Genomic DNA, 57,671 nt, shown 5'->3' on the forward strand with positions numbered 1-57,671 from the left:
GATCCGTTATTCAGCTTCATAGAATCTTCATTCCTCTTCTACCGAACCCAATTCGGCCATGATGTATGTGTTGACGTGAGTCCGAGCCGTGGCTGCTCAGACTCCAATCATTTGCGTTAGTGTTTTCTAGGCAAGACAGCCCAAAAGCCTTTAGAACATCAGTTTGGCCGCGATCTGAAGGGCCCTGCCGTCGGCGGCTGTCGTGATGACGCCGAACGAACCGCTTGTATTGCATCCGGCTGCTCCCTTTGTGGGACATCCCGCGGCGTCGACTCCAGTTCCGTTGACGATTGGATTGGCCGCTGCAGAAAATCCGGTCCCGGGAATTCCGAGGTTGGGATGGTTCAAGACGTTAAAGGCCTCTGCCCGGAGTTGCAACTTTAATCGTTCTTTGATCGCGGTTGTCTTGAAGATAGAAAAGTCAAAATTCTGGAGCCCAGGCGCTCGCAACCGAGACAGAGACCTGGCAACATTCCCAAAGGTGAAATCGTCGGGATTCTGAAAAGCCTCTGTATTGAACCATCGCGCTGTCGTTGGATGATCGACAGTTAACCTGGCGCCTGGAACGAAGTTCGGACGTGTAGCCGTATAAGCATTAGCTCCTGAAATGCTAAGCGGTACGCCAGTTTGCATCACCCCAATCAGGTTGAGCTGATATCCCTCGATAAGTCGATCAAAAAACCAATTGTGCGCAGAGAACCGATACCCCGGACCGAATGGAAGATTGTATAAAGCGCTTATGGTCGCTCGATGAGTGATGTCAGCTGGATCGACGGCGTATTCGCCAGCTTTATTGAAGATATTCTGATAACCCGTGGCTCCGGCAATGCTATTGATGTAAGACAAGGACGATCGAATGCTATCGCTCATCAATTTTCCATAGGTATAGCCAAACAATAACGTCAAACCTTTTGTTGTCTGACGTTGCGCTGAAATCTCCAGATAATGCGCAATGAAATTGCCGTTATGAGGCATTAGTGCCAGCACGGATGAATAGTAGGGGTATGGAAGCAATGATTGCTGTTTCGTTATTGTGGCCGCTCCAAGCGAGCCGGGCACAATTCCAGCATAAGGATTGGGAACGCTTGTTTTTGCCAATGCATTTGTGCCAAGAGAAAAATATGACGGATTCAGGACATTGATGTTGTATCCGGAAAATGGCCCCGCAGGCAGGTGAATGCCATGGTTGCCCACATAAGCAACCTGGAGTACGACATCGTGTGGCAATTGACGCTCTACGCTTAATGTGTACTGCTGCGCCTGTGGCGATTTCCATCTTGCTGGATCCTGATAAGCGATCGACTGACCGAGGAAGCCGAGGGGTCCGAGTGCTGCACCTTGTGGTTTGAGAGGATCTGTTGGAAAGCCATTCTTGAACTGGAAGGCAGGGAACCGAGTGTCGTTTCCGGCTGGATTGTAAGAGGAATTTGTGACTGCGAAGCCTGCAGTTTGACCTGTGTAGGTCGAGCTGAACATCAACGGGTAGTAGATTCCAAAACCACCTCGGAGCACCGTCTTGCCATCGTTCGTGGCCTTCAGGGCGAATCCTATGCGTGGCGCAAAATCGGTATAGCTTTCTGGAGTGAAGTTACGTCCTACTCCATTTGTGTTCGCGTACTGGACGATCCCCCTAAAAACACCAGAGGAAAGATTCGGATTGAAGTTGCTGTAGCCATTGTTTTGCTCGTAGGGGCGTTGTTGATAGTCGTAACGTAGCCCAAGATTAAGAGTGAGACGAGATGTGGCCTGCCAATCATCCTGCAAGAAGAACGAGGTACTGATTGCACGATCGACCTCACCGTTATAGACCCCGATCGATGCTGAACTGACAGCTCCTGTCAAGAAGGTCGCATAGGTATTTCCCGTATTCACAGATCCTGAGGGAGGGCTTGCCCCTGAAGGATCTGATGTCAACCCTGAACTGAAGCTGAATGCTCCGGAGGGATTGTCGCGTTGCAGGCTTGACCCGATGTTGTATCGCAGGTCTGTGCCAATACTGAGCGCATGATGACCAATTACCTTGGTGATGGTATCGGTGAATTGGGGAAGCGTATACGCGCGGAATCCGATAGTTTGATTTGACGCCGGAAGCCCGTTGGATACGGCAGGGATCGCGTAGCCTGGTACGTTCGAAGGGAGTCCTAGTTTCTGCGGCCAATTCTGTCCAGCACTCGCAGCCTGGAATGGAAACTCCTGACGTTCAATTGAGGCGCGAGCATCGTTGATGAGAGTGGATGAAAATGTATGCGTCTCGCCGACAGTTAGAAGTTTGGCTGTATATGTGTCATAGCGATTTGCAATGATCGGATTTGGATAGTACTGTCCTCCGCTCACACCTCCATTGGTATAGTTTTGGTAATAAGCGAAGCGTCCAAAAACACTGTCTTTGTCGCTGAGTCGATAGTCGCCTCGAGCGAGCGCGTTATACATATTGCTGAGGCCACGATTGAGAAACAAGTAATTATTCGTATTGGTATATGGATTCGATGGGGTGACGTTGGGCAAGGGGTAAAATGCATTCTGATATGCGACGGCGACGGGATCGAGATTCGTGATCTTATTGTTTGCATATGGTGTACGCGATGTTACCCCGCCTACAACCGTGGTAGAGAACGGATTATAAAGTTGAATCTTGTTCCCGTTGGCATCGGCCAGACCCGAGAAGTCTCCTGTGCGCTGCGCGGCTGTAGGAACACTCAGGTATTGAGGACTGGACTGAATGAATCGATACTCTTCAAAATTCCCGAAATAAAATGCTTTCTCGCGAAGCAGAGGGCCACCGATCGTCCCACCGAACTGGTTATATCGAAGGGCAGGCTTCGCAACAGGAGGCCGTGCGAAATAGTTTCGCGCGTTAAAGATGTCGTTTCTGAGAAATTCGTAGACAGAGCCGTGGAGAGTATTCGTTCCAGATCGGCTTACGAGATTGACGACACCGCCTAACGCGAATCCATATTGCGCGGATACGACACCGCTCTGAACTTTGAACTCTTGAATTGCGTCAACCGTTGGATTGACGGCAATTTCATTCGTAACTGTCGCCAGATCGCTCTGGCCATCGAGGATATAGGAGTTCGTTCCTGTAGGAGAACCGTTGATTGAGATTGCAGAAAGATTTGTTCCCCGGTTGGCAAATCCCCCTTGCGCAACGGTCGTATTGATGCGCACGCCTGGCGTGAGGGTGGTAAGTGCGATTGCGTTACGCCCGTTTAACGGTAGTTCGGCGATGCTTTTTTCACCCACAACGGCACCAAGGGTAGCGCTTGTTGTGTCAAGGACGGCAGGTATGGCCGAAACTTCTACTGTGCTATCAACCGTACCTAATTTGAGGGAGAAATCTGTCTCAACTCTCGCTCCCACTGTTACTGCGAGGCCAGACACAACTGATTTCGAAAATCCGGTCATGGTCACAGTAACGCGATAATTACTACCAAGCACGAGAGGAGGCGAATTATAGAAACCAGAATCATTCGTTGTTAGTTGAACTTCCGTGCCTCGATCAACATTCCGAATGGCCACCGTGGCGCCGGAAACTGTCGCCCCGGAGCTGTCGCGCACGGTGCCCTCGATGTTGCCGGTCCCTTGCTGGCCAAAACCCGCCGACGGCAAAGCAAGTAAGCTCATAGTCATTAGCATGATCGAAAAAAACAGCTTGCGGGGTCCATTCGGTATCTGGATCCTTACGTTGAACACTCCTAAACCTCCCTAAAATAGACTTGCTATGTTCAGTGCTGCCCTGGCACATAACGTCAGAATGCATCGGTTTGCGTCATTCAGCGCACTGCCGAGCGAAGTAATGGAACGCTTGCACAAGCATGAAAAGAGTATGCAGAGCCCCGCGATTCGCTGGATTCTGGCCAATCATGTCGAGAAACGTTCTTGGTCAACGGAGCAAATGCTAGAGATCGCAAAAAGACTTGTCTAGGGCACGTGACCTAGACAAATTCGGAAATTTAATGGCTTCTCTCGTCCGTGCGTCCAAGATGCCCTTTCGCGCAAGGGGAGGAGAAGCTGATTTATTACCGAACGCGTTTCCATCCGTCAGGTATGCGATACCATGTATCGCGATCAATGAATTGCCATGCCGCAAGTCGCATCTCAACAAGATCAGCACGGCTGCTTTTGAATCTTATGCTTTGCCTGAGCTGTTTCTCTTGTGTTGTAGTTCGTGCGCAAACGGCAGTTAGCGCTCCTTGGACTCTCACTCAGTGGCAGCGGGAGAATTGGCAGATAGAGCAAGGCCTTCCAAGCAACTATGTGACCGCGATTATCCAGGATCATCATGGTCGCTTGTTGATTGGGACAAAAAGCGGCATCGTTACGTTCGATGGATTCGCCTTTGAACAATACCCGTTTTTGAAAGACGCTTGGATCTATTGCCTTTTGCTGGAAACTGATGGAACTCTGTGGGCTGGAACCTACAAGGATGGTCTGTATCGAATTCGTAATGGTCAAGTGTCAAAAATTGAGACGGGTACAGTGTTTTCACTGATTCACGATAAACATGGTCGAGTATGGGCTGTTTCTGAATATAGCCTGGGCTTCATTGAGAATGACCAATTCCGAACCGTCGTACACGGGACAAACACTCAAGGCTTTGGCTGGCAGTCTGTCACTCAGGAAGAAAATGGGACACTCTGGCTTGCCACACAGTCGGGCCTTTTCCGGTACCGTGCTAATCATGCTGAACGCATATCTGTTATTGGGCTCGATGGGTCTCCTGTAACGGTTTATTCAGCACCACAGTCTCACGAGTTATTCGTAGGTACAACAAAAAAGCTGTACCTGCTGGCTTGTGCGGGGGATTCTTGCGTTTCGAGTTCTATTAAGGGAATACCCGGTCCGATAGTCGGCATTCATCAAACAATCGATAAGACCCTATGGATATCTACGTGGGGCCATGGTCTTTATCGCCGCTACACGTTAAACGGGAATGGGCATGTCGAACATATCGATCATCGCAGTGAACTGACGGATGACTTTGTACATGCTACCTACGAGGACGAAGAGCACAATCTATGGATTGGGACGCGGAGCGGTGGGCTTACGAGATTTCGTACTACTCTTCTGAAACCTTTTGGGGTTCCTGAAGGAGTAACAGGCAACTGCGCATCGGCTGTTACTGGGGATGGAGCGGGTGGTGTGTGGCTGGGAACATGGCGAACCGGTCTATTTCATTGGAGCGACGGCAAAATCCAACAGCAGACATTGCCAGAGCAGGGGCTCAATACTCTGATTACGTCACTCAAATTGGATTTCGCCCATAACCTTTGGATCGGAACATTTAAGGGACTATTCGTTTTAAGGCACGACCAGCAAACGATACGCCTAGCCTTCGTCTTTCCTCCAGGTTTTAGTGAGGATGCGAGTATCCGACAGATATTCTTCGCTGCGGACAAAAGCTTGTGGCTTCTTGATTATTCTGGTCATCTCCAGGTGTTTCGCTCCGGGGATCCTTCGACCTCCCATTGGCTACCCGTGCTGGCGCATGAGCACGTAACCTACATTACGCAAAGTGCCGACGGAAAGCTGTGGATTGGATCCATGTCAGGTTTGTGGCAAATGGCCACACCTCATTCAGCACCTTTTCAAGTCTTCTCGTCCAAATCGCCGATCATCTCTATTTCGAAAGATCGCCATGAGCGTCTTTGGGTCACCTTTCGAGATGGCAGCATTCGTGTGCAAACTAAGAACGGTTTCGTTCCATTCCAACGCCCCGCATTCCCGGGTAAGTGGATCTACGGCATCACAGAAGACACCGACGGAAACTTTTGGTTCAGTACCAGTCTAGGGCTGGCACGAGCAGCGGGTTCTCAGATTGACCTGGCTTTGCAAAATCCGGGGATACGTGTCGACGCGATTCCGCTTGGGATTGGCGATGGCGCTAGAACGATTGAATGCCGTTGCGTCGATTACCCGCAGAGCTGGGCTGCCCCAGATGGAACTTTATGGAGCCCAACCGCAAAAGGATTTATTCAGATGGATCCGCGGCGTATAGGAGACTTGCCGACTCCAATTGCGTCGGTCAAATGGATGAAACGAGACCGTGTCCTGTTATCGCGAAGCGACCAGGCGATATTACCCGCGGGATCTCACGATCTGGAGATTTCCTTTGCTTCGGTTCGACTTGGCGCTCCAGGTCAAGTCCGGTTTCACTATCGCCTTGAAGGAGTTGACTCCGCCTGGGTCGAAGCGGGACAAGATAGAATTGCTCGCTATACTCAGTTGTCTCCCGGCCACTATCGCTTCATGGTTGCTGCTCGAGATGAATTTGGCAACTGGGGTCCAAATGCTGTAGTTATCGTACAAAAAGATCCGGCATATTTTCAGACCGCCTGGTTCAAGGGCATGATAGCGGCTTTGATATTTCTTATCCTGAGCGCTATCTATTTTGCACATTTACGCAGCGTTCGCGCTCGCTATCTTGCTGTCCTTGGCGAACGCAGCCGGATAGCTCGTGAATGGCACGACACACTGTTATCTGGACTGACAGCGATTGCATGGCAATTCGATGCTGCCCTTCGTACATGCACTCAACCGACCTTGCTGACTAACCTTAAGAACATACGGGGCATGTTGCGCTATTGCAGCGATGAGGCACGCCGCGCGGTCAGCGATCTCCGCGATATTTCGCTCTCTCCACCAGATCTCACGATGATGTTAAGGGAGGGATTGGAGCACTTGACTGTTGATGAGAGGACTCACTTCGAGTTGGACGTCGATCCTTCATTCCCTCAGCTTTCCAATGAGTTGAGTATGCATTTGTTGCGTATCTCTCAGGAAGCGGTAACGAATGCTATCCAGCACGGAAAGCCCTCAAAAATTCGGGTCACGCTCAGTGCCGACAACGGAACAGTACTTTTAAAAGTGTATGACAATGGAGTTGGCATGAGCCCTTCTCAGATGCAATCTCCTCCTCCTGGCCATTTTGGAATCTTAGGCATACGTGAGCGCGTGGACCAGATTGGCGGAAGGTTAGGAATCTCAGCAACGCCAGGTCATGGAACCACAATAACAGTCGAAATGCCGGTATCAATATGAAGTCTCTGACTATCCTGGTGGTAGAAGATCATTTCCTGATCCGCATTGCCTTGCGCGGTCTGCTTGCGACAATGCCCGAGTATCGGATTATTAGTGAAGCAACGACCGGTCAGCAAGCAATTGATCTTTATAACGAGAAGCAGCCAGATCTCGTCATTATGGATCTGCGTTTGAATGGGCTCTCCGGTTTTGAAGCCATTCGAACGATTCACAAGAATTATCCGAGAGCAAAAATTCTTGCGATCAGCACACTCCAGGGCAGCGAAGATATCTATCGTGCAATCGATGCTGGCGCCAGTGGATATGTAACAAAAGATCTAGACGGGCAACAGCTTGGCGAGGCATTGCGCACGGTCGCAGAAGGAGGACGGTATGTGCCCAAAGCGTTACAGTTACGTTTGGAGGAACGATTGCCAGGGAACTGTATTACACCGCGTGAAAAATTAATTATTGAGCTACTGGCACGCGGCCTCAATACTGCTGAAATTGCAATCGAAGCGCACATTGCCGAAAAGACAGTACGGATACACATAAGCAATATTTTTGAAAAGCTTGGAGCTCGCGACCGTACACAGCTTTTACTTATTGCCTTAGAGCGCGGCATCATTCATCTTGGCAGCGGCAGCAGTCAGCTGGGATGAGCATTGCATCGATGTGTTTGTGCGCGGCCACGACGATCAACTCGCGCACAAACATTGGACCAGCGATAGGGGCTGGAGTGGGTACGTCTCCTAACCATGGTTCACTGGAACGACGAGACCGGCATCCGCAGAGAATGAGAAATGTTCAAAATGGGCGATGCCAGCCTAGACCCTCAGAATGGGAGGGCGGGACTTTGAGCCGCCGGAAGTTTAACGCCTAAAATTTGTGCGACCGTTGGTGCGATCTGGCGCATATCGATCACGCCAAGGTTTCGCCGGTGAATCTTCGGGCCCACAAGGAAAAAGGACGAGCGCAATTCCTTGTGATCGGGCAGTTGTCCGTGTGCGCCGGTACGAGGGGCTTCTGCCGTGACGGCTTTCGTTCCCATCGCAAAGCGCCAGCCTGGCGCGGGGTCCAACATCAATAGAGCCGACGGAATACCGCCCCGGGCAACAACTTCATTATGCGTCAATACACGGGCTATTCCATAGGACGGATCTTTCGCTGCCGCCATAATGACGGATATCACCTTCTCGGTTATCTTCGTGTTGCCTGGATCACGAACGATGATGGCTGCGCTCGCGCCTGTCGTGTAGGCGGCCGCATCCCACGTTCCGCTCGCAGGATCGATCAGTCCCTCTCTTTTTAGAAGACCATTGATATACAGCGAGTGATCTGTGGGCAAAAAGCCGTGGTCGGAGACAACAAAGATATAGGCGTCGGGATAGTTGGCGCGTTCGGCCGCGATCGTCTCTGCAATCTCCGCATCAGCTGTTTCCATAGCGGCATTTGCCTCGGGGCTGAATGGCCCATGTCGATGTTCTGCGTGGTCAAGATCACCCACATGCGTCGTTATGAAGTCAGGCTTGTACCGTCTGATGATCGCCAATTCCCATGCATGACGTGTGGCATCAATGCTTAGTTTTCCGGCTGGTAGCTCCGACGCCAGTTGCTCTCGCAATCCAGGAGGATTGTCGTAATGCTTGTTTGGGTCAGCTTCGACAGAACCGCCATCTGGGTCGGAGCCTTCAAATGCAGCATTGGCTGGAAGCAACCAGTCAATAAATCTCGATCCCGTCGTGACCGGCCATCCCACGCTTGCGACGGTGTAGCCTGCTTCATGGGCTGCCTCCCACAGGGTTTTGACCCTGATATCACTGAACTCGGTGATTTGTTCTTTGCCTTCTCGAAGCGGCGTGAACTTCTGGTTCCCGAAGATGCCGTGCTCGATAGGCCAGACTCCGGTCATGATGGTCGTATGACTTGGGTAGGTGATTGTGGGAATCACCCCGATGACGCCCTCCGCATAGGTGCTTTCCGCATAGAATTTGCGCAAAGTCGGTATCTTAAGCCCATGCCGATCCGCCTCTGTGATGTAATCAGGACGCATTCCATCCACGGAAATAATCAACACGTGAACCTTGGGTGCCGCATACGCGAGTGCGGTTGAGCCAACAAAGATAATGGTTGCAAGACAGAACTTCACACTACGTGCTATCTCCACGAAAATGTCCTCACCGTAAATGGTTGATGTCAGGCCGGCTGTTTTTGGGTTTGCATTACGAGATACGTCTTTTCAGTGTGCAGGCACGAAATTTACGAATCCTCGAATAGTCTTGTCAATGAAGATTTAGTTTTTAAAACTAAGGTTTTCAACGATTCCTTACGCGACACCGATTCACCATAAGACATCATTGTTTCTGCAATATGACTTGCTTCGGGGAAATTAACATATGCCGCAAACTAAGAAACATGGCACGCGTCAACGGCCGCTACGCCCAGCACCTGTAAGAAATCCTCCAAGAGTTGCCCTCATCATCGAAACCTCGACCACCTTTGGCAGAAGACTGCTGAGCGGCGTCGCTCAATACATACGCGAAAATGGCCCCTGGTCTGTCTTCTTCACAGACCGAGCAGTCAACGATTCGACTCCGAGATGGATTGGGACATGGAAGGGTGATGGCATCATCTCGCGGATTGCATCGCCGGAGATTCGGCAGCTCCTTGCATACAGACACATCCCGGTCGTCGATCTCAATGAACAGTTGGGGGATCTTGGCGCGCCACAGATCTCAAACGACCATCTCGCGATTGGCCGTATGGCAGCCCAACATCTGATTGACCGTGGATTTGAGGTATTCGGCTTCCTGGGACATCGAGGTCACCCTTGGTCTGACCAGCGACAATCAGCCTTCGAGGAGCGTGTCGGTAAAACAAAAGGTAAGTGTTACGTCTACTCCGGACCGACGGCCGATGTGAGAGATCTGCGCGAAGGAGTATGGGAGACGGAGATTGACCTCATCGCAGATTGGGTCCATGGCCTTCCCAAACCCGTAGGCTTGATGGCCTGTAACGATTTCCGCGCTTTGCAGCTGCTTTCGGCATGTCAATTGGTCAACGTGGCTGTTCCTGAGCAGGCCGCAGTGATCGGTGTAGGTGCTGACGACGTAGCATGCGAACTGGCCGATCCCTCGCTCTCTAGCGTGATTCTCAATGCGTGGCGCATGGGCTACGAGGCTGCGGCCCTACTCGATAAGATGATGAAAGGCCATCCCGCGCCACGGAAAGAGATTCGCATTCCTCCTCTGGATGTTTCCGTGCGGCGCTCGACCGATACCATGGCTATCTCAGATCCGGTTGTCGCAAATGCGGTTCGCTTTATTCGCGACCATGCGTGCAATGGCATTAACGTAGAAACAGTTCTACGCCATCTCGGCGTCTCGCGTACCTGGCTGCAATTGCGATTTCGAGAGACGATGCAGAAGTCTGTTCATGACGTCTTGATCGAAGCCCGCATGGAACGAGTACAGGAGTTGTTGGCGGAGACGACACTACCGCTGGACCAGGTCGCCGATCGATGCGGCTTCCGATATCCGGAGTACATGAGTAACATCTTCAAGCAGCGCACGGGATGGAGTCCGGCCCGGTTTCGGCGGGAATTCGGCAAGAAATAATTGCACGGCGATGAATTATCGGCACTCTGTCGAAAATCATAGATATATCGTTCAAAAGCTCATTGACTCCGCTTGTATGGCCGACCTAAGGTTCTCCCATGCCATATGTCAAGGAAGTGGAAAGGTTTGTTCGGGAACCTGCGCACGATCTCCCTGTTCGCAGAGAATATGATGTGCTGGTGCTGGGTGGTGGGCCAAGTGGAATTATCGCCGCATTGTCGGCTGCCGAGAGCGGATTGAGAGTTGGCCTGGTTGAAAATCGTAGCTTTGTAGGCGGAAATATGACTATCGGCCTACCGATTCTGGGATTCCTGGGGCAGAAGGGAAACCAAATCATTCAAGGTATGCCGCAACGGTTCATCGATCGCCTAAAGGCAGCAGGAGGTAGTAGCGACCATCGCTACTGTCCCCTACATATGAGCCTTACAATCGTTGAACCGGAACTGGTCAAAACAGTGGCGCTGCAGATGTTGCTGGAAGCTGGTGTAGATGTAACTCTTCATTCCATGCATGCAGGCGTTCTCAAAGAGGACCGAACTATTTCAGGTGTCATCCTGCAAAGCAAAGGCGGGCGTGAAGTATTCACAGCGCACACCTACATCGACTGCACTGGCGATGCCGACGTGGCTTATGCCGCCGGAGTGCCAACCGAAAAGGGCAATGACGATGGCGGTCTGCAGCCGCCAACCCTGATGTTTTGCCTCGGCGGGGTCGATACGGAAAGGTTGCGGCATTCCATTGCAGAGCACCCCAAAACCTACATGCTGGACTTCATTCCGAACGAATACTTCCAGCAAAACAATCAGTTCATCGTAGTTGGGCTGAAGGAGTTGATTAAGGAAGCCCGTGATGCTGGATTCGACATCAAGACGGAACGAACCATCATCATTACCGGCCTGCGTCCTGGCGAAGCCTGGATCAACATGACGCGAATGGCAGGTGTAGATGGCACCGATCCCCGCTCGCTGACAGCCGGCGAGATTGAGGGCCGCCGGCAGATCCCGGACATCCAACGCTATCTGAAAGAATATGTTCCCGGGTTTGAAAATTCATACTTCACAAAGACTGCTCCATTTCTGGGGATTCGAGAGACGCGCCGTATTGTCGGTCATTACACGATGAACCGGGACGATGTTCTTAGCCGCCGCAGATTTGATGATGCCATTGCGGTTGCGAGCTACCCGATCGATATTCATCGTCCATCGGACGACGGCTGCACGCTGGAGTGGTCCGGTGATTGTTATGACATCCCATATCGCAGCCTGGTTCCGCTCGAGATAGACAATCTGATCGTCGCAGGGCGATGTATCTCAAGTACCCATGAGGCGATGGCGGCGATTCGAGTCATGTCAACATGTATGGCCATGGGAGAGGCCGCGGGACGTGCTGCGGCGATGGCTGTACAGCAGAATCTCCGTCCTATCGACGTAGATGTGAGAACGTTACAAAGCAACTTGCTTGAACACGGAGCCTATCTCCGCGAAACAGTTAGCAGAAATTAACTTGACCCTAGATCGTGAAGCAGTTGTTCTAACCATGTCTGAGGGCGGAAGAGACCAAAGAGACATCCGCTCCGAATCCCACAGCCAATTTGTGCATTATTTCGGAGCATATCAATGAAGCACGCCCGTATTAACTCTCTCGTCCTGTTCTTGCTTGTTATCGTCCTCAGCATGTTCCAGATCCCCGCTTTCTCGCAACAGGGAGGCGGCATCATCAGCGGTCACGTCCAGGATCAGACCTCCGCACCGATTTATGATGCCGACATCACCCTCATCAATACGGCGACACAACAGAAGATCGCACTGAAGACAAACCCGAATGGCAACTTTTCCTCGCCTTCAATTCCTCTGGGTGTGTACACCGTGATCGTCAAGCGGGATGGCTTTCGCGGAGAGCAGCGCGATGGCGTAATCGTAGAAGTCGACTCTCGCCTGAAGGTCGACTTTTCCTTGGTCATCGGCAGTATCAGCGAAACCGTTGATGTATCCACGGAAAATGCTCAGGTCAACGTCGAATCCACCGAATTGGGAACCGTATTCTCGCGGCGTCCAATCCAGGATCTTCCCGTGAATGGCCGTAGCGTCCTTGCGCTAGCGCAGCTTTCGCCCGGTGTTACATCCAATGCCGGCCCCACCAACAAAGGCTTCGCTGATCGCGGCTCTCTCGTCGCCTCCATCAGTATCAACAATGGCCCAAACGCTGCGAACGCAGTTCTGATCGACGGACAGAACGATGTACAGACCTACATCAACGAGATCAGCCTGAATCCCGCATCGGATGCGATTCAAGAGTTCAAGGTCGAGACGGGAGTTATCGCGCCTGAGTACGGTTTCACTGCCGGTGGCGTTATCAATATGGTCTCTACTAGCGGAACGAATCACATTCACGGCACAGCCTATGAGTTCTTGCGCAATGACGCGTTTGATGCGCGCAATTACTTCAACCCGAAACCGCAGGCCATTGCCAAACTACGGTACAACCAGTTTGGAGGGACACTCGGCGGCCCGATTGGGAAAAAGACGGTTTATTTCGGCAACTACGAGGAGTACAGGTACAACCTCGGCCAGCAGATTATTGCATCCGTACCCACTGCGGAGTGGAAGGCTGGCGACTTCTCCAACCTGCGCAGTGCAACCGGAACTTTAATTAAAGTCTACGATCCAACGACGACGCGAGTAAATCCCAGCGGAAGCGGCTATATCCGCGACCAATATCCGGGAAATAAAATCCCCGCGAGCCAGATCGATCCCGTCGCTAAAGCAATCAACGCCTATTACCCCGCACCAAACAGAACCCCAGACAATCCATACACGCAGACAAATAACTATACAGGGCCTACTGGAAATCAACGGTCGATGCGGCAATACCTCATCCGAGGCGACCATTCCTGGTCAGATCGTCATACGATGTTCGCGCGTTACGGTTCCTTTCTACACCGAACGGATACGGGCGGAGGGCTATACAGCGTCATTGAGCCGTTCCTTGGCCTGCGCTACGACAACTTCGCAAACTACGCGCTCATCGTGGAGGATACCTTTATCTTTTCGCCCTCCTTCATCAATGAAGCACGACTCTCCGTACTACGCACAAACTTCACCTTCCAAACGTCGAGCTACAATCAGGGTTGGCCGCAAAAGGTAGGAATGCCGGCGAATGTTCCATCAGACACCTTTCCACGCATGTCGAATGGCTTTGCTACCTCCTCAACATCGGCCGTGGGTAAGCGCGCTGCCACTAATCCTCAGTTTTCGGACATCATGACGTTGGTTCACGGAAAGCACTCGATGCGATTCGGAGTCGACTTCCGAATTGATCGCGGCTACAACAAACAGACAGCCCAGCCCTCCGGCCTTTACAGCTTCGCGAGTGGTCTTACGGGAAATCCACAAAGTCAGAGTGGAACAGGTTACGCATTCGCCTCCTATATGGCCGGAGCGGTAACATCGGCCACCGTTGATACCGTTCTCGGCGCCTCTCAAGCAAATCACTCTCTTTCCTTTTTCTTTCAGGACCTATGGAAGATTCACAATCGACTCACGTTGAACCTTGGGTTGCGGTATGACAGGCAAGGCTATCCGTTCGAGCAAAACAATGGCCAAAGCAACTTCAACCCGTTTATCAAAGACCCGCTGGGACTGGCGGGCGCGATGGTCTATGCCGGCGTTGGTGGCCAGCCTCGGAGTTTCCGAAATACCGACAATACAGATTTTGCGCCTCGTGTTGGGTTCGCATGGGATATCTTCGGTAACGGGACCACCTCTGTGCGCGGCGGCTATGCAATCTACTATCCCACAATTTTCTCGACGGACTTCTTCGGAGCAACGACCGGGTTCGCCAGCACAGTGACTACTTACTCTGCACCTGGCGCAAATATCAACCTGCCTGCGATGTATCTAAAGAACGGTCTGCCCTCTCAGCCCATCCAACCGCTTGGAGCCTCGCTCGGACCTGATGGCCTTCTCGGTGGCAGCGTAACCTACGATGCGCAAAACGACGGCACAACTCCTCAATCGCAACAGTGGGTCCTGTCGGTACAGCGCACCCTTCCGTTGAGGAGCTTGCTGGACGTCGCTTACGCAGGCAATCATGGAACGCACTTTGTAGCAAACAGCTACTCGATGAACTCCATCGATCCGTCGTATCTCTCGCTCGGCAATAAACTGCAGGATGCTGTTCCCAATCCGTACTACAACCTGCTGCCAAGCACCAGCACATTGAAGACCACGACCATCAGTCGTCAGCAGTCTCTGCTCGCCTTTCCTTACTATGTCGGCGTTTCACGCCGCTTGCCTCACGATGGCAATTTCATCGGCCATGCACTACAGATCTCGCTAAGAAAGCAGATGACAAAGGGCCTGACGGCAGTCCTTGGATACACCAAGACCAAACTGATCGACAACAGCATATCGACGCCTGTGACATTCAATGGTGTGCAGCAAGCTGACATTACCGGTTATCAGAACGTCTATGATCGCCAGGCCGAACGATCCATCGATCCGCTTGACCGCGCGCAAACGCTCAATTTTAGCGCCGTGTACGATCTTCCGTTCGGGAGGAACAAGACGTTCGGGGCAAACGTGGGCCCATGGGTCGACAGGATCATCGGCGGATGGCAGTTGAATACGGTAACCCAGTGGAAGCGCGGTGTTCCTCTGACCATCTCCGGTGCAAACAACCGGCTGGCAAGTCGACCAAACTTTGTCCCCGGAGCGAACGCCAAGGTCGACAATCCGACCATTTCGCGGTGGTTCAACACAGGGGCATTTATTAATCCGGCGGATTATACGTTCGGCAATGTCCCGCGCACCCTGCCGAACGTTCGCGGCCCCGGTGTCATCAACGTCGATCTTTCCGCGATCAAGAACACGAAGATCACCGAGCGGGTCTCGTTCGAGCTTCGCGTTGAGTCCTTCAATGTCTTCAATCACCCCAACTTCAACCTGCCCAACATGACCTTTGTCCCAGGAACGAATGGCCTGAATCAGAGTGGTACATTCGGTACTATTACTTCGGCTGCTGATGGTCGTCAGATCCAGTTTGCGGGCAAGATTCGCTTCTAAACAGAGCGGGGCTGGTCTCGCATCAGCCCTGCCTCTTACTCAACTCGAACATTTTAACCCTTCCAGAGGGCGGCTGTTATTCGTGCGAAAGCTTCGACATCTACGTTGGTATATTGCCGCCCTCCTCTTTGCTGCAACGGTCATCAATTACATTGATCGCCAGACGATTGCCGTACTCAAGCCTCGCATTATGGCAGACTTCCACTTGTCTCAACTGGAGTACGCCAGAATTATCCAGGGCTGGCTCGTTGCCTACACCGTGATGTATGTCTTGTCCGGATTCCTTGTGGATCGCTGGGGAACTCGCAAGGCGCTTGCGTTATTTGTCGGTTGGTGGTCTCTAGCTAATATCCTCCATGTCTTTGCGCGAACCGGAGCTCAGCTTCGGATCTTCCAAGTGCTCCTTGGCATTGGTGAACCGGGCAACTATACTGCAGCGGGAAGAATTGCCTCCGAATGGTATCCGCCTAAAGAACGCGCGACCATCAACGGTCTCGTCAATGCAGGCTCTGCGGTCGGTGCGATTCTGGCGATTCCTTTAGTGGCATGGCTAGCCGTAAGCCACGGATGGCGATATGCCTTTCTTGTGACCGGTTTGCTGGGCTTTGTCTGGCTTATACCCTGGCTGATTTTTTTCAGGCTTCCAGCGCGCCACGGCTCCATCACCGATGAAGAACTGGACTACATCCGGTCAGGCCAGCAATTATTCTCTCCCGAAGGCGAGAACTCTATTGGTTACCTGATACGCCGCAGGGATCTTTGGGCTTTGACATTCGCACGATTCCTGTCAGATCCCGTGTGGTGGTTCTATCTCTTCTGGCTTCCCGGATTTCTTCAGGAACAGCGCAGCTTCTCATTGCAGGAAGTGGCTCTCTTTGGTTGGCTCCCCTATCTGACCTCCGATATTGGGGGCATATTGGGTGGCTGGGTATCCGATCGTCTGATTCCCTTCACTGGAGGTCCCGTTAAAGCTCGCCTCATTCCAATGACGGCATGCGCGCTTCTGATGCCGATAAGTCTTTTGGTGCCGTCCATCCAATCTCGCATCTCCCTCATTGCGGTGCTATGCATCGTTACCTTTGCGCATATGGGATGGAAGACAAACCTGATGACAATTACCAACGATATCTATCCCGTCGATTGCATCGGTACAGTATCCGGACTGCTGATGTTGGGCAGTGGCGTTGGAGGGTTTCTGTTCCAGGGCGTCATAGCCCGAATCGCTCAGAGCGTCTCCTACGGGCCGATTTTTACAATGATGGGATTCATGCATCCACTTGCCTTGATCATCTGCCTACTCGTTCTTCGTAGATCCGATTCCACCCTTCATTCCGCCATCAAAAGCGCTCCATTGGTTCCAAAGACCAGAGTGACGTGAGGCACGTTTCCGCGTAACTCATCCGAACTCTCGAACAGCTATTGAGTAGGACAAACGGACGGAACCTGGCGTCCGATGTGGTGTCCTTTTGATTTCTGAGTTGGTGCGATTCGATGCGGAAGAGTGCAAGCCGGACAAGTCGCTTATTCTACTGTAGGGAAATGCTTTTAGAGTCGTTGTGCGATTTCGTGCGATCCGGTGCAGAAGAGGGGAAATCGCATTTCGAGTCAGGTGCATTCAACCGGGCTCTGCCACCTCTCCGTAACATCAGTTTACCTTTAATTGATGCAGGGAGAAAGTCACAGAGGGGTTGGCAGTCAGGCCGTCGGCGAATGGACCGCCGGACTGGAGCAGATGCTGCGTGGGATTGCCCTGAACGCGGGCTTCGATCGCATGGAGATAGCCTCGCTCTCGCCGCCTGACAGCGAAGCCGCGGCAGAAGACTCCGCGCGATTTTCTTCCTGGGTCGATGCCGGTCGCGCTGGTGAGATGGAGTATCTGAAGCGTCGCAACGAGCAGGGAACACTTCTGCGCTCGGCGGTGCAAATCGCCATGCCCTGGGCGCAATCGGTCGTCGTCTGCGCCATGAACTACAACACCTCCGCGCCTCGTTCCATTGAAGAGGCTCCCCCCGATACCGGATGGATTGCGCGCTACGCCTGGAGCGGAAGTCAGGATGAGGGTGGACATCTGAGGCCCACCGACTATCACGATGAGCTGCTCGGCCGCTTGCGTTTGCTGGAAGAAGCGATTAAGCACCGCGCCGGCTGCGAGACACGCTGCTACGTCGATACAGGGCCTCTGGTTGAGAGAACCGTCGCCGCACACGCGGGGGTTGGATGGATCGGCAAAAACACCTGCGTCATCAACCAGGAACTCGGCTCCTGGTTGTTGCTCGGCGTTGTCGTCACCTCACTGGCTGTCCCGCAGGGGGCGGTGCGCGTGGCTGCGGCAGACCGCTGTGGAAGCTGCACGCGCTGCATCGACGCCTGCCCCACCCATGCCCTGGTTGCACCGCGCCAGATGGACGCATCGAGGTGTATCTCCTACCTGACAATCGAGAAGAAGGGAGACATCCCCGTCGAGCTGCGAGAGCCGATGGGGCGTCAGGTCTTTGGCTGCGACATCTGCCAGGACGTCTGCCCATGGAACCGCCGCGCCCCTGTCGCCGTAAAAGAAGGAATGAAGCCGCGCGGAGAGCTGGTTAACCCGCCGCTTGCATGGCTGGCCAGTCTGGACGCAACAGGGTTTCGCGAGCAGTTCAAGGGCTCGCCTTTAGAACGCACGCGGCGGAAGAGGCTGCATCGCAATGTCGCCATCGCAATGGGCAACAGCGGCAATCCTGCTTTTCTGCCGCAATTGAAGTTGTGGAGTGAGGTTGAGGGCGACGAAGTGCTTGCCGGAACTGCCCGCTGGGCAATGGACCGCTTACTCGGCGGCGAAAGAACACCAAGCAAGGACGAATCGCCGCTTTAACGGAGCCGGCGGAGCATCTTGAGTCGGAGGCTCACTCTGCTAGCATCGAATCTGATTGTTGCAACTCGGGCCTGTCTCTCAAACGTCTTCTAATATATGTTCTCGATCCTCCCCCCGAAAACCAAGCCGGACCCCGTTGTGGAGCAGGTGCATCCTCTTGCGAATCCCTCCGGGAAAGATATGGACAGTCTGCCGGACGTTCCATTGGAACGTGTTCGCCCGACCGTGCCCAGGGGAGGCTTTCTTTCGCAGGTCAAGGCGCTGATCCAGTACATGGCCAGGACCGAGGTCCATACCTACGCCTTCAGTGTCGCGGCCAATGCGATCCTCTCGCTGTTTCCGTTTATCGTGCTGCTGCTGACGCTCTGCCGCGGGGTCTTCCACTCACGCAATATGGAGCAGGTCGTCGGCGATATGATGCGGGGATTTCTCCCTGTCGGACAGGACTTCGTCATGCGGAACATGCAGTTGCTCGCCCACCCCGGCAAAGGAGTCCAGTTTTTTTCGCTGGTCATGCTGCTGGTCAGCTCAACCGGTGTCTTTCTTCCGCTTGAGGTAGCGCTGAACAATGTGTGGGGAGTCGGCGAGAACCGCAGCTATCTGCACAATCAGGCTGTTTCGCTAGGGCTTGCTTTTGGCGTCGGCCTGCTTGCGCTGGTCTCGGTGTCTTTTACCTCGGGATCGCGGATCATTCTTACCTGGTTATTCTTCGGGCACACGCAGAACCTGGCCTACGCCGTTGTTTCGACGTGGTTTCTGAAGATATGCGGTGTGATTGCAAGCATTCTTATCTTCTTTCTGATTTACTGGATTCTCCCGAATCGCAGGATCCCACCCCGCGCGGTCCTTCCTACTGCGGTCATGGTCGGTCTGCTCTGGGAGGTGGCAAAGTATCTCTATGTCCGGGCGCTTCCGTGGCTCGATTTCAAATCGGTCTACGGCCCGTTCTATATATCGGTTGGATTGATGATGTGGGCTTTTCTTACCGGCCTGTTGCTGCTGGCCGGGGCCCATGTCTCCGCCACGCGATACGCCTTGCGAATGGCACGGCAGGCGAAGGCAGAGGAAGAGAAAGAAGCAGCGGGGAAGAATGATGCAGGTCGCTGAAAAATCGCAACGACGGGGCTGGCGCCCCCCTTCGGGACTGGAAGGGGCGGTCTTCTGGCTGGCTGCATGGTTTTGCCTGTTACTCTTGCTGCGCCTGATTCCCGGCTCCATCGGCGGGTTTTTCAGCATCATTCAGATTCTGGTCGGCATTGCGCTGGCGGCAGTGGCCATCCCGTTGCTTGTGCGCATCGTCCGCCGCCACATGCTGTGGAGCCTGCGCAACAAGCTGGTCGTCACCTATCTGCTGATTGGTCTGGCTCCCGTGGTGCTGTTCGTCACCCTGGTGATGATCTCCGCATATATTGCTGCCGGCCAGTTTGCGATCCATCTTGCCGACTCCCGCATACAGGAGGAGTTGGTGCAGATGAGCAACGACAACTCCCATCGTGTCGGCGTGGTAGCGCAGTTTATTCAGGGGCGGCCGATTCCGCCTCAGGTGCTGGCGGGCGCTGAGCAGACAGCAAGCGCCGCCCGGCCCCGGTTGCCGCATGTGGCCTCCGCCTACGTGAACGGAGCTCCTGTCGAACTGGGAATGCCAGTGCGTGGCAAGACCCCCCTGGGACTTCCACCATGGGCCGCTGAATTGAAGGGCGGACAGTTCCAGGGACTTGTGCTCGATGGTGGTGAGCTCTACCTTACGGTCGTCAATCAGCAGCGGTTGAATGATGGCAAGTTACTGAGCCTGGTCTCAAGCCTGATCGTCGACAGCAAGATGATGGACGTGGTCGCCAGCGGCCTGGGCAGGGCCCAATTGCGTCCTGAGGACAGGCTGGGCAGCAACGACTCTGGCCAGAGCGCCCAGGAAAGTCAGGGACAGGCGAAAAACACAATCAGGCTGCGCGCGCGGGACAGGACTCCCAGGCACTCCGCCCCGATCATCGGCGGAACGCAATCCGACCCGGTCAACCTTGCCGACATCCAGGTCAACTTTCTCTCCACCCTCGAGGTGACGGACTGGGACACGGGGGAGCATGACAATATCCCGATCAAGGTCGATTCCCGGCCATCGCGCCTCTACAACCAGCTCTTTGGTTCTTCGCTTGGCGGCATCGTTACCAGCGCGTATCGTGTCGGCCTGATCGTCCTCTGCGTTCTCTTTGGGGTGATCGAGCTGCTGGCGCTGATTATGGCCATACGTCTCAGCCGGACCATGACTGCGTCGGTTGCCGATCTCTACTCGGCCACGCAGAAGATCGACAAAGGCGACTTCGACCACCGCATTGGCGTGACGCGCGAAGACCAGCTCGCGGACCTGAGCCGCTCTTTTAATAAGATGACGGGTTCGCTTCAGCGGCTGATGCAGGAGCAAAAGGAAAAGGAGCGCCTTCAGAACGAGATCACGATCGCCCAGGAGGTGCAGGCCAACCTATTTCCCCGTCAGATCAGGAGCCTGCCGACGCTCGAGCTGCACGGCGTCTGCCGCCCTGCCCGCTCCGTCTCGGGCGACTACTATGACTTCCTCATCTTCCACGAAGAGGCGCACAACGGCATTGCCAGCCGGCGCGAGACGGGGGTAGGCATCGCTATCGGCGACATCAGTGGCAAGGGCATCTCCGCAGCATTGCTGATGGCGACATTGCATTCCGCCGTGCGCGCCTATCGCTTTGCCAGCGAGGAGCTGGTCTTCAGCGAATCTCCAGTGGCCGGACTGCTGGCAAGCCGCGATGAGCGTGGTGGAGATTGCGACGAACTCTTTCAGTCGCCGGGCAGGATTCTTTCGCTGCTCAATCGTCACCTCTACCGCAGCACTCAGCCGGAGAAGTACGCTACGCTCTTCCTCGCCCACTACGATGCGGCAACGGCAATGCTGACCTACTCCAACGCAGGCCAGCTCCCTCCGCTGGTGTTAGGAAGAGACAACGTCGTCCGCAGGCTCGACCGGGGCGGCACCGTCGTCGGCCTGATGGACGGCATGAGCTATGAGGAAGACAGGTTCCAGATGCGCTCAGGCGACATTCTCGTGGCCTACTCCGACGGGGTCACCGAGCCTGAAAACGACTTCGGCGAGTTCGGTGAGGAGCGCATGATGGAAGTTGTCTCCCGGTATCGCGACCAGCCGCTACACATCATCTCCAACCAGGTCATGCTGGCGCTCGATGCCTGGATCGGCGCAGAGGAACAGCCCGACGACATTACCCTGGTTCTCGCGCGTCAGGCCTGATTCATTTTGATAGCAGGCTTATCGAACCGTGTATGACTTGACCGCGATGGCGTTGGGGCTTCCTCCGGCGGGCAGAATCGTAAACAGCGCCGCTCCCTGGCGTCCCTGGGTACGGATCACCGCGACATCGCCGGAATGAGCGTCGGCAGCCAGCAGCACATGCTCGTCGGCGGAGAAGGCAAGCGCGTCCGGGGCCGAGCCGGTGTGGATGGTGGTGACAAGCTGACCATCGTCGATGCTGTACACACTCACCAGGTCGGAGCCGAAGTCCGAAACCCATAGGGTGGAGTTGTCGTGGCTGACGATCCCATGCGTCGGCTTGCTGCCGATGGTGTAGGTTCCGCCCACCTCATTGGTCCAGGTCGAGATCTCGGAGATGGAGTCGTCGCCGAAGTTGGAGACGAAGATCTCCCCCCCGTCCGGTTTCATGGCCAGATGGACAGGGGTCGCACCGACGTCCAGCATCGTCAGCAGATGGTCTTTAAGCGCATTGGCACTCTGCCGGGCAGCCCACGACGACGGCTCAGCTGCGAGGCTGATCGCCATTACCTGGTGCCCACCCGAACATGCGACAAACGCCTTTGAGGAGTCCGGCAGGATGGCAATGTCCGTCGCCCCTGGGCACCCCGGGAAGGCAGCACGAAAGCGCAGGGGTGAGGCCGTAGTGGACTCATGGTGGGGGGCGGGGGCAGGCAGTGGGGCCTCCGGCGATCCCTGGCCACCTGGAGCGATGTATGTGGTTGTATACGGCTCGACGTCATAGACGGAGACGCTACCCGACCCACGGTTCGAGACAACGAGCGAACGCATGTCCGGCGAGATACGGGCCAGGCCGGGCTGCTCCCCCGTACCGGCTGCCGCGATCTCGCGTCTGCGGTCGAGGTCGATCACACTGACCGAGTTGGAGCCGGAGTTGGCGACGTAGGCCCTCCCCCCCTGGGCGTCGACGCTGATGGCGTAAGGCAGGCGATGGACCCCGATGGTTGAGACGACCGAATTGTTCGAAGCGTCGATCACAGTCACCGTTCCGGACTTCGTGTTGACCGCGTAAACCTCGTTGCGTCTGGGGTTTGCAGCGATTCCCGAAGGTTCGTCGCCCACCCGCAGGGTACGGTCGAGGCGAAGCTGTACCAGGTCAAGGACGGTGACTGTGTTGGAGGTCCCATTGGTGATGTATGCGAATTCGCGGTAACCGGCGGGAACGTCGGGGAAGCCGCTGCGCCGGCACCCGGAGAGCAGGGCCACCAGGGCGAGCGAGAGCAGGGCTAACCTGCTTACTGGCTGACGATTGAGAGCTTTAGGCACTGGTGCGAGTCTATCGGCGGGTGTTCTCTGCCTGCAAGCGCGGGTTTGGCTCCGGAGAAACCGGGAACGCCCGTGCACTGTGGAAAAAGGAAAGTTCTGAGAGACCGAAACATTCCCGGTAGCCGTGTGTTTGCGTAGGTGATGCGAAGAGTTGCCAGATGGGGAACTCTCACATCGTCTGTAAATCCTTCTCGGACAACGAAGCTACGGCCTCTGTAGCTTCGTTGATTTTTTTAATTTGCGGTTAGCTGTTTCAGCGGTCGGTTCTATTCCAGTTGCGAGCGATCCAGCCGAGATAGCCGAGCTGCACCACGATGACCCCGGCATACACAAAGACCAGGTGGCGGTGAGCCATTGTCGAAAAGTCGAAGAAGGTCTGCCATGTCATGCAAATAGCTCCGGGTTACTGTGGCGTCTCAAGCGAGGCTTCGATGGCCAGCAGCGCTGCTTCCTGCTCGGCGAGTTGACGTCGGCGCTCCAGCGCAAAGCGGAAGGCAAGAATGAAGATTCCCCACATCGCCCATCCGGCAACGTTCCAGAGGGTTGCCGCGTAAAAGCTCGGATCGAGACTGCCGTCGCCGCCGAAGACAGGAGCGGGATGCTGGGTTCTCCACCACCGGATCGACATAAAGGTAATGGGGACGTCGATGGCGGCAAAGACCGAGAGAACTGCGGCAAGGGTGGGGGTCTGCCCCGTAGGCGAATAGCGCCTCAGCAGGATGTAGCTGACGTAAAGCAGCCACAGGATGAGGTATGTGGTCAGCCGGGCGTCCCATGCCCACCATATTCCCCACGCAGGCTTGCCCCAGAGCATTCCTGTGCCAAGACCGATTCCTACGTAGAGCACGGTAATCTCGGCAGCAGCCACTGCCAACGCATCGGCGGTAAGGGCTTTCAGGGGATCTCTCCGTCGCCAGTACAAAAAAGCAAGCGAAGCGATGACGTTGACGTAAGGGAAGACACAGCCGAGAACAGCATGTGGCAGGTGGTAGTAGAAGATGCGCTGGAGATTGCCCATCGTCGCTTCCATCGGGGCCACGAAGATAGCCTGCCGGAAGCCGATGACGAGTACTACGACGGTAGCTGCCAGCCAAAGCCATGCTGTCGCGCGAGTGATGGAAGAGCGGTCCACGATAGTTCTATTTTACCGCGAAAACGCAGGTGACTTCCCGGCCTGTCCTTCTGGCGGCCTTTGAGGTCCTGTAGTCAAACTACCGAGGAGCGGCTGGGATTCGCATCCCCCTTGTGTGCCCAGAGCGCGAATCGAAGTCTGTACGCAATCTCCTCGCAAATATCCCTGGAGGGTGCGCCTCTTCTCATGGAAGAATGACGGCGGTTGTCATTTGGCAAAGCAGACTATCCATCGATGTGATAGCGTTATAAGCCATCCTTATGATGTGACACCGTGGAGGGTGGGATGTTCGGTTTGACCGAAGAGCAGGAACGGCTTCAGAAAGAGGTCCGCGCCTTTGCCGGACGCGAGGTCGCACCGCATGTCTCGGAGTGGGACGAGAAGAGCGAGTTTCCCCATGCCGTCGTGAAGAAGCTGGGCGAGATGGGGCTGATGGGAGTGATCTTTCCTGAGGACCTCGGCGGCGCGGGGATGGGCTACGTCGAATACGTTCTGGCGATCGAAGAGCTTTCGCGGGTCGACGGCAGCGTGGGAATCATTGTCGCCGCGCACAACTCGCTCTGCACGAACCATATCATGCTGGCCGGCAACGACGAGCAGCGCCGCCGCTGGATTCCGCGGCTTGCGAGCGGCGAATGGCTCGGCGCGTGGGGGCTTACGGAGCCGGGGTCGGGTTCCGATGCCGGTGGTGCGCGAACGATGGCGGTCAAGCGGGGCGACAGGTGGGTGCTTAACGGCTCGAAGACGTTCATCACCAACGGCAGCTATGCCAACTGCGCGGTCGTGCTGGCCGTGACCGACAAGGAGAAGGGGACGCACGGCGGCATCTCGGCCTTTGTCGTCGAGCGCGGAACCCCGGGCTTCCGCTCCGGCAAGAAGGAGAATAAGCTCGGCCTGCGCGCCAGCGACACGGCAGAGCTGATCTTTGAAGACTGCGAGGTTCCGGAAGAGAACCGCGTCGGCAAACTGGGCGACGGTTTCAAGGACGCCATGCGTGTGCTCGACGGCGGACGTATCTCGATCGCTGCGCTCAGTCTCGGTATGGGACGCGGCGCGCTGGATGCGGCGATCAGGTATGCGAAGGAGCGCAGGCAGTTCGGCAAGACAATCAGCGAGTTCCAGGCGATCCAGTTCAAACTGGCCGACATGGCGACGGAGCTTGATGCCGCGTGGCTGCTGACCATGCGCGCCGCGCAGATGAAGGACGAGGGGCAGAAGGTCACGCTCGAGTCGGCGATGGCGAAGCTCTACGCCAGCGAGGCAGCCTGCCGCATCTGCGACGAGGGCGTACAGATCCACGGCGGCTACGGCTTCATCAAGGACTACCCGGCGGAGAAGTTCTACCGCGACGTGCGCCTATGTCCCATCGGCGAAGGCACCAGCGAGATTCAGCGCATGGTGATCGCTCGCGAGCTGCTGGGCAAAGCTCCGAGCCGAGGCTGAAGCTACTTCGCCGTCACCGTAAGCTGGTAAGTAGCCGTATGCGTGATCGTGCCGTCCGTGGCGCTAAGCGTGTAGGTATAGCTTCCCGGCGTTGTATAGACGCTGTTACGGTCAGGAAGCTTTCCTGAGCACCCACTGAGAGAGGCGATACCGGCGGCAGCCAGCAGCAAGGCGGTCAGGTTTCGCCAGCCCTGTGTCCTGGTGCGCCGTCGCACTGTCCACAACAAAAGTCCGCTCGCGACGGCGATCCATGAGAGGAGCCCTGTCCCGGCAGTTCCGCTATAGCCGACTACGGTGTATTGCGAGACCGTGTTGATTGCAATAGTTGCCGAAGTCGGAGCTGAGGGTATGAACGAAGTCAGAGAAGACACGCATGTCGAAGCGGGAGCATTGGTGCGGCAATTGACCGTTACCGGCGCGGCGAAGCCTGCTATAGGAGAGGTCATCGCCGTAGTCTGCGTCGAGAGACCGGCTATGACAGATCCAGATGCTGGATTGAGCGCAAAGGTGAAGTCGACGCCGTTGCCGGTGAGTTGTACGGGGAAACCAAGATAAGCGGGATCCCCTGAAGCCACGGTCAATGTTCCGGTTCGCGAACCCGTCGTCGTGGGCTTGAAGCTGACTGTAATTGTGCAGGACGAGCCGGCAGCCAGCGTGCTTCCGCAGGTTGTCGTAAAGGAGTAATCGCCAGAGGTGGTTAGTGCGGGTACGGGCACCGCTCCCGGAGCAGTGTTGGTGATGCCGACCGTCTGCGAGGCTGGCGCTCCAACATCGACGTTGCCGAATGCCAGCGCAGTCGTCGATGAGGTGATGGGCGGCGCGCCCGTTCCCGTCAGCGCAGCAGTTAGCGTATTGGCGCTCGATTTCACCGTCAGCGTTCCAGTGCGCGCGCCAAGCGCCGTTGGCTTGAAGACAACATCGACCTGGCAGGTGGCGCCGGATGCAACCGAGCCGCACGAGTTCGAGGTAACGGCGAAGTCACCGCTTGCAGAGAGTGAAAGCATCGACACGGCGAAGATGGAGTTGTTCTTCCAGACGAAACTCTTCACGGCAGACGTAAATCCGGCGGACTCTGAGCCGAAATCTGCCGAAGCGGGAGTCATCGTCGGCGCGCCGCCGTCGTTGCTGAGATTGAAGAGGCTGTACTCAAGCAGCTTCTCCTGCGGCGTCATTGCGGTGTTGGGGCATTCGTTGGGATAGGCAACGTTGGAGATGCTGCTGCCTGATGGTGGATTTTCGACGTGATACTCGTTGAACAGCACGCGCCCGCACTGATTAGTAGCGCCAACCGGGGTGTTGAACGTGAACTGCTGCACCGGATTGCCGTGTGCCGGGTCGTTCAGCGTCAGCCACGACTGGGTTGGAGCAATCACACCGTTTAGGTCGTGCTTCACCTGGTTGATCGCAATCTGACCCTGGTTTGTCGAAGCTCCGATGAGCTGAAGCCACTGGGCGAGTGTGCTTCCGTCGGAGAAGGTGGTATCGATTGTCGCCGTTCCATCCGGCAACGGACTCTGGTTGACCGCCCAGTTGGCGACGCCGTTGAAAGGCGGGTTTGTATTCATCCATACATAGCTGAAGTGGCTGGCATAGACTCGGCCACCTGCGTTGGCATATTGAATGAAGTTAGCGAGTTGGGTCGCGTTTTTTGTGTAATTAGAACTGCCCTGACAGGGAAGCATCAGTACGTCATACTGCTTCAAAGCGGAAAGATTGCTGGTTAGTGTCACCTCGTTGGGTGAAGTCGCGTCGATCCGAGTGCCCGGTGAACCGCTGCCGGAGTAGAGATTGATCCTTCCAGTACCCGTGGGGTTAGTGAATTCAGCATTGCTGATTCCGACCTTGTGCAAAACGCACTCAACCTCATCGACTGAGCCCGTCACAATCGCAATCTTGGGGATGTCGCCTTCGGTCTGGTTCTGGGGCATGCGTGTTGAGAAGGCGGTGTCTGTACACGCTGCTGTACTCGGAACCACGACCTGCCTCCGCCATCGTCCCGCCACAATCACCAGCGGTATATTGCTGCCTACCGGGACATTGGCGAGCGTAAATTTGCCGTCGACCCCGGTCGAGGTGCCGACCAGAGGAGAGCCTGAGGGGATGGTTCCTGGAGCCGGGCAGCTGACCCCAGCCGTAAAGGCATCGACTGGTGCATTCGGGATATACACCGTCACATTTGGCAGAGGATCGGTGTCGTTTGGCGCATAGACTATTCCACTGATTGATGTCGTCTGGCCAGACGGGCAGGATACCTGCTGCTGGCATAAACCGGTGCAACTGGTCTGCGCGGCAAGCGGTCCGCAAAGACCTGTAATTAATGCAAGCGTGGCAAAGCGTATGCGCATGGGTGGGTTAGAGATATACCAAATCCACCGTCCGCACAAGAAGAATTAAAGGCGATTCGATTGCATGGACGACGAGATGCTGCAAGGAGTTGCAGTCTCGCCCTTGAACCTAGACCTCGAAGCTCTCCCACTGCTCGCGGACACGATCGACAAGTCCGTCGAACTCCGCTGCCTGGCGGACGGGTGCCAGTAGCGGGTCCCACCGGCTGATCATCGGGTAGTTGATAAATCCCTTGAGGCGGGCCTTCTCGAGCCATGCCAAAGCGTTCGCAGTGTCCCCCATCAGGGCGTAGCACTGGGCGAAGTTCCAGGAGTAGTGCGGGTCGCACTCCGTAATCTGGCTCAGCTCGACGGTCACGGCGCGGTCGAGGGCTTCGCGGTCGCCCTGTAGCGCGGCCTGCATGACGAGGCCGATCTGCGAGAAGAAGTGGCCGGGGTGCATCTCGTCGATGGCACGAAGCTGTGCGACGGCATCCTCGTTGCGGCGCAGCAGAGCCAGAATTTGGCCGCGGCACCACAGCAGCATGGCGTTCGTGGGGTCGAGCTTGATGGCGTCTTCAAACGAGGGCAGGGCGTCGGCAAACTCGCCACCCATGAGCGAGAGCAGACCGGGAATGAAGCGGTAGACCGGTGTCAGCGGGTCGATATCGAGGATACGTCGCGCCAGCGGCATGGCGGCATGGGCCTTGCCGCTCAGCCCGCAGACCGCCGAGTACCAGCTCAGCGTGTCGGAGTCGTTGGGGTCGGCGGTGATGGCTCGCTTGAGCAGGCGGACGGCCTTTTGGCTGTCTCCCTCCTGCACGCTGATCAAACCGAGCAGGCGATAGGCATGTGCCGACTCCGGATCGAGCTCCAGCGCCTGGTTGGCGCACTCGCGCGCCTTAGTCAGGTAGCCCATGTCCGACGAGATGCCGGCGTTGATGTACTGCCAGTAGACCTGCCCTTTGGCCGAGAGCAGGAGGACGTTCTTGCCGACGAGATTTTCGCCTGTCTCCAGGTACTCCAGCGCACGGGCCAGAGCGTCCTCGGAGTAGTTGAGGATCTCGTGCTTCGCCATCAGGTAATAACGGTATGCCTCAACGTCGGGGAGCGGCCTTTCGAGCATGTGCTTGTCCTCGGCTGGGGTAAGTTTGATCTTCAGCGCATCGACGATCCTGCGGGAGATGTTCTCCTGGATGATAAAGACGTCATCCAGAGTACCGTTGAATTTTTCGGCCCAGAGCAGCGATTGGTTGATGGGATCGATTAGCTGCGCTGTCACCCGGATCTTCGTATTTCCGTCGAGCGAGCTCTTGCTCAGGCGCACCGAGCCTTCGAGGACATAGCGAACATTCAGGTCGCGAGCGATCTTCTGCGGCGTCTCTTTCGTTCCTTTGAGCTGCATCGCCGAGGCCCGGCAGATGATTCGCAGCGCGTGTACGCTCGAAAGGTCGGTGATGATCTCGTCCGTCAACCCGTCGCAGAAGTAGTCTGCGCTGGCATCTGCTCCCATCGTGGTAAACGGCAGGACGACGACGGATGGCGTGTCGGGGCCGCTGCGATAGTCCATCACCAGCGTAGGTAGCGTGACCGTAAAGGTCGATCCGGAGGCCGTCAGTGTGCCGAGAGCGGCGATAAACTCCGTTGCATTCTGGAAGCGCGCGCTGGGATCTTTCGCGAGCGCACGTTCGACTGCCGACCGCAGACTGCCCGGCAGGTCCGAGCGAAACTGGCTGAGCGGCTTCGGAGTGGTATGCAGAATGGAGTCGAAGACGCTGTAAGGCGTTCCACCGGGAAAGGGAAGTGTTCCGGCCAGCATCTCGTAGAGGCAAACCCCCGCGGCCCACAGGTCGGTGCGATGGTCGACCGGCTTCGAGAGTACCTGCTCCGGCGACATGTAGCTGATCGTGCCGACGATGATGCCGGTCTCGGTGAGCGCGCGCTGAATGTTCGGGCGGCGCGCCAGCCCGAAGTCCACAATCTTAACCTCGCCTTCGGCGTTGATGATCAGGTTCGACGGCTTTACATCGCGATGGACGATCCCTTTGCTGTGGGCGTGATGCAGCCCTGACAGAAGCTGCGTTGCAATCAAGGAGGCTGCCGTCGGATCGAGAGGGCCGCGCTTGATGCGTTCCGCCAGCGTCTCGCCGTCGTAGTAGCCCATCACCAGGATGATCTGGCCGTCGGGTAGCTCCTCGATATGGTGGATGCGGCAGATATTCGGATGATCGAGGACGGAGGCTGCGCGCGCCTCTTCGAGCAGGCTGCGCTTCTGCGTGGCATCGGCGAGTACCGATGGCGACAGGCTTTTGAGTGCAACCGTGCGATGCAGCAGCAGGTCCTCTGCCTTGCAGACAACACCCATGGCTCCCGTGCCAAGCTGCTCGAGGACTTGATAGTGCGAAATCTTCTGCCCTTCAACCATATGCGGGAACGAATGCCTCGAGTGTACTCTGTGAAGACGCTGCGTGCAGTGCCGTCAGCTCTTCAAAGACCGAAGCGACGGAGTCAATCGTATGGAAGGCACTGAGAGCGACATACTGCTGTTGCTCCACAGTCAGCGGCATCAGGTCAAGCGTGCGGTTCAGGTCGGCGATGTGATGCGGATCGTTGTCCGCATGTTCCATCAGGCAGCGAAAAGCAGTGGACGGAAGGCCGGTTCGCTTGCGAATCTCATCGAGATGCTCTGCGACTGGCGGCTTGCCCTCAAGCACGATCAGGTAGCCGAATACCGAAACCGGGTGCATGTTGAGCGCCCAGAAGTACTGCGCTCCAAGCAGTGAGACGACCGAAGCCAGCGGGGCTGCTTCGGAGACCTGCCGCGGAGAGATGCCGAGCGTGCCAATATCATCCAACAGCCACGCATCGTGGTCCTTCTCCTCAAGGATGTGCTGATCCAGGTACGGCGCAACAATGCGGGCGACCGGATCGCCTGCGAGGGTTAGGGAGCGTTCATGCGCGACGCGCATCAGAGTAATGCCTCCCTGCATCACCCGATGAAGCTGCACGAGAAATGCAGGCAGCATCCCGGGCAGTTCCGGATGAGACCAGAACTTGTTGCTGGCGGAGTTCAGCCGCGGTTCGGCAAGACGAATCTTGCTCCAGAGGAGTTCGCTGTTTGAAAGAGGCATGGGGTTGCGTCGAAGTTCCGTAGTCAGGTATGGGTGCGTGAACTCTGCCGAAACCGCTGGCCATCTGCCGGCGATTCGACAGATGGCAGCGTCCGGTTTCGACAGAGCGAATGGAAGAACAGCGCGATATGTTTCTAGACAGGGAAATTCGGTGGTGCGCCTTCGTCGTCCGCGGCGTCAAGTGCCCCGAGCTTCGAACGCAGCTTGATGAGGGTGTTGACCTCAACCGGGCTGAGCTTGTTGATGGCCTTGTGATTCACCCGGTTGACATGGTCAGGATGAATGACGCCACCCGCTGTAAGGCGTTCAATGTTGGTTTTCTTCGGTGCCGCCTTCTTCGCAGCCTTTTTAGCTGCTTTTTTGGCGGGCGCTTTCTTTGCGGAAGATTTCTTTGCAGGCACTTTCTTGGCGGACACAGTCGTTCTCCTTGATCGGCGTAATAGCGTGGCCCAAACCGGCGTACTCTACCGGGAACAGCGATGAAGCAATGGAAAGCTGGGCCAATTGTATACGGCGTTGTCGACGGAGTGTTGAATGCGCTCCCACGGGCCTCATCAATTTGTATTGAGTGGAAGAGAGGCGGTCGAGGACGGCCGCACTATTTCGCAGCCGCCTCCAGGATCGCAGCCGAACGGTTGAGCGCTTCGGCCAGCACACCTAGTTGCGCCTGCGCGCGCGGCGCGTCGGGGGCGGAGATACCCTCGTTCACTCCCGGGATGACAACCGCGGCGTAGCCGGTAAACTCGCCCGGATCGTAGATCAGGTGCTTGTACCAGGGACGATGCGGAAGTCCCGCCGGGGTCAAAAGAGCGGTCTCAGCATTGCGAAGCGCGCTGTTGAAGGCCGCTGGTTTTGAAGAAGGAACAAGCTGGCGCGCATGGACCGCAGTGCCCGCCGCCGCAAAGCGCTGCGCCGCCGCCATTGCGGCAGAGAAATCCAGAGTCATCTTGCCGGCAGCCGCCCGCTTCTGGGCGCCATCAAGATAGCTCAATATCTCCTTGCCATAGAGCTGGTAGTCGTAAGGAAGTACATCCGCGTTGGCCATGTGCAGAATCTCCAGGCCAAAGACGCGGGCCTGCTGCTGCAGGTAGACAAACGACGGGTCGGCAAATTTTATGAACCAGTTGTAGTTGTCGAAGGCGGAGTGATACACCCCGTAAGGGCCTTCGGACCCGATGTCCGTCGACGGTACGCCGAGGTGCTGGATGAACGGCGTGTAGTCTGAGCCCGAACCGAGGTTGCCTACCCGTATCTCGTTCTCCGCGTCGGCTGCCGAGCGCGTGGCCGGTGCAGGGGCGTTCGTCACAGTGCGGCGGTCGGTCTCGTTGGCCTGCGACAACTTCCACTGCTCGTAGACCGTTCCTCCCTTGGGAGAGGGAACCTGCTTCGTAATCTCGCGAACGAACTGCTTCAACGACGGCACAGCAGAGGCCTTGAAGTCCGATCCCGAGACGCCCACGTCCGTATTGAAATAGGCGACCGCGTGCGCCAGCCGCTCCGCGTTATCTTCAGCCCACTCCGTGGAGCCGATCAGCCCTTCCTCTTCGGCGTCCCACGATGCCAGCACGACCGTGCGCTTTGGCCTCCAACCTTGCTTGAGCAACTCGCCCAGGCCATGCACGGTCTCCAGCATGGCCGCCGTGCCGGAGCTTGGATCGACGGCGCCGAAGACCCAGGCGTCGCGATGATTCCCCGCGACCACCCAGTCGTCCTTCTGCGCCTTGTCGCTGCCGGGGATGGTTCCGATGACGTCCCAGATCGTACGCAGCGCGCTGTCCTGCTCCAGGTGCATATGTACCTTCACCTTGTTCACGCCGCCAAGGTGATAGGTAAACGGAAGCGCGCCCTGCCATGCGCGCGGAGACTCCTGCCCGCCCAGGCATTTGAGGATTGGCATCGCATCTTTATATGAGAGAGGATTCGCCGGAATGCTCGGCTCGTTCCCTCTTGTGTCCGTCAGGCGTTTTGCAGCCGGAAGATCAGGCGTCGAGGCCACTCCAGGCGTCTGCGCATCGCCCGGGTAGATTGGCAGAAATTGCACCGACCCACGCTGCACCGCAGACTCCGGACGGAACGGGCCCTTGGGATACATGTCGCCGCGGTAGTAGCCGTCGTCGGCGGGGTCGGAGTAGATCAGGACTCCCTTGGCCCCATACTGCTGCGCGATGTAGACCTTCACCCCGCGAAAGTTCGCCCCATAGCGGACGATGACGATCTTGTCCTTGACGCTGATGCCCAGCTCCGCGAGCTTCTTGAAGTCGGCAAGCGTGCCGTAGTTGGCGTAGACCACATCGGCGGTGATGTCGCCTGAAGGCGAAGAGCCATTGAACGCAGGTAGAATGCGCGGGTCGTCCTGGAATGGATCGCCGCCATGCTTCTTCGGATTGACGTGCTCCGGCGTCGGACCGGACATCAGTTTCTTCCCCTCCGCATCGAAGGCCTCGATCTCGATCTTGACCGGCTTGTTCAGAAGAACGTTGTACGGGACGATCTTTGTGTCGATCCCGGCGGCCTTGAACTTGTCGGCAACGTAGACCGCCGTGGCGTAGTCCTCGGGCGAGCTGGCCCAGTGGGGAGCCGCTGTAAGCGTCTTCAGGTGCTCGCCCGCCAGCTTCGCGTCCGGGACCGGAAGAAACGCCGCATCCCACTTCGCCTGCTGTGCAAAGTCGTGGTAACCGAAGACATGTGGGGTTTGAGCGGAGGCGGAAAGCGCAGCAGGAAGAAGGAGGCACGACAGAGCACGGACGACACGCAAGAGAGAGGACCTCTAATGGAAGCGATGAAGCTAGAGTACAGCATCCCGCGAGGTGAAAATACTGCACTTTAGCAGGATGCTGTACTCCTTTACCTCAGGCGACGGTCTGGCTGCAGAACTTGCAGCGGTGGGCGCCCAGCGGAATATCCGAGAGGCACTCCGGGCACGGTTTCGTGGTGGCTGCCTCAGGTCCCTTGATCCGCGCCAGCAGCTTCTGTGTAGGAAGCACGAGGAAGAAGTAGATGACAAAGGCGATGATCAGGAAGTAGATGATCGCATTGATAAAGTTACCAATCTTGATCGGCGTATTGTTGACCGAGAACACGACCGCGGAGAAGTCCGGTTTTCCCACAACGGCTGCGATAAGCGGCGTGATGATGTCGTCGACAAGAGACTTGGTAATCGCAGAGAATGCGGCGCCAATGATGACGGCGACGGCCAGGTCCATCACATTGCCGCGCAGGATAAAGTCTCGAAAGCCTTTGATCATGTGTTATCTCCGAGTTCGGATTTTGGAACTACCGGAGTCTATCACCGGTCCCCCCGCAGTCAAGCGGCATTATTGGGCGGTAAGCCACTGCGCATAGGGGTAGAGAAGGAAAAAAAGGATCATGCCGGTCGCCATCAGATCCATATAAATCATCAGAATCACGCCGCCGTGATACCAGCTCCATTTGGTGCTCATGCAGCGGACGTGGTCGATCGTCCCCGCAATCGAGCTAAGCGCCGTCAGAGCTATCAGGGGATTCTGCTTATTATCGGGAAAGCCGGAGAGCAGAAAGGCGATCCCCAGGCTTAGCAGCACAAGCACAGCGCCGCGCAGCAGCGAGCGGTTGTGCGGGTTGAAGATGCGGGGTATCACTCGACCGCCTCAGGCCGTGGCAAGCTCCGGTTTGGCCGCGGCCTTGAACATCTCACGGATCGATTGCTCGTAAGGGGCACGCAGTACGCCATGCTCCGTAATGATGGCCGTGATGTACTTCGCCGGAGTCGCATCGAAGGCCGGATTCTGAATTGCAGCGCCATTCGGCGTCATCTGCTTCCCGTTCGAGTGCGTTACCTCGGTGGCGGACCGCTGCTCGATCGGAATCGCATCGCCGTCCGGTGTGTTGACGTCGATGGTCGAGAGCGGCGCGGCGACGTAAAAAGGGATGCCGTGCTCCTTCGCCAGAACGGCGACAGAGTAGGTGCCGATCTTGTTGGCGGTATCGCCATTGGCGGCGATACGGTCGGCCCCCACGATGACGGCCTGAATCTCGCCCTGCCGCATCAGCGAGCCCGCCATGTTGTCGCACAGCACGGTGGTGGGGATGTTGTCGTGCAGCAGCTCCCATGCGGTCAGGCGCGCGCCCTGTAGATAAGGACGGGTCTCATCGGCATAGACGTCGATCTTGTGCCCACGCTCGACAGCGGCACGGATTACGCCCAGCGCCGTACCGTATCCGCAAGTAGCCAGAGCGCCTGCGTTGCAGTGAGTCAGGACAGTGCCTTCCTGCGGGAGGAGTGAAGCTCCATGCGCCCCCATTGCCTTGCAGGCGGCGATGTCTTCGTCGTACATCCGCTGCGCTTCCTTGATAAGAGCAGCCTTGATCTCGGGAATCGATGTTCCGGCAGCGGCGAGCGCGTTGTATTTGTCGCGCATGCGCTCAATGGCCCAGAAGAGGTTCACCGCAGTGGGCCGCGTCTCGGCCAGCGTTTTTGCGATCACCGCAACCTCTTCATTCAGGCTGGCGATGTCGGTAGCCTTCGACTGGCTGACGCCAAGCGCAACACCCATCGCGGCAGAGACTCCAATTGCGGGGGCGCCGCGAACGATCATGTCACGGATGACGGTCGCAACCTGCTTGTAGTCGGTGGCGAGGACGTAGGTCTCTTCTAAAGGAAGCTTGGTCTGATCGAGGAAGTTGACGCCATTCGGGAGCCATTCAAGGGTGGGAATCATGTCTCTTCCAGTCTATCGAAGAAGAGAGCGGAACGGGGTCAACCCAGCGCAGGCGTTTGTCGAGACCAGCGCTCCGGAATGCTTCCTGGATAACCTGCTTCGATTCACTGAAGTGCGCCCAGCCTTCAAAATGAAGAGGGACGATTGTAGCCTCCGGCATAGCGCGGGCCACCTCGATACCATCGGCTGCTGTCATGGTGAGGGGCGCAGGCCCCGCTGCTTCCACACGCGCTGCCCCCATATTCAGGACCGCAGTGGTGACGCGTATCCAACGAGCAACCTCCGCTACGCCTTCGTACCATACTGTGTCGCCCGAGAAATAAAGTGCGCCATCGATAGAGCCAGCGGGAGGACGGACAGCAAAGCCGACAACGGGACCACTACGAGTCTCGCAACCGACAGAACCGTGACGCGCTGGAGTTGCCGTGATGAGAAGCGTCTCCCCCGCAGGGTTCTTGACCTCCACTGTCTGCCACGGAGCGAAACCGATCGCATTACCGCCGAGCCGCTGCGCACCTTCGATCGTCGTCAGTACATGGTTCGCTCCCGATAGCATCTTTCTTCCCGCATGGTCGAGGTTGTCGAAGTGCTGATCGTGGCTGAGCAGTACATAGTCGACAGGCCCAAGCGCGTCGATATCCAGGGCCGGATCAGAGTTCTTGTGCAGGGTAATCGGGCCCGCCTCATAATCGCCACCTCCGCGATCAAAGGTCGGATCGGTGAGGAAGCGAAGGCCGTGAAACTCGATCAGTGCGGTCGGTCCTCCGACGTAGATAATCTCAGGCTGGTTCATAACTGCACTCAGGACTTACCTGATGTTCAGATGCGCAGCCCGCACATCCGTTGCAGTGAAGACAGAGTAAAACGGCGCATGTGGCACCGCCTCTTCGATATTGGCCCGCCCGCCCTGCTCCCGATCCACAAGACACAGCACCCCGATGACGTTCATGCCGGATTCCTGCGTGGCCTCAATAGCGGTGATGGTGGAGCCGCCCGTCGTGCAGACGTCGTCGACAATCACCACATGCGCGCCCAGCTTGTGGAAGCCCTCAAGCCTGCGGCCGGTGCCGTGGGTCTTTTCCGCTTTGCGGACGAGGAAGCCATGGACGAGGCCGTCGCGCTTATGGTGCAAGTGGTGCCACGCGCTGGCAGAGGCCGTGTTCGAGACCAGCGGGTCGGCCCCCATCGTCAGTCCGCCGACGGCCTCGGCCTGGGGGAAGTGCTCGCGAATCAGGTCATAGAGCACAAGCCCGGAGAGCCGTCCGCCCTCCGCGTGCAGCGTCGTAGTGCGGCAGTCGATGTAGTAGTCCGACTTCTGGCCGCTGGCGAGCGTGAAGTCGCCCAGGCGGAAGGAGAGAGTTGCGATCAGGTTGAGCAGGTCGGTGCGATTGTCGTTAGCCATTGGTCTCAACTTGATTGTAGTGGCTTCAGCCTCAGTGCAGGCCAAGATGCTCCTGCATCCCTTCAAGCGTCTGGCCTTTCGTTTCAGGATAGACAAGCAGGACGACAATGAACTGCACTACCATCATGCCCGCGAAGAACGCAAAGGGAAGCGACTTCGAGTAGGCCGCCACGTAGGGGAAGATGTTCGCGATAACGCCATTGGCGATCCAGTGCGAAGAAGAGCCAAGGCTCTGCCCCTTGGAACGCACGTTGGTGGGGAAGAGTTCGGCAAGATACACCCAGATCACGGCCCCCTGCGAGAGCGCGAAGGAGGCGATGAATCCGACCAGCAGCGGCAGCAGCAGGCTCAGGTGTTCGCCCGTATGAAAGACCCAGGCGACGCCGAGCAGTGAAAGGCAGGTGCCGACGGCCCCTATAAGCAGCAGCGGCTTGCGGCCGATCTTGTCGATGATCGCGATGCCGACAAGCGTGGCGACGAGGTTGGCAACTCCAACCACGACAGCCTGCACATTTCCAGACATGGAGCTGAAGCCAGCGAACGAGAAGATGTCGTTGAGGTAGTAAAGGATCGCATTGATCCCAGAGAGCTGGTTGAACAGGCCGATGGAGACCGCCAGGAAGATGAGCTTGCCATAACGGCTCTGGAAGAGCGAATGCTGCGTCGTGCCACCCTCCGCTCGAATGGAGGCAGCGATGGCGTCGACCTCAGCCTGCGAGTCGGGCGAGCCAAGTTCGGCGAGGATGCGGTAAGCCTCGTCGATGCGGTTCTGTGAGACCAGCCAGCGCGAGGAGTGCGGCACTGTGTAAAGAAGTGCGAGGAAGAGTATGGCAGGGAAGACGCCAATGCCAAGCTGAACGCGCCACTCGATCGCGCCCAGCGTAAAATGCGCAACAATCGCATTCGAAAGATAGGCGAGCAGGATGCCAATAACGATGTTGATCTGAAAGAGGCCCACCAGCCGTCCACGCCACTTCGCCGGTGCAAGCTCGGCGATGTAAACCGGCCCAAGCACGGACGAGCCACCGATGCCAAGTCCTCCAAGAAAACGGAAGGCAAGGAAACTCCACCATGGCCCGGCGAAGGCGCAACCGAGCGCGGAGAGAACGTAGAGCACGGCCATCACCCGCAACGCGGCGCGGCTGCCGATCTTCTGGCCCAGAGGCCCGGCGAAGATCGCGCCCAGCACCGTCCCATACAAGGCAATGGCAACGGTGAAGCCCTTCTCGCCCTCAGACAGCGCGTAGTGAAGCTGCAGCGAATGTGTGGTCCCGGCAATAACAGCCGTGTCGAAGCCAAAGAGCAGGCCACCGAGTGCTCCGGTGAGAGCACTCTTTACAAGGAGATAGACGGAACGGCTTTTAGGTGAGCTCATGAGGTCATGGCGAGAGTAAATGGTTGCGTCGTGGTTGTCGATGAGACATTACGTTTTAGTGTCGGTGTCTGAATACGCGCTATTAAGTTGTCATCCTGAGCGGGGCGCGGCGCAGTCGAAGGACCTGCATTGGGACTCTAACGACTGAATCGTTGGGACATCCCATCCCCGCAAGACTGAGCGCGATTCATGAGCAGCGCCTGCTCCCGGGCGTTCCGTGTGAGCGAGGCCGCGCGTTCAAACTCCACACGCGCTTCGTCGAACCGGCTGAGTTTGAAGAGCAGGTCTCCACGCACGCTCGGCAGAAGATGATAGCCCTTCAACGTCGACTCATCCGCAAGTGAATCGACGATTGCGAGGCCAGCATCCGGGCCTTCGGCCATTGCGACGGCGACGGCGCGGTTAAGCTCGATGATAGGCGATGGCGTGATCTGCGCAAGCTGCTGGTAGAGCACGGCGATGCGGGGCCAGTCGGTTTGCTCTGCCGTGGCCGCGCGCGCGTGGCACGCGGCAATCGAAGCCTGGAGAGCGTAAGGGCCGGGAGAGCGGGTCAGTTGTTGCGCATGTTGCAGCGCGGCAAGCCCGCGGCTGATCAGAAGTCCGTCCCAGCGTCCGCGGTCCTGGTCCAGAAGAAGAATGGGCTCGCCTGTTGGCCCAATGCGCGCATGAAGTCGCGAAGCCTGAATCTCCATCAGCGCAGCGAGTCCGTGGACCTCCGGTTCGTTCGGTGTAAGCTCCGCCAGAATGCGCCCCAGCCGGAGTGCATCTTCACACAACGCAGGCCGCGTCCAGTCATCTCCGGCCGTCGCCGAATAACCTTCGTTGAAGATGAGATACACCACCTGCAGCACCGAAGCGAGACGTACCGTGAACTCGTCTCCTCGTGGCACTTCAAACGGAACCCTCGCCTCGCTCAGTGTCCGTTTGGCGCGGACGATACGTTGTGCGACCGTAGGCTCCGAAAGCAGAAATGCGCGGGCGATCTCGTCGGTCGTGAGTCCGCCGAGCAACCGCAGCGTGAGCGCGACCCGCGACTCGGCCGAGAGTACCGGGTGGCAGGAGATAAAGATGAGGCGGAGAAGATCGTCGGCCACAGGCGAGTCGATGGCTGCGTTGATGTCATCGGGAGTGAGCTGCCGCGATCCTTCCAATTCGTAGCTTATCTGTTCGTGTTTTCTGTCTAACAGCTTGTTGCGACGCAGGTTGTCGATTGCGCGATGTTTGGCGGTCGCCATCAGCCACGCGCCTGGGTTGTCCGGGATACCGGTCTGCGGCCAACGTTCCAGTGCGGCCACAAGGGCGTCCTGCGCCAGGTCCTCGGCCAGGCCCACGTCCCGAACGATGCGCGTAAGTGCAGCGATGAGACGCGCGGACTCAATACGCCAGACTGCGTCGATGGAGCGATGGATGTCTGGCGTTGGGGGGACGCCGGGGGTGGTCTGCATCAGCAACGATGAGACCACTTCTCCGGCAGGCTGGGCAAGGACGGGTGGAAGGGTTTCAATACATACTTCAGAAAAATGTGAGCAAGGGCGTGCTGCTTCAACGGCTCACAGGTATCAGGGCGCGCAGGCGCAGATCACGAAGCCAGAGCCCAAGCCAGGGGATGACGCAGAAAAGAACTGGAACCAGGCTTATCCCCAGGGAATCGCCGCTGAGCAGGTTGATGCAGGTAGCTCCGCCGAGATAGCCCGAGAGGAGCACGGCTCCAAGGACGGAGGTGCGAGGAAACAGATACAGCAGTGTGCAGACGATCTCGATATAGCCGAGATGGTGAATATGGTGTTTCGGATATAGCTCCGGCGCACCGGCGGGAGGCACATAAACGAACTTCATCACGGCAGTGAACAGGACCAATGCCGCACCCACGCCAGTCAGGACATAGCCGGTGATGCGAGCTCCCTTCGAGGCGGGTGGCTCGGCAGGTGGGTTCGTCACTGGGAACAGTTCGCGCAGCCGTGCATGACTGAGCCATAGGCCTCCCCAGCAGAAGAGCGCGATGTAGATGGGGAAGAGCGTGTATGAGAAGAGAGGGTTGTCGACGCGCAGATGGAGAGCGATGGCTCCGCCAAAGTATCCGGTGAAGAGGATGGCTCCAAGGACCGATGTGGAGGGGATGAGATAGAGGATCAGCAGGACGAGCGCCAGGACTCCGATAGCAGGCGTGAGCGACATGGGGAAGCCGAGCTGGGTATTCGCCTTGACGACAGCGTCGGCATGGGTGAACTTCACACCCGCATCCATGAGCATGAAGAGAGTGAAGAGGGCGGTAAAGGCGTAGGCCGTGTACCGGGCGGCCTTCGATGGAGTGGCTTGAACTTCAACGGGCATTGGAAAATCTCCGTGCTTGGAATGGATCGCTGTGGCGCAAGTACGAAATGCAGGTCGTTCGGCTCAGTTTGGCGCGATGGCACGCGCCAAACTGAGTTCAGGATGACATCTAAAAGTTGACGGATTTTAGTTCGGTTTGCGCCGGGAGAGTTCGTCACGCAGCCGCTCTTCGCTCGCTCGCAGCTCAGGGGAGATCTCGTCGCCGAAGTCTTCAAGCTCGAAGACCTGACGGATCTCGATCTCGCTCTCTTCATTGAACGGATTGGGGCAACGCTTGACCCAGTCCTTGGCCTCGTCGAGTGACCTGCACTTCCAGATCCAGAACCCTGCGATCAACTCCTTCGTCTCGGCGAAGGGGCCGTCAGTGACGGTGCGCTTATCGCCGCTGAAGTGGACGCGAGCACCCTTTGAGGACGCTTGCAGCCCTTCGCCAGCAAGCATGATGCCGTTGGCGACCAGCTCTTCGTTGAACTTGCCCATGGCGTCAAGCAGCTTCTTGTCAGGCATGGCGCCGGCTTCTGACGTGGGGGTGGCTTTGATAATGATCATGAAGCGCATCGATGGTTCTCCTTCTCAGTTGAGAATTCAGTTAGGAAACTTTGTTGTGAGCAAGATGTGGCTGCATATCTGCAAAGCCGTCGAGCTCCTTCTGGACATCGGTGGGAAAGTCGGCGAACTCCTGCACCTGTCGAATCTCAATCGTCTCGTTGGCTGAAGCCGGGCAGCGTTTCGCCCACTCGATAGCCTCCTCGCGCGAGCGAACCTGGATCATCCAATAGCCTCCGAGGACCTCCTTCACCTCTGCAAACGGCCCGTCGGTGACTAGCGGCTTGCCGCCGTCGAAGGTGACCCGCGCTCCCATCGAAGGCGGGTGAAGCCCATCGAGCGAGAGCAGCACGCCAGCCTTCTTGAGCGACTCGTTGTACCTCATCATCGCGGCGACAGCCTCGGCGGAGGGCATTGCGCCAGGCATTGCCGCCTCGTAGCCTTTGGGGATCATCAGCATCATGAATCGCATAAAGCCTCCTGGGTTCGGTTCTGCGCCGCTTAGAAATTTCCGTCGCTGGGCGCGTCGAAGATCTGACGTATCTCAACCTCGCCGTCGCCTGCGACTTCAAGAAACTCATGCGCCTCGGCGATCGCCTCCTGCTTCGACTTCAGTTGAAAGAGCGCAAAGCCGCCGACGATCTCCTTGGCCTCGGAGAACGGCCCGTCGGTGACGGAGAGCTTGCCCTTGCTCAGGCCGACGAGCGAGCCGGTTGCGGTGGGCATGCAGCCTTCGGTTGAGAGCAGCTTGCCTTCGGCAAACTTCTTCTGGATGAGAGCGCCCATCTTCTGCATCATCTCGGGTGTGGGAGGTGTGCCGGCCTCGGACGCGGCGATGTTTGCGGGGCGATAGAGCATGAGGAAACGCATGAATTGATTCCTTTCGAGTCGTTCGAGTTTTCGCCTACTTCTGTGAGCAACGAAACCTTTTGCAGTACGTAAGAAGACACCGTCATTCTGAGCCGCAGGCGAAGAATCCCTGTAGTTTGTTCGTGGCTGCACGAATCTTGGGCTTGGGGAAAGTAGTTACACCGATATGGGGCGTTTTTACATCAGGCCGCTGGGTTGCAGTTGATCATCCAGGGAATCCCATAGCGGTCAAAGAACATGGCGAAACGAGCAGCCCAGAAGGTAGGCTGAATCGGCATTGTGATCTTTGAGCTTCCGGCGGAGAGCTCCTTGAAGACACGCTCTGCCTCGGCGATGTTGTCGATCTGCAGGCTGACCGAGAAGGAACGAGGCGGTTGGTAGCGGTCTCCTGGAACATCGGAGGCCATCAGAACGGCAGTGCCGACGGTCATGTGAGCATGAAGAATCTTGTCGCGCCACTCCGGTCCGGCCTGTGCCTCAGGCGGGGCTTCGGCATGGGTCATCATCATGTCGATCTTGCCGTTGAGGACCTTTGCGTAAAACTCGAATGCTTCCTTACAGTTGCCGTCGAAGTTGAGGTAGGGCTGAATCTGCATGGTGTCGGCTCCTTGATGTATGGGAGTGGCTGATTTCCTGCCGCTCTACATGTACGTCGAACGGGAACGAAGGAAATCGACACGGGGCCGGATTTTTTTGAATTTTTTTTGAACTCCGTCCAAGGGGCCATCTCTGCTGCTCCCCACCCTTTATGGCGTGTCATTCCGAGCGCAGCGCAGCGGAGCCGAGGAATCCCCGTATTTCGCCGGTAGAGCCACAAATACCGGTGTTACCCGCGACAGGCCAGAGAATTAAGCGACACTCGTCGTCCGCAGCATCTTCTCAGCATCCGCAGCCATCGTCTTCGAGGCGTGCAGCATCAGCGGCTCAGTGGAGTCAGCGGGGAAGTCGGCGGCCTCAAGCACCTGGCGCACTTCAGCCTGTCCGTCGACGCTGCCATTCAGAGTTGGGCAACGCCGTGCCCAGCGAACCGCCTCCTCAAGCGAGGGAACCTCGATCATGATGAAGCCGGCGATCAGCTCCTTGAGCTCGGTAAAAGGACCGTCGACAACAGCCTGCTTCCCCTGTGAGGCGACGATGCGGGCGGACTTCGCGGTAGGCCGCAGCCACTCCCCGGCTAGCAGAACTCCGGCGTCGCGCATGTCCTGGTAGTACTGGCCGACGGCGGCGAGGAGATTTTTGTCAGGCAGAGCGCCGGTTTCCATGTTGGCGTCGGATTTGCGGATGATCATGAAGCGCATATAAGCAACTCCCAGACAGATTTTACGTGCTATGTATCTAGCAGATCAGAGGCAATGCTATAGGATCAGTGTCCGTACAAAGTTCAGGTGAAATGAAAATCAGATATCCGTTCATTCCCAAAACTTCTCTGTCGTTACGTCCCGGGGATTTCTGGGGATTTAGGTTAAGGGATGGTACATGGGCCTGTGGTCGAGTGCTTCAGTTGCCGCCTAAAGGGCGAAATAGTCGAATGTGGTTCTTTGGAGCACTGCTCGATTGGAACGACAAGGAAAGCCCAACGATCGATTCGATTGCGAATGCGATGACGCTGCGGCAAGGTGCTATGCATGTAGATGCGATCAGGAAAACTGGTCTCCAAATATTGGCAAATCGCCCTTTGGAGTGGGACAAACTCGAGCCCTGGCTCTGTATTAGTGGAAGCGACGTGCAACGCGGATATGATTACGTTCGGCCATGGACGCGAGATGACACGAAAACGCTTCCAACATTTTCTTACTGGGGAGATCTTTTCATTTGGAGCTTGGCGAACTATCACTTTTTGGGAAATTTGCCAGATAATGACGAGATTTCGTCATTGCCTTGATCCGCTTGATCGTTTATTTGACTGTTTCATGCTGTCCACGCCGGCTACCGTGCCAACCGCTCCAGATGCCGATACCCCCCGGTAGCAATAAACAGCGTCAGAAAGACTGACAAGTTATAGCAGGCATGCACCAGCGTTGAGCTGGCGACCGAGCGGGTCCTGATCCGCACTATGGTAAGCACCAGCGACACGCAGAAGAGGACGAACAGGGCGATCCAGGCGTGGGCGAGTTGCTCGGCGTGCAGCAGCACAAACAGAATGCTGGAGAGGATTGTGGAAAAGACGACCGCGGCGAGGGTGAGGCCGGTTGTGTTGTGCCAGTGCTCGCGGGCGGCGGGGGTCTTCGGCAACGAGAGCCAGTCGTAGGCGATCGCCAGGGCGGGGAAGAGGAAGCCGCGGAAGCAGATCTCCTCGAACAGGGGGGCGAGCAGGGTTCCGAAGGCCGTGACCAGCCAGACGTCGGAGGGCGTACGGAAGAAGTCGTCCATGGGGATGGACTTGGGCACCGGGATGAGCGACGAGATGGCCTGCACGGCGAACCCCGCGACAAGGCCGATGGGGATCAGCTTGTGCGCGTTGCGGCGCGCCGTGGCGAAGTCCCACTGGATGCCGTTGCCGAAGCTGCGCTGCCACAGCAGCGGGAAAAAGAACCACGAGACAGCCAGCGTAGCTATATAGGTAAGCGCCTGCGCCGCGACGATGAGCTTGGGATGCTTTACTGTGACCCCGGCCACCTTATGCGGATCGAGAACGGGGTGGACGAATCCGACAAGCACGCTGGAAAAGATGACCAGAAAGATCGCCGCGATGGCGACGAAGAGAATGGCATGTCCAATATGGGGCACGCGGGCAGGAACTCCGGGGCCTGGCGCAACCGAGGGGGGAGGGGCCTCGATAATGATGGCTTCCCCGTTGGAAGGGATAGAGATTCCCGTAGTTGGTTCTGCGGCGGCGCTCCCCGGTACACGGTGATCGAGCAAAGAGGTTGCGCCTTCAGTTTGTGGTGCTCCATCCCACATCTCAGAGTCGAGACCCTTCGACAAGCTCAGGGCAGGTTGTGAGGCACCCGGTCCTGTGGCGGGTCGAAGCGGAGGTGTCGGAGGGGTGCTCATGCCTTCTTCTTTGTCTTTGTCGTCGTCTTCTTCGCCGGCTTTTTGGGTTTGGAAGAATCGGCGGTTTCGCTCAGTTTAGCTTTGCTGGCCGCTGGTACGCCGGTTTTCTTTTCCGGAGGGACAAACTTGCCCTTTGTTTTCTTGTCCGGGTCGGTAGCGGCGCCGATGCTGGAGGGCTGGGCACCGGCGTGACTGGTCCCGTTGCGGCCAGCGGCGAGCTGCGCCGGGGTGTAGTGGCGGCTCAGGAATTCGGCGGTGTAGGAGCCGGGCACGGTGGCGACCTGCTCGGGCGTACCGTGGGCGATGATCTGGCCGCCTCCTTCGCCGCCCTCGGGACCAAGGTCGAGGATGTAGTCGGCGTTGCGGATGATATCGAGGTTGTGCTCGATGATCATGACCGTGTTGCCGAGGTCGGTCAGCCTGTGCAGAACCTCCAGCAACTTGCGGACGTCGTCGAAGTGCAAACCAGTCGTTGGCTCGTCGAGCAGGTAGAGGGTGCGCCCGGTCTGGCGCTTGCTCAACTCGCGGGCCAGCTTCATCCGCTGGGCTTCGCCGCCTGAGAGCGTCGTCGCTGACTGGCCAAGGTGAATGTAGCCAAGCCCCACGTCGACCAGTGTCTGGAGTTTCTGATTGACAGTAGGGATGTCCTTGAGGATGGGCAGGGCGTCTTCGATCGCCAGGTCGAGCAGGTCAGCGATGGAGTAGCCGTTGAACTTTACGGCGAGCGTCTCCTGGTTGTAGCGGCGGCCGTTGCAGACCTCGCACAACACGTAGACGTCGGGCAGGAAGTTCATCTCGATGCGGCGCTGGCCCTCCCCCTGGCAGGCCTCGCAGCGGCCTCCTTGAACGTTGAAAGAAAAGCGGCCGGGCTTGTAGCCGCGCTCGCGCGACTCGGGGAGCAGGGCGAAGATGTCGCGGATGGCGGAGAATACGCCGGTGTAGGTGGCCGGGTTCGAGCGGGGGGTGCGGCCGATGGGCGACTGGTCGATCTGGATGACCTTGTCGAGCTGCGAGATGCCGCGGACGCGGCCGTGCTGGCCGGGCTCTTCGCGTGAGCCATAGAGCTCCTTCGCCAGAGCGCGGTAGAGGATATCGTTGACCAGTGTGGACTTACCACTTCCAGACACGCCGGTGATAACGGTCATAACCCCCAGCGGAAAGTGAGCGGTGACATCCTTCAGATTGTGCGCCTTGGCGTTTTCGACGGTGATCCAGTTGCCGGTGAGCGGGCGCGGCTGGTTGCCGAGGGTGGGGCGGGTGACGATGTCGATCTTGCCGGCGAGATACTGCCCGGTGACGGAGGCCTCGTTGCCCATGATCTCGTCGGGGGTTCCATCGGCGATCAGGTGGCCGCCGTTCTTGCCGGCGCCGGGGCCGAGGTCGAGCACATAGTCGGCCTTGCGGATGGTGTCTTCGTCGTGCTCGACGACAAGAACGGTGTTGCCGAGGTCGCGCAGATTCTCGAGCGCCGAGATGAGCCGCTGGTTGTCTCGCTGGTGCAGCCCGATGCTCGGTTCGTCGAGGACGTAGAGGACGCCGCGCAGTCTGGAGCCGATCTGCGTGGCAAGGCGAATGCGCTGGCCCTCGCCACCGGAGAGCGTCGCGGCTGAGCGGTCGAGGGAGAGGTAGCCGAGGCCGACGGCGTTCAGGAACTCGAGCCGCTCGATGACCTCGCGTTGGAGGCGGTCGGCGATCAGGCGTTCCCGGCCAGTGAAGTTCATGGCCTTTGCAGCTTGCAAGGAGCGTTCGAGCGAGAGGGCTGTGAAGTCGGCTATGGAGAAACCGTGGCTCCCGTTAGCATCCTGCGAACCCACCTTAGCCGACGATGAAGCTGTCGGCGAAGATGGGGCACCCGGATTTGAGACGGGGATGGGGATGGTGACGGCGAGTGACTCAGGTCGCAACCGCCTGCCGTGGCAGCGAGGGCAGGTGGTCGCGGACATGTACTGCATCATGTACTCGCGGTAGCCCTCGGATTTGGAGTCTTCGAGGTTGGCGCGGAGATAGCTGAAGATACCGTGGAAGCCGGTGCGTCCGCCCTCACCCTTGGGGGGGCCGTAGAGGAAGAGGTTCTGCTGCTCCTGCGTGAGCTTCTCGAAGGGCTGGTTGATATTGATCTTGTACTTTTCGGCGGCCAGCTTAATAAGGCGAAGGAGATATTGCGAGGCCGAGCCGGGGCCCATGGCTCCGTCGAGCAGGGGCTTGGACCAGTCGGTGATGGTCTTGGCGGGGTCGAAGTCGTAGATGGAGCCGAGGCCGTGGCACTCGGGGCAGGCGCCGTAGGCGGAGTTGAAGGAGAAGCTGCGCGGTTCGAGCCTGGGCACGTTGATGCCGCAGTCGGGGCAGGCCATGGAGGAGGAGTAGAGCGTCTCCTCCTGCTTGCGGGTGGCGGGATCCTGGAGGCCGATGAGGACGAGGCCGTTCGCCATCTGGAGGGCCTTGGCGACGGAGGCTTCCAGGCGGCGGGTGTCGTACTTGGGAGGAGCGCCGGCGAGTGCGGCAGAGGTGTTATCCGATGGCAGCGGTTTGAGGATGATGCGGTCGACGATGGCCTCGATGGTATGGTTCTTGCGCTTTTCGAGGCGCATGCCGTCGGTGATCTCGATGATCTCGCCATCGACGCGGGCGCGGAAGCCCTGCTGGTCGAGGGCTTCAAGCTCTTCGCGGAACTCGCCCTTGCGGCCGCGCACAATGGGGGCCATGATCGTGATGCGTTCGCCGGGGGCGAGGGCGACGATGCGCTCCACAATCTGGTCGGCGCTCTGGCGTGAGATGGGGCGATGGCAGTTGGGGCAGTGCGGCTGGCCGACGGATGCGTAGAGAAGGCGCAGGTAGTCGTAGATCTCGGTGATGGTGCCGACGGTCGAGCGAGGCGAGCGCGAGGTCGTCTTCTGCTCGATGGAGATGGCGGGGGAGAGGCCGTCGATGGAGTCGACGTCGGGCCGCTCCATCTGGTCGAGGAACTGGCGGGCGTAGGCCGAGAGGGTCTCGACGTAGCGACGCTGGCCTTCAGCGTAGATGGTGTCGAAGGCGAGGGACGACTTTCCCGACCCCGAAAGTCCGGTGACCACAGTGAGAGTATTTCGCGGGATAGAGACGGAGACGTTGCGCAGGTTGTGCTGGCGCGCTCCTCGCACGGTGATGTGCGTGATGCCGGGCCGGGTGGGGATGGGCTTCTCCGTGGTTGTCGAGGCGGTCGTTTCGGCGGTGTTCATGTGCAGTCGCTGGGGTACTGGGGCCAAGCTATTAGGATACGGCATTTACGCTGCGGCGGCAGAGAGGGTGGGAATCGCTGACTGTGCGGGCGGGGATACAACCACCGTGGGACGCGATGTATCTGAAGGTGCAATAGCATCTCTCTCTCGGGGCATTGTTTTCCACAGGCGGTTTGTCACAATGGAATACGGGAATCGCACCCGGGCTCCTCTTCAGCTGCCGGGGCAATGAAAGACCCGGAAGGTTCAGGAGCAGTTGTGAATTCGTCGATTGTGTTGGTCTCTTCGGTGCTGGCTTCGTTGGCTGTAGGCGTTCTTAGCGCGTATGGTCTCTGCGTCTCGATGTTCAGGATCTTCCGTATTCACTCCACGCATGTCGCCGCCGAGAGACAGGCGCGTGCCGTGCTGGCCACATCGCCTGTGATTGAAAGTTAACGGCAACGGCTTACAGGTTGTCTGCGGCGCAGTTTCTTTTCGCTATCGATTGGCAATTTTATTCTTTACTGCGGCTGTTGATGCTGCTGCCGCATCTTCATCAGTTCATCGAATATCTGTTGAGGAGTCTTCGGGCCGCCATTCGATTGTCCGTTTGAGTCGCTGGATGGCGGGTTGGGGCTGGTTGCCGGCATGTCCGGGTTCTGTGGCGGGAGCGGACCGGCGACAGGCGATGCCGCCGGTTGCGATTGTGGGCTAACGGATGGAGCGACGACAGCCGGGCGCGAAGAGTCGTCGTCGCTGGAGTCGAAGCTCGCGGAGTTTGGGTTCGGCGGCGTGGGGCCGCCTGTCCGTGGAGTAAGGATCAACTCGGTGGCGCGGTCGCCCGATCCATCGACCAGGATCATGTTGCTTGCCGTGCCGTCGAGCAGCGATGACAGCACATCTGAGGGTGACGCCGGGCCATAGTCGCCGAAGACGCGCTCTTCCTGCACTCCGCCGGTGATCTTGATGCCGGTGCTGTGGGAGATCTCGCGCAGTATCTGGTTCAGGCTGGAGTTTGAGGCCGAGACCGTGAGCTGTCCGCCAGTATAGGTGACCGTAGCGCGTTTTGCGGGGCTCTGCGCCGGTGTGGGAGGAACCACTGGTTCGACCGGCTGTGCAGGAGCATTGGCAGTTGCCGCAATCGCAGGAAGCGCGGCAGACGGCGGAGGCGTGGAACGTTGCTGCGCGCGGTTAGGCACGCGGTTCTGGCCGTGGAGAGATGCTGTTGCCGGGATCGATACGATCAGCGCAATCGCAAACATCTGTGTTGGCATCCTGGTCCACATATATGCTGCGGGAGCTCTCCTCGATGTACGACGCCAGGCCGTGGCAAAGGTTATCGCGCGCTGTATGGGCACGCATGGAAACAGTGTATTCCTTTGTATGACAACCGGAGCCTATCTGCTGTACTAGACTTGAGTCGTCATTCGAAGACGCGAGGTCTTCGGAGAGGAATGGCATGATGCAGGGCGCGAGAGGTAGATGGGGTTCGACGAGCCGGTTGCTTGCGGTGTTTGCCGCAATGACGTTTGCCGGAGGAATAGTTGCAGGTGCCGAGACTTGCACGACGCAGTCGGCGATGGCTCCTGCGGACCGCGATGCACTGGCAGCTGCTGCGCGCAGCATGGCCCAGAGGGTGGAAGCGAACGATGCAGCCGGGTTGCGTTCCGTGACGATCGCGCCGTATGCCAACGACTTTGGCGCGATACAGAACCTGGTAGCCAACACATCGTCGAAGGTGAAGGGCGCCACGCCAGTGGTGGAACAGGTTTATCTGCTGGATGCCACCGACCTGAAGAAAGCTGCCGACGGCTCCAACGCCAGCGCGCAGTTTTTATGCACGCTGAACAAGTCCATTGCCGAGGCTGATTTTTCTATTCCCGGATTGCCTCCGGGCAAATATGGTTTTGCCATCGTCGAGGCCCGTGGCATCGCTGCTCCGTGGCATCTTTCCTTTCTATTGCAACAGGTGCAGGGGCAGTGGCAGATGGCGGGCTTCTATCCGCGGCCGATGACCGCCGCCGGCCGCGATGGCCTGTGGTACTGGACCGAGGCGCGCACGATGGCGAAGAACAAGGAGCAGTGGAATGCGTGGCTCTACTATCGACAGGCGGAGGCATTGCTGAATCCTGCGAACATGATTCAGAGCACGCACCTGGAAAAACTCCACAACGAGCAGGCCGCGGTGGCGCCTCCCGCGATCTCGTCGGGCGTCTCGCCGAACACGCCGCTTGTGGTGAAGGGGGCCAACGGAGCAGAGTATCACTTCACGGGACTCGGCGTGGATGACTCTCTTGCAAAAGAGAAGGTAGATGTCACAGCGCGTTTGAAGGTAGACCAGATCGGAGACCCGGTAGCAGCGCGGAAGCGCAACACCGATGCGGCGAGCGCGCTGGTCGCGGCCTACCCCGAGCTTCGAAAGGGGTTTCATGGCGTGTGGATCTTTGCGGAAGCGCCGGGGCAGAACCCTTACGCCACCGAGATGGCGATGAATGAAATTCACTAGTAGCTGTTGATGTAACTGAAACTCTGGAACGCGATCGAGGATGCTATCTTGAAGACGCCCTGACCTTTTGTGCTGCATGACCGTTCCGGGCACAAGAGCGGTGAGAATAACGCAGGAGACCGAAAGATAGAGTGATGGCGAAGACCAGAAAGACACTGAGCCAGGCGATTGCGGAGCGAAGGGCGACCCCGAGCTTCGACGGCGCGCCCCTGTCGCCAGAAGACCTGCAACAGATTCTTGAGGCCGGTCTTCATGCGCCGAGCGGCTACAACATGCAGCCCTGGCGCTTTGTCGTCGTGCAAGCACCCGAGCAGAAGCGGCGCCTGCGCGCTGCGGCCTACAATCAGGCGAAGGTGGAAGAGGCTTCTGCCGTGATCGTGGCCTGTGGCGACGCCGATGGCTGGCGCAAGGACATCGATCTGATGCTGCAACAGGGACGCGACGGCGGTATGCCGGAAAGCTACGCCGCGCAGGCCAAGACCAGCGTCACCAATTTTTTGAGCGGATTTTCAACCGAGCAGATGCACGCGTGGCTGAACAAGCATGTCATGATCGCCTTCACGCACATGATGCTGATGGCAGAGGTCATGGGCTACGATACAGCCCCGATGGAAGGCTTCGAGCAGGACAAGGTGCACGAGGTGCTGCGGCTGCCGATGAGCTATTGGGTGGTTGCCCTGCTCGGTATCGGGCATCTTCAGGGGCCGGACAAGTACAACGGCGGCCGCTTCGATTTGGCGCATACGGTCTTTGGCGAAGAGTTCGGCAAGCCGTTGAAATGACCGCAGGCGGCAACGAGATACGCGAAGGGCGGGAGTATCCGCGCGCACCGGTGGCGGGCGTCGCGGCAGTCGTCGTATGCGGTGAAGAGGTCCTGCTCATCCGCCGCGGGCGCGAGCCTCTGCTGGGCGCCTGGTCGCTGCCGGGAGGAGCGCTCGAACTGGGCGAGACGACGGCTGAAGGAGTCGTGCGCGAGGTCTTCGAAGAGACCGGAATACATGTGCAGCCCATCGAGGTAGCGGCAACGCTCGACCGGATCCTCCGTGACGATGCAGGCCGCGTACAGTTTCACTACATACTCGTGGAGTGGCTTTGTTTCTGCGAGAGCCCGAATGAGCTGGTATGCGGTGACGATGCCGCCGAGGCGCGATGGGTGCGACGCGCTGAGCTTTTCTCTGAAACCTATGCGCTCGACGCGACTACACTTGGCGTGATCGAAAGCGCGCTCAAGATCGCGGAGACGATAAAGAGATGAAACTGGCGTTGCGGTTTATCGCAGTGGGCATTGTGCTTGTACTTGCTGCCGGGCTGGTCTTTTACTTCCATCCGCTGTGGGTGGTCGACCAGCAGACGCGCCTGCATCTGTGGCGCGAGGGCGTGAAGAGCGAGTACGTGGATGCGGGCGAATACAAGCTTCATTATTTCGAGGCCGGCAACGGAACGCCGCTGGTGTTGGTTCACGGCCTGGGTGCGCGCGGTGAAGACTGGCAGAAGATGATCCCTGCGATGGCACAGTACGGATTTCATGTGTATGCGCCGGACCTTCCCGGGTATGGGCGCTCGTCGAAGCCTGCGGATGCGAGCTACTCCATCGGCATGGAGGAGGCTGCGGTCGTCTCATTCATGCAGGCCGTGCATGTGCCCCGTGCGGATGTTGGCGGATGGTCGATGGGCGGGTGGGTGGCGATGAAGCTCGCGCTCGATCACCCGGAGATGGTAGACCGCCTTGTGGTCTATGACGGCGCGGGAATCTACTTTCCTGCGACCTTTGGATCGGACCTGTTTGTGCCGAACGATGCAGCGGGAGTCGCGCGGCTGTTGCAGATGCTTTCTCCGCACCCGAAGGCCATGCCGGACTTTGTGGTGCGCGATGTCGTGCGAAAGCTCCAGCGCAACGGATGGGTGATCGATCGCAGCATGGCGGCGATGACTACCGGCCGCGACCTGCTCGACTTCAGGCTGCACGACCTTCGTCAACCCACGTTGGTGGTGTGGGGATCGGACGATGTGCTGATTCCGCTCTCCGTGGGCAGGAAGATCCACGAGGACATTCCGAACTCCGTGCTGAATGTGATGGAAGGCTGCGGTCACCTGGCGCCGCTGGAGTGCTGGCGGCCGGTGGCGGAGGCCACGGACGCATTTCTCAATGCGCAGCCTCCCATGCGCGGTATCGAGAAGGCCAATCCGACTCCAGATTAGCCAGGCTCAATTCTTGTCAGGCTGCCACTGATAGGCGCCGGGTTGCGGCAGGCCTATATGCGCAAGCACGCGATTCACAAACTCGCGCGCCATCTCGATGGTGCTCTGTGGGTGGTTATAGAGTGTGGGGATCGCCGGGAAAATCGTTGCGCCCGCATCGGAAGCAAGCTGCATATTTCGCAGATGGATGCGGTTGAAGGGAGTCTCGCGCACGCAAAGGATAAGCGGACGGCGTTCCTTCAGGCAGACGTCGGCTGCGCGCTGGATGAGATTTGTGGCAAGGCCGTTGGCGATGCCGGCCAGCGTTCCCATGGAGCAGGGAAGCACGATCATCGCGGAGGTGGGGTAACTGCCGCTGGCGATGTTCGCACCGATATCGGAGTTGGCGTGCTGACGCAGCTTTGCACAGGTCGCGCCCAGCAGCTTTTCTGCGAGATCGTTGCGGCCGCTCAGTTCCAACTCCTCCGCGAAGACGCGCAGTGCGTTCTCGGAGGCGACGAAGTTGATGTGTGCGACGCGGCCGTCGACGGCCAGCGCGCGGAGCATCTCGCTGGCGTAGACACTGCCGCTGGCTCCGGTAACGGCCAGGGTGATATTGCGCGGAGCTTCGACGATCTCAGGCACAGGATTGATTATCGCTTAGGACGAGGGGAGCTTGCCGATCCACTGCAAAATGCAGGTCCTTCGATTCCGCGCTACGCGCTCCACTCAGGATGACAATTCATGAGAAAAGCGGCGAAGGGCGAAGGCGACGATGGTTTCGCCGTGAAGGTCGTGCGCTGCGTTGAACGCGTCGTTGCTTGCCGACTCCTGCGCGGGGATCGACGGGTCGAGCTCGCAGGCAGCGATCTCCTCCGTTGTCGCCATGATGTAGCAAAGTTCGCAGGTCGCCAGGTCGCCTTCGGCAGTGCGCATGGGCGGTCCAAAGGTACGGCAGACGATGGGCCGCGCTTCGTACAGGTCACACGTGCCAGTCGCGGGATCCAGTACGGGGCAGGGCTCGCTATCGCCAATGCTGTCTTCGTCGCTGAAGAGCGGCGACTCTTCGTAGTCTTCGTTGAGGATGCCAGAGACCAAATCGCCAGGAAAGAGCGGTGCGATGCGTGCGAGCGAGTCATGGACGCGCGCACGGACTCGTGCAGCCCGCTCGGGAGTCTGCTGGTCAAGCATATGCAAGCCTTCGCGCAGGCGGGCCGCGTCCTGTTGCGAGATAGGGAAGACGCCGTGACAGCACTGGGTGCAGCCGGGGCGGCAGGCGAGATGCGGGCCGCTGCGTTCTGTCGCGGAGACCAGGGCGGCATCGACGATCTGGATCAGTTGGTCGCTCACAGGTCTTCCTTGGGCTCAGAGTGGTTTTGGAGGAGGGGGAGAAGGAGCGATTGCGATCTCCACGTCGGGTGTTCGCCGGGGTTGCTCAAGCCAGCGTGAGAGCGAGCGGAAGATGACGATCCATACGAGGAAGACAGCTTCGGAGATGACGAAGTCATGAGAGGTGAGCGGATCGGTTGGAGATGCCAGTCCAAAGGGAATAAGCAGTGCGCAGAAAACTCCCCCATAAAAGAAGATTCGCGGAAACCATGCGGTGGGTCTGGCGGGCCGATAGAAGAGCAGCAGTCTTCGCCACCAGGACAGGTCGCCAATCCTGTTCTGAAACTCCGACGACCTGCTGTGCAGCCTCATCTGCTGGGTGTGCGCAAAGAGCGAGTCCTTCTGGACGATCTCGCGAAGCATCTGAAGCTCTTGCTGGAGCTGAGGTGTGACGGGTTCGCCTGATAGGGGCATCTGGCTCGACAACTTGATCCACTGTTCCCAGAAGGCGAGACGCTTGGTTGCTTCTTCCAGAGTGCGGTTGCGAGCGGAGGTCGCGCTGCGATCATGGTTCCAGGCGACGGCAGCGGGAATGAGTGTCCCCACAAGACCGAAGGCTCCGGCGATCAGGGCTTTCTGCACGTCATCGGAGAAGGGCATGGGCGTCGTCCTTGTACCAGCCAGCAGACAGACAAGCATACAACTAGCAAAATGCAAGGTACAGAGTTAAACGCCGTCGTGAGCAGCCTCAAATCGTCAGCCAAGCACTCGCTCGAAGATGGCATCCACATTCGCCAACTGGCGGTTGTAGTCGAATGCCCGCGCTAGCTTCTCGGGCGTGAGGCGCGCCGTGATCTCAGGAACTTTGGCAATCTCATCGCGGAAGACGAGGTCGTTCTTCCACGAGTTCATGGCGTGTCCCTGCACAAGGCGGTAGGCGTCTTCGCGGCTCATGCCGGACTCGGCCAGGTCGAGCAGAAGCTGGCCGGAGAAGATAAGGCCGCCTGTGGACTCGAGGTTCTTCAACATGCGCGCGGGGTAAACGAGCAGTTTGTCGATCAGGTTGGTCGTCTTCGCCAGCAGGTAGTCGGCGAGGATCGTCGAGTCGGGGAAGATGACGCGCTCGGCGGAGGAGTGCGAGATGTCGCGCTCGTGCCAGAGAGCGACATTCTCCAGCGCGGTCTGTGCGTTGGAGCGCATGACGCGGGCGAGGCCCGAGATCTGCTCGCTGGTAATGGGGTTGCGCTTGTGCGGCATCGCGCTCGACCCCTTCTGCTTCTCGGAGAAGAACTCCTCGGCCTCGCGGACCTCAGTGCGCTGCAGGTGGCGGATCTCGGTGGCGATCTTGTCGAGTGTGGAAGCGAGCACGGCCAGCGTGGAGATATATGCGGCGTGGCGGTCGCGCTGGACAACCTGCGTTGCCACGTCGACCGGACGCAGACCCAGCTCGGCGCAGATCGCTTCTTCATGCTCGGGCTTCAGGTGGCCGAAGGTGCCGACGGCGCCGGAGAGCTTGCCCACACGGAGGTCTTCCGCGGCAGCATCGAAGCGTGTGAGGTTGCGCTGGACCTCGGAGTACCACAGCAACAATTTCAGCCCGAAGGTGGAGGGCTCGGCATGGATGCCGTGCGTGCGCCCGATGATGGGAGTGTTCTTGAACTCGATGGCGCGGCGCTTGAGGACATCGGCGAGCGCGACGATGCCCGCTCGGATGATGACGGAGGCCTCGCGGATCTGCAACGCCTGCGCGGTATCGACGACATCGGTTGAGGTTAGGCCGTAGTGTAGCCAGCGCGAGTGCTCGGGGTTATTGATGTGCTCGGCGACTGTGGTGGTGAAGGCGATGACGTCGTGCTTGACTTCGGCTTCGATGGCGTTGATGCGCTCTACGGTAAAGCCGCCTTTGTCGCGGATGGCGTCGGCGGCCTCCTGCGGCACGAGGCCGAAGCGGGCGAGCGCCTGCGAGGCGGCGGCTTCGACGGTGAGCCAGCAGCGGTACTTGTTCTCGTCGGACCAGATGCGGCCCATGGCGGGACGTGTATAGCGAGCGATCAAAGAGTGAAGTCTCCAGAGATGGATGGTTTTCTATCTCTTTCATTTTACTGTGGCGCGGGCCGGAGTATTCACGAGTCGCTATAAATGTCGTAATGCGATATAATCGTAGTACGACATATGCCGGTTACCCGAAAGAGCAAAAACGGATCGTTGGACTGGGCGAAGCTGGCCGACCTGGCCGAATTTCGCTACCAGTTGCGGCGTTTCGTCAGCTTCAGCGAGGCGGCATCGGAGGCCGCGGGGATCTCGGCGCAACAGTACCAGTTGCTACAGGTAGTGGCGACCGTGCCCGATGGGCAGGAGTCGTCAATCTCCTATCTTGCCGAGCGCATGGTGCTCCGTCACAACACCACGGTCGAACTGGTGGACAGGGCCGAGAAGGCCGGGCTGGTGCAGCGGGTGGCCGATCCCAACGACCATCGCCGCTCGCTGGTTGAGACCACAGCGCGGGGCAACGAGCTTCTGGCGCAACTGGTGCCGGTCCACCTGGCCGAGGTGCGGACCGAGAATGGCGAGTTGCTGCGCAGTCTCCAGCAGTTGATCGGCAACAGAACATCTTTACCGAAACAAGGAGCACAACGATGAGCCACGGAGAATCCGCCTCCAGTTTGCGGGACTATTCAGCGACAAACAGGATGCTGTTCATCAGCGGGTTGGCCGCCATACTGGGTGGCGCCGGGGCCGTGCTCGCATGGGCATTGCTGGGGCTAATCCGTCTGGCGACGAATGTCTTCTACTTTCACAAGCTGAGCTTCGCCAACACAAGTCCTGCCGACAGCACGCTAGGTTGGGGGGCTGCTTTCGCGCCGGTGATTGGCGGACTGCTGATTGGCGTGATCGCGCGCTTCGGGTCGGAGAAGATTCGCGGACACGGCATGCCGGAGGCCATCGAAGCCATCATCTTCAAAGGTGGCAAGGTTGCGCCCCGCATTGCGATCCTGAAGCCTGTCGCCACGGCAATCGCTATCGGTTCAGGTGGACCGTTCGGCGCGGAAGGCCCCATCATTATGACCGGCGGCGCAACCGGCTCGTTGATC

46 protein-coding genes (1 of these 46 only partly in view) are annotated in these 57,671 nt (G+C 57.9%); 17 read left to right on the forward strand and 29 right to left on the reverse strand.

Features of this window, described 5'->3' with window-relative positions; translation table 11 throughout:
* Positions 1 to 150: 150 nt before the first annotated feature.
* Positions 151 to 3,624 (reverse strand): carboxypeptidase regulatory-like domain-containing protein, encoded by a 3,474-nt coding sequence (locus JSS95_16255; protein MBS1801365.1) that lies wholly within the window; start codon positions 3,622 to 3,624, stop codon positions 151 to 153.
* Positions 3,625 to 4,257: 633 nt separating this feature from the next.
* On the opposite strand from JSS95_16255, the gene JSS95_16260 reads away from it, so the two are divergent.
* Entirely contained in the window at positions 4,258 to 7,041 is a 2,784-nt protein-coding gene (locus JSS95_16260) for a hypothetical protein (GenBank protein MBS1801366.1), read from the forward strand.
* Positions 7,038 to 7,682 (forward strand): response regulator transcription factor, encoded by a 645-nt coding sequence (locus JSS95_16265; protein MBS1801367.1) that lies wholly within the window; start codon positions 7,038 to 7,040, stop codon positions 7,680 to 7,682. Before JSS95_16260 ends, JSS95_16265 begins: the two co-directional genes overlap by 4 nt.
* A gap of 173 nt (positions 7,683 to 7,855) precedes the next feature.
* Here the strand turns inward: JSS95_16265 and JSS95_16270 are convergent, their stop codons facing one another.
* Entirely contained in the window at positions 7,856 to 9,187 is a 1,332-nt protein-coding gene (locus JSS95_16270; protein ID MBS1801368.1) for an alkaline phosphatase family protein, read from the reverse strand.
* 229 nt (positions 9,188 to 9,416) lie between these two features.
* Here JSS95_16270 and JSS95_16275 point away from each other — a divergent pair, with 229 nt between their 5' ends.
* The 7 genes from JSS95_16275 to JSS95_16305 all read left to right on the forward strand — a co-directional run bounded on the left by JSS95_16275 (position 9,417) and on the right by JSS95_16305 (position 21,822).
* A complete protein-coding gene (locus JSS95_16275) occupies positions 9,417 to 10,637 on the forward strand; it encodes a DNA-binding transcriptional regulator (GenBank protein ID MBS1801369.1) in 1,221 nt (406 codons plus the stop codon).
* Positions 10,638 to 10,735: 98 nt separating this feature from the next.
* Positions 10,736 to 12,139: an FAD-dependent oxidoreductase gene (locus JSS95_16280; protein MBS1801370.1), complete on the forward strand. Its 1,404-nt coding sequence runs from the start codon at positions 10,736 to 10,738 to the stop codon at positions 12,137 to 12,139.
* A gap of 114 nt (positions 12,140 to 12,253) precedes the next feature.
* Entirely contained in the window at positions 12,254 to 15,700 is a 3,447-nt protein-coding gene (locus JSS95_16285) for a TonB-dependent receptor (GenBank protein MBS1801371.1), read from the forward strand.
* Between the two features lie 82 nt (positions 15,701 to 15,782).
* Positions 15,783 to 17,078 carry an MFS transporter gene (locus tag JSS95_16290; protein ID MBS1801372.1) on the forward strand — a complete coding sequence of 432 codons (1,296 nt, stop codon included), beginning with the start codon at positions 15,783 to 15,785 and terminating at the stop codon, positions 17,076 to 17,078.
* A 354-nt stretch (positions 17,079 to 17,432) separates the two neighbouring features.
* Entirely contained in the window at positions 17,433 to 18,554 is a 1,122-nt protein-coding gene (gene queG, locus JSS95_16295; protein MBS1801373.1) for a tRNA epoxyqueuosine(34) reductase QueG, read from the forward strand.
* A 180-nt stretch (positions 18,555 to 18,734) separates the two neighbouring features.
* Entirely contained in the window at positions 18,735 to 19,661 is a 927-nt protein-coding gene (locus JSS95_16300) for a YihY/virulence factor BrkB family protein (GenBank protein MBS1801374.1), read from the forward strand.
* Positions 19,645 to 21,822 (forward strand): SpoIIE family protein phosphatase, encoded by a 2,178-nt coding sequence (locus JSS95_16305; protein ID MBS1801375.1) that lies wholly within the window; start codon positions 19,645 to 19,647, stop codon positions 21,820 to 21,822. Before JSS95_16300 ends, JSS95_16305 begins: the two co-directional genes overlap by 17 nt.
* Before the next feature lie 18 nt (positions 21,823 to 21,840).
* Here the strand turns inward: JSS95_16305 and JSS95_16310 are convergent, their stop codons facing one another.
* Together JSS95_16310 and ccsA are read right to left on the reverse strand one after the other, a co-directional pair.
* Positions 21,841 to 23,070 carry a YncE family protein gene (locus JSS95_16310; protein MBS1801376.1) on the reverse strand — a complete coding sequence of 410 codons (1,230 nt, stop codon included), beginning with the start codon at positions 23,068 to 23,070 and terminating at the stop codon, positions 21,841 to 21,843.
* 460 nt (positions 23,071 to 23,530) lie between these two features.
* The gene (gene ccsA, locus JSS95_16315) at positions 23,531 to 24,259 is read right to left on the reverse strand and encodes a cytochrome c biogenesis protein CcsA (protein ID MBS1801377.1); all 729 of its coding nucleotides are present in this window, start codon (positions 24,257 to 24,259) and stop codon (positions 23,531 to 23,533) included.
* Between the two features lie 285 nt (positions 24,260 to 24,544).
* Between ccsA and JSS95_16320 the strand changes: the two genes are divergently transcribed.
* A complete protein-coding gene (locus tag JSS95_16320) occupies positions 24,545 to 25,702 on the forward strand; it encodes an acyl-CoA dehydrogenase (GenBank protein MBS1801378.1) in 1,158 nt (385 codons plus the stop codon).
* Between the two features lie 2 nt (positions 25,703 to 25,704).
* On the opposite strand, the gene JSS95_16325 is transcribed toward JSS95_16320, so the two are convergent.
* From JSS95_16325 to uvrA, 20 genes are all read right to left on the reverse strand, one after another.
* Positions 25,705 to 28,047 carry a choice-of-anchor D domain-containing protein gene (locus tag JSS95_16325; protein ID MBS1801379.1) on the reverse strand — a complete coding sequence of 781 codons (2,343 nt, stop codon included), beginning with the start codon at positions 28,045 to 28,047 and terminating at the stop codon, positions 25,705 to 25,707.
* Positions 28,048 to 28,156: 109 nt separating this feature from the next.
* Entirely contained in the window at positions 28,157 to 30,391 is a 2,235-nt protein-coding gene (locus JSS95_16330; protein ID MBS1801380.1) for a protein kinase, read from the reverse strand.
* Positions 30,392 to 30,443: 52 nt separating this feature from the next.
* Complete coding sequence (locus JSS95_16335; GenBank protein MBS1801381.1) at positions 30,444 to 31,157, reverse strand: iron-containing redox enzyme family protein; 714 nt, start codon at positions 31,155 to 31,157, stop codon at positions 30,444 to 30,446.
* 134 nt (positions 31,158 to 31,291) lie between these two features.
* Positions 31,292 to 31,573: a hypothetical protein gene (locus tag JSS95_16340; protein MBS1801382.1), complete on the reverse strand. Its 282-nt coding sequence runs from the start codon at positions 31,571 to 31,573 to the stop codon at positions 31,292 to 31,294.
* A 182-nt stretch (positions 31,574 to 31,755) separates the two neighbouring features.
* The gene (locus JSS95_16345; protein MBS1801383.1) at positions 31,756 to 33,912 is read right to left on the reverse strand and encodes a M28 family metallopeptidase; all 2,157 of its coding nucleotides are present in this window, start codon (positions 33,910 to 33,912) and stop codon (positions 31,756 to 31,758) included.
* 94 nt (positions 33,913 to 34,006) lie between these two features.
* Entirely contained in the window at positions 34,007 to 34,402 is a 396-nt protein-coding gene (mscL, locus tag JSS95_16350) for a large conductance mechanosensitive channel protein MscL (protein ID MBS1801384.1), read from the reverse strand.
* A 69-nt stretch (positions 34,403 to 34,471) separates the two neighbouring features.
* Entirely contained in the window at positions 34,472 to 34,774 is a 303-nt protein-coding gene (locus JSS95_16355; protein ID MBS1801385.1) for a permease, read from the reverse strand.
* A gap of 9 nt (positions 34,775 to 34,783) precedes the next feature.
* Positions 34,784 to 35,854, reverse strand: coding sequence for an S-methyl-5-thioribose-1-phosphate isomerase (mtnA, locus tag JSS95_16360; protein ID MBS1801386.1), 1,071 nt, complete (start codon positions 35,852 to 35,854; stop codon positions 34,784 to 34,786).
* Entirely contained in the window at positions 35,838 to 36,647 is an 810-nt protein-coding gene (locus JSS95_16365) for an MBL fold metallo-hydrolase (protein MBS1801387.1), read from the reverse strand. The genes mtnA and JSS95_16365 overlap by 17 nt, the downstream gene beginning before the upstream one ends.
* A gap of 15 nt (positions 36,648 to 36,662) precedes the next feature.
* Positions 36,663 to 37,256, reverse strand: a complete 594-nt coding sequence (pyrE, locus tag JSS95_16370; GenBank protein ID MBS1801388.1) for an orotate phosphoribosyltransferase — start codon at positions 37,254 to 37,256, stop codon at positions 36,663 to 36,665.
* A gap of 31 nt (positions 37,257 to 37,287) precedes the next feature.
* Positions 37,288 to 38,631 carry a sugar porter family MFS transporter gene (locus JSS95_16375; GenBank protein ID MBS1801389.1) on the reverse strand — a complete coding sequence of 448 codons (1,344 nt, stop codon included), beginning with the start codon at positions 38,629 to 38,631 and terminating at the stop codon, positions 37,288 to 37,290.
* Between the two features lie 137 nt (positions 38,632 to 38,768).
* Positions 38,769 to 40,076: an RNA polymerase sigma factor gene (locus tag JSS95_16380; protein ID MBS1801390.1), complete on the reverse strand. Its 1,308-nt coding sequence runs from the start codon at positions 40,074 to 40,076 to the stop codon at positions 38,769 to 38,771.
* A 97-nt stretch (positions 40,077 to 40,173) separates the two neighbouring features.
* On the reverse strand, positions 40,174 to 40,962 hold the full coding sequence (locus JSS95_16385; protein MBS1801391.1) for a DoxX family protein: 789 nt from the start codon (positions 40,960 to 40,962) through the stop codon (positions 40,174 to 40,176).
* A gap of 126 nt (positions 40,963 to 41,088) precedes the next feature.
* Positions 41,089 to 41,520 (reverse strand): YciI family protein, encoded by a 432-nt coding sequence (locus JSS95_16390; GenBank protein ID MBS1801392.1) that lies wholly within the window; start codon positions 41,518 to 41,520, stop codon positions 41,089 to 41,091.
* A 31-nt stretch (positions 41,521 to 41,551) separates the two neighbouring features.
* Positions 41,552 to 41,980, reverse strand: coding sequence for a YciI family protein (locus JSS95_16395; GenBank protein MBS1801393.1), 429 nt, complete (start codon positions 41,978 to 41,980; stop codon positions 41,552 to 41,554).
* 29 nt (positions 41,981 to 42,009) lie between these two features.
* Positions 42,010 to 42,378 (reverse strand): hypothetical protein, encoded by a 369-nt coding sequence (locus JSS95_16400; GenBank protein MBS1801394.1) that lies wholly within the window; start codon positions 42,376 to 42,378, stop codon positions 42,010 to 42,012.
* A 182-nt stretch (positions 42,379 to 42,560) separates the two neighbouring features.
* A complete protein-coding gene (locus JSS95_16405; protein MBS1801395.1) occupies positions 42,561 to 42,974 on the reverse strand; it encodes a VOC family protein in 414 nt (137 codons plus the stop codon).
* 252 nt (positions 42,975 to 43,226) lie between these two features.
* Positions 43,227 to 43,676, reverse strand: coding sequence for a YciI family protein (locus JSS95_16410; protein ID MBS1801396.1), 450 nt, complete (start codon positions 43,674 to 43,676; stop codon positions 43,227 to 43,229).
* 628 nt (positions 43,677 to 44,304) lie between these two features.
* Positions 44,305 to 45,372: a CPBP family intramembrane metalloprotease gene (locus tag JSS95_16415; protein MBS1801397.1), complete on the reverse strand. Its 1,068-nt coding sequence runs from the start codon at positions 45,370 to 45,372 to the stop codon at positions 44,305 to 44,307.
* A complete protein-coding gene (gene uvrA, locus JSS95_16420; GenBank protein ID MBS1801398.1) occupies positions 45,369 to 48,587 on the reverse strand; it encodes an excinuclease ABC subunit UvrA in 3,219 nt (1,072 codons plus the stop codon). The genes JSS95_16415 and uvrA overlap by 4 nt, the downstream gene beginning before the upstream one ends.
* A gap of 228 nt (positions 48,588 to 48,815) precedes the next feature.
* Between uvrA and JSS95_16425 the strand changes: the two genes are divergently transcribed.
* A complete protein-coding gene (locus JSS95_16425) occupies positions 48,816 to 49,022 on the forward strand; it encodes a hypothetical protein (GenBank protein ID MBS1801399.1) in 207 nt (68 codons plus the stop codon).
* Positions 49,023 to 49,087: 65 nt separating this feature from the next.
* Here JSS95_16425 and JSS95_16430 read toward each other — a convergent pair whose 3' ends face one another.
* Entirely contained in the window at positions 49,088 to 49,840 is a 753-nt protein-coding gene (locus JSS95_16430; GenBank protein ID MBS1801400.1) for a hypothetical protein, read from the reverse strand.
* A 248-nt stretch (positions 49,841 to 50,088) separates the two neighbouring features.
* On the opposite strand from JSS95_16430, the gene JSS95_16435 reads away from it, so the two are divergent.
* From JSS95_16435 to JSS95_16450, 4 genes are all read left to right on the forward strand, one after another.
* Positions 50,089 to 51,072 carry a hypothetical protein gene (locus JSS95_16435; protein MBS1801401.1) on the forward strand — a complete coding sequence of 328 codons (984 nt, stop codon included), beginning with the start codon at positions 50,089 to 50,091 and terminating at the stop codon, positions 51,070 to 51,072.
* Positions 51,073 to 51,206: 134 nt separating this feature from the next.
* Entirely contained in the window at positions 51,207 to 51,854 is a 648-nt protein-coding gene (locus tag JSS95_16440) for a nitroreductase family protein (protein MBS1801402.1), read from the forward strand.
* A complete protein-coding gene (locus tag JSS95_16445) occupies positions 51,851 to 52,327 on the forward strand; it encodes an NUDIX hydrolase (GenBank protein ID MBS1801403.1) in 477 nt (158 codons plus the stop codon). The genes JSS95_16440 and JSS95_16445 overlap by 4 nt, the downstream gene beginning before the upstream one ends.
* Positions 52,324 to 53,271, forward strand: coding sequence for an alpha/beta hydrolase (locus tag JSS95_16450; protein MBS1801404.1), 948 nt, complete (start codon positions 52,324 to 52,326; stop codon positions 53,269 to 53,271). The genes JSS95_16445 and JSS95_16450 overlap by 4 nt, the downstream gene beginning before the upstream one ends.
* A gap of 6 nt (positions 53,272 to 53,277) precedes the next feature.
* On the opposite strand, the gene JSS95_16455 is transcribed toward JSS95_16450, so the two are convergent.
* The 4 genes from JSS95_16455 to JSS95_16470 all read right to left on the reverse strand — a co-directional run bounded on the left by JSS95_16455 (position 53,278) and on the right by JSS95_16470 (position 56,634).
* On the reverse strand, positions 53,278 to 53,886 hold the full coding sequence (locus JSS95_16455) for a UbiX family flavin prenyltransferase (protein ID MBS1801405.1): 609 nt from the start codon (positions 53,884 to 53,886) through the stop codon (positions 53,278 to 53,280).
* Positions 53,887 to 53,979: 93 nt separating this feature from the next.
* Positions 53,980 to 54,600, reverse strand: a complete 621-nt coding sequence (locus tag JSS95_16460) for a YkgJ family cysteine cluster protein (protein ID MBS1801406.1) — start codon at positions 54,598 to 54,600, stop codon at positions 53,980 to 53,982.
* 15 nt (positions 54,601 to 54,615) lie between these two features.
* Positions 54,616 to 55,239: a hypothetical protein gene (locus JSS95_16465; protein MBS1801407.1), complete on the reverse strand. Its 624-nt coding sequence runs from the start codon at positions 55,237 to 55,239 to the stop codon at positions 54,616 to 54,618.
* A gap of 96 nt (positions 55,240 to 55,335) precedes the next feature.
* Positions 55,336 to 56,634: an adenylosuccinate lyase gene (locus tag JSS95_16470; GenBank protein ID MBS1801408.1), complete on the reverse strand. Its 1,299-nt coding sequence runs from the start codon at positions 56,632 to 56,634 to the stop codon at positions 55,336 to 55,338.
* Between the two features lie 117 nt (positions 56,635 to 56,751).
* Here JSS95_16470 and JSS95_16475 point away from each other — a divergent pair, with 117 nt between their 5' ends.
* Both JSS95_16475 and JSS95_16480 read left to right on the forward strand, forming a co-directional pair.
* Positions 56,752 to 57,219: a winged helix-turn-helix transcriptional regulator gene (locus tag JSS95_16475; protein ID MBS1801409.1), complete on the forward strand. Its 468-nt coding sequence runs from the start codon at positions 56,752 to 56,754 to the stop codon at positions 57,217 to 57,219.
* Positions 57,216 to 57,671 carry the 5' portion of a chloride channel protein gene (locus JSS95_16480; GenBank protein ID MBS1801410.1) on the forward strand. It continues 1,452 nt past the right edge of the window, so the window shows 456 of its 1,908 coding nt (coding positions 1-456); its start codon is at positions 57,216 to 57,218; its stop codon lies off the right edge, out of view. The genes JSS95_16475 and JSS95_16480 overlap by 4 nt, the downstream gene beginning before the upstream one ends.

This window comes from Acidobacteriota bacterium (assembly GCA_018268895.1).
GTDB lineage: Bacteria > Acidobacteriota > Terriglobia > Terriglobales > Acidobacteriaceae > Edaphobacter.

What these genes read in the sequence shown, in the direction of transcription:
- JSS95_16255 (MBS1801365.1), bottom strand. Translation starts at nt 3,624, where the DNA reads ATGAGCTTACTTGCTTTGCCGTCGGCGGGTTTTGGCCAGCAAGGGACC.
- JSS95_16265 (MBS1801367.1), top strand. Translation starts at nt 7,038, where the DNA reads ATGAAGTCTCTGACTATCCTGGTGGTAGAAGATCATTTCCTGATCCGC.
- JSS95_16275 (MBS1801369.1), top strand. Translation starts at nt 9,417, where the DNA reads ATGCCGCAAACTAAGAAACATGGCACGCGTCAACGGCCGCTACGCCCA.
- JSS95_16280 (MBS1801370.1), top strand. Translation starts at nt 10,736, where the DNA reads ATGCCATATGTCAAGGAAGTGGAAAGGTTTGTTCGGGAACCTGCGCAC.
- JSS95_16285 (MBS1801371.1), top strand. Translation starts at nt 12,254, where the DNA reads ATGAAGCACGCCCGTATTAACTCTCTCGTCCTGTTCTTGCTTGTTATC.
- queG (MBS1801373.1), top strand. Translation starts at nt 17,433, where the DNA reads ATGCTGCGTGGGATTGCCCTGAACGCGGGCTTCGATCGCATGGAGATA.
- JSS95_16300 (MBS1801374.1), top strand. Translation starts at nt 18,735, where the DNA reads ATGGACAGTCTGCCGGACGTTCCATTGGAACGTGTTCGCCCGACCGTG.
- JSS95_16305 (MBS1801375.1), top strand. Translation starts at nt 19,645, where the DNA reads ATGATGCAGGTCGCTGAAAAATCGCAACGACGGGGCTGGCGCCCCCCT.
- JSS95_16320 (MBS1801378.1), top strand. Translation starts at nt 24,545, where the DNA reads ATGTTCGGTTTGACCGAAGAGCAGGAACGGCTTCAGAAAGAGGTCCGC.
- JSS95_16325 (MBS1801379.1), bottom strand. Translation starts at nt 28,047, where the DNA reads ATGCGCATACGCTTTGCCACGCTTGCATTAATTACAGGTCTTTGCGGA.
- JSS95_16330 (MBS1801380.1), bottom strand. Translation starts at nt 30,391, where the DNA reads ATGGGTGTTGTCTGCAAGGCAGAGGACCTGCTGCTGCATCGCACGGTT.
- JSS95_16335 (MBS1801381.1), bottom strand. Translation starts at nt 31,157, where the DNA reads ATGCCTCTTTCAAACAGCGAACTCCTCTGGAGCAAGATTCGTCTTGCC.
- mscL (MBS1801384.1), bottom strand. Translation starts at nt 34,402, where the DNA reads ATGATCAAAGGCTTTCGAGACTTTATCCTGCGCGGCAATGTGATGGAC.
- mtnA (MBS1801386.1), bottom strand. Translation starts at nt 35,854, where the DNA reads ATGATTCCCACCCTTGAATGGCTCCCGAATGGCGTCAACTTCCTCGAT.
- JSS95_16365 (MBS1801387.1), bottom strand. Translation starts at nt 36,647, where the DNA reads ATGAACCAGCCTGAGATTATCTACGTCGGAGGACCGACCGCACTGATC.
- pyrE (MBS1801388.1), bottom strand. Translation starts at nt 37,256, where the DNA reads ATGGCTAACGACAATCGCACCGACCTGCTCAACCTGATCGCAACTCTC.
- JSS95_16375 (MBS1801389.1), bottom strand. Translation starts at nt 38,631, where the DNA reads ATGAGCTCACCTAAAAGCCGTTCCGTCTATCTCCTTGTAAAGAGTGCT.
- JSS95_16380 (MBS1801390.1), bottom strand. Translation starts at nt 40,076, where the DNA reads ATGCAGACCACCCCCGGCGTCCCCCCAACGCCAGACATCCATCGCTCC.
- JSS95_16385 (MBS1801391.1), bottom strand. Translation starts at nt 40,962, where the DNA reads ATGCCCGTTGAAGTTCAAGCCACTCCATCGAAGGCCGCCCGGTACACG.
- JSS95_16390 (MBS1801392.1), bottom strand. Translation starts at nt 41,520, where the DNA reads ATGCGCTTCATGATCATTATCAAAGCCACCCCCACGTCAGAAGCCGGC.
- JSS95_16395 (MBS1801393.1), bottom strand. Translation starts at nt 41,980, where the DNA reads ATGCGATTCATGATGCTGATGATCCCCAAAGGCTACGAGGCGGCAATG.
- JSS95_16400 (MBS1801394.1), bottom strand. Translation starts at nt 42,378, where the DNA reads ATGCGTTTCCTCATGCTCTATCGCCCCGCAAACATCGCCGCGTCCGAG.
- JSS95_16405 (MBS1801395.1), bottom strand. Translation starts at nt 42,974, where the DNA reads ATGCAGATTCAGCCCTACCTCAACTTCGACGGCAACTGTAAGGAAGCA.
- JSS95_16410 (MBS1801396.1), bottom strand. Translation starts at nt 43,676, where the DNA reads ATGCGCTTCATGATCATCCGCAAATCCGACGCCAACATGGAAACCGGC.
- JSS95_16415 (MBS1801397.1), bottom strand. Translation starts at nt 45,372, where the DNA reads ATGAGCACCCCTCCGACACCTCCGCTTCGACCCGCCACAGGACCGGGT.
- uvrA (MBS1801398.1), bottom strand. Translation starts at nt 48,587, where the DNA reads ATGAACACCGCCGAAACGACCGCCTCGACAACCACGGAGAAGCCCATC.
- JSS95_16425 (MBS1801399.1), top strand. Translation starts at nt 48,816, where the DNA reads ATGAAAGACCCGGAAGGTTCAGGAGCAGTTGTGAATTCGTCGATTGTG.
- JSS95_16430 (MBS1801400.1), bottom strand. Translation starts at nt 49,840, where the DNA reads ATGCCAACACAGATGTTTGCGATTGCGCTGATCGTATCGATCCCGGCA.
- JSS95_16435 (MBS1801401.1), top strand. Translation starts at nt 50,089, where the DNA reads ATGACGTTTGCCGGAGGAATAGTTGCAGGTGCCGAGACTTGCACGACG.
- JSS95_16440 (MBS1801402.1), top strand. Translation starts at nt 51,207, where the DNA reads ATGGCGAAGACCAGAAAGACACTGAGCCAGGCGATTGCGGAGCGAAGG.
- JSS95_16445 (MBS1801403.1), top strand. Translation starts at nt 51,851, where the DNA reads ATGACCGCAGGCGGCAACGAGATACGCGAAGGGCGGGAGTATCCGCGC.
- JSS95_16450 (MBS1801404.1), top strand. Translation starts at nt 52,324, where the DNA reads ATGAAACTGGCGTTGCGGTTTATCGCAGTGGGCATTGTGCTTGTACTT.
- JSS95_16465 (MBS1801407.1), bottom strand. Translation starts at nt 55,239, where the DNA reads ATGCCCTTCTCCGATGACGTGCAGAAAGCCCTGATCGCCGGAGCCTTC.
- JSS95_16475 (MBS1801409.1), top strand. Translation starts at nt 56,752, where the DNA reads ATGCCGGTTACCCGAAAGAGCAAAAACGGATCGTTGGACTGGGCGAAG.